The sequence below is a fragment of the Nocardia flavorosea genome (genome assembly GCF_015477805.1).
Lineage (GTDB): Bacteria > Actinomycetota > Actinomycetes > Mycobacteriales > Mycobacteriaceae > Nocardia > Nocardia flavorosea_A.
In genome coordinates, this window is record NZ_JADLQL010000007.1 from 341,424 (window position 1) to 399,094 (window position 57,671).

Genomic DNA, 57,671 nt, shown 5'->3' on the forward strand with positions numbered 1-57,671 from the left:
GTTTCCAATTCTTCGAACCACAGACCGGACTGGACGACCCGGCGCAGGCCGGTGATGTCGTGCTCGACCTGCTTGGTGATCTTGTTCTCCCCGCTCACAGCCCGAGCTCCCGTCCGATCAGCATGAGTTGTACTTCCGTGGTGCCCTCGCCGATCTCCAGGATCTTGCTGTCGCGGTAGTGGCGGGCCACCGGGTATTCGTTCATGAACCCGTAGCCGCCGAAGATCTGGGTGGCGTCCCGGGCGTTGTCCATGGCGGCCTCACTGGCCACCAGTTTGGCGATGGACGCCTGCTTCTTGAACGGTTTCCCGGCCAGCATGAGTGCCGCGGCGTCGTAGTAGGCGGTACGCGCGGTATGCGCGCGCGCCTCCATCCGGGCGATCTTGAATGCGATGGCCTGATTGCTGCCGATTGTCCGGCCGAACGCCTCGCGTTCGCCGGCGTAGCGCACACATTCGTCCACACACCCCTGGGCCGCACCGACCGAGAGCGCGGCGATGGCGATCCTGCCTTCGTCCAGAATGCGCAGGAAGTTGGCGTAGCCGCGGCCGCGTTCGCCGAGCAGGTTCTCCTTGGGCACCCGGACATCGGCGAAAGTGAGGGGATGGGTGTCCGAGGCGTTCCAGCCGACCTTGTTGTAGGCGGGTTCGGCCGTGAAACCGGGGGTATCGGCGGGCACCAGGATGGTGGAGATCTCCTTCTTGCCGCCGGTCTGCCCGGTCACCGCGGTCACGGTCACCAGGGCGGTGATATCGGTGCCGGAATTGGTGATGAACTGCTTGTTGCCGTTGATGACCCAGCTGTCACCGTCCTCAACGGCGGTGGTACGGGTACCCCCGGCGTCGCTGCCCGCGCCGGGTTCGGTGAGCCCGAACGCGCCCAGGTTCTCGCCACTGGCGAGCCGGGGCAGCCACTCTTGCTTCTGTTTGTCGTCACCGAACCGGTAGATCGGCATGGCCCCGAGCGAAACCCCGGCTTCCAGGGTGATCGCGACACTCTGATCGACCTTGCCGAGTTCCTCCAGTGCCAGGCACAGCGCGAAATAGTCGCCGCCCATCCCGCCGTATTCCTCGGGGAACGGCAACCCGAACAGCCCCATCTTCGCCATACCCGCGACGACCTCGTACGGGAAACTGTGCTCGGCATCGTGTTTCGCCGCCACAGGCGCGACCACCTGATTCGCGAAATCCCGTACGGTCAGCGCGAGGTCGCGGTAGGGGTCGGGCAGGGTGCCGGTGGACAGGAAATCGCTCACCTTCGCCTCATTTCGTTCTCGTCAGTGGTGCCGAACCGCCGGTGTCATTGCGGCGTTTGCTCTGCAGTGGTGGGGCCCATCGAATGACCGCTCCCCGTTGTTTCGGTGGTTGCGGGTTCGGTCGATCCCGTGGGCGCGGTGTCGGTGTCCTCGGTGGCGGACTCGGAACCGGCCGCATCGGGACCGGGCTCGGCTGTTTCCATGGTGAGCCGGGGATCTGCGCCGTCGCTCCCGGTCACCGAACCGGCGGATCCGGTAGCTTCCGGCCTGGCCGCCGATGCTGTGGACCCGGCATCCGAGCTGGGTAGCGACCCGGAAGAGCGGACAGCATCCGTACCGCGCTCCGGTGACGCCGCGGATCCGGTGGCACCAGGCGCCGAAACCGGCCCCGTGTCTTCGGGTGCACCGGTCTCGGCGTGAACCCGGGCGAGTACTTCGTCCAACTGCACCGAGGCGCCCGTCGACACCAGAACTTCCACCGTGCCGGCGAGCGGCGCGGTGAGCGAATGCTCCATTTTCATCGCCTCGACCACCAGGATCGGATCGCCCGCCGCCACTGTCGCGCCGGTTTCCGCGGCGACCGCGAGCACGGTTCCGGGCATCGGGCTGCGGATCTCGGCATCGTGCACCGCGGCAGCGTCGGCCCGGACCGATTCCTCGGCCAGTTCCCGCACCGCCGCGACTCCGCCCGGCCCGGCCACCCAGAGGGTGCCGCCCGACTCCGCGATCCGGTAACTGCGCCGCAGACCGTCGAAGGCGAGGGTGACCGTGTGGACGGAATCGCCGGAATCCTGCTCCGCCGATGTCCGGCCCAGTTCCGCTGTCACCGATACCGGTTCGGCGTCCTCGACGCGCAGGTCGGCGGAATCGGGGGAGCCGGTGAGGTGGACGTGCACCGTGCGATCACCACCGGCCAGCCGGACTCGGATCGGTGCGGCCGCGCCGACCCGCCATCCGGTCGGGAAGGACCACGGGTCGGCCGGGCCCTGCGGCCACTGCCGCAGCCACCGATACACGGCGGCTGCCGCGAAAACATCGTCGGGCACCGGGTCCGGCGTGAAATCACCGGCGCGCCGGTCCAGCAGTGCGGTATCCAGGCGACCCGCTGTTACATCGGGGTCGGCCAGCAGGAAACGCAGGAAATCGGTGTTGGTGCGCACGCCGAGCACCGCGGTCTCGGCGAGTGCCCGGTCCAGCGCGGCCAGCGCGGCGGCGCGGTCGGGACCGTGGGCGATGACCTTCGAAAGCATCGGGTCGTAATCGCTGCCCACGACTGTGCCCACCGCGAGCCCGGAATCCACCCGCACCCCTGGACCGGCCGGTTCACGCAGATCGAGGACGGTGCCACCTGTCGGCAGGAAACCGCGCCCCGGATCCTCCGCGTACACCCGTGCCTCGACCGCGTGACCGTGCAGCCGGATATCGTCCTGTGCCGGCCGGATCCGCTGTCCGGCCGCGATCCGGACCTGGCATTCCACCAGATCGAACCCGGTAACCAGTTCGGTGACCGGATGTTCCACCTGCAGGCGGGTGTTCATCTCCATGAAGAAGAACTCGTCCGGCCGGTCGGCGGAGACGATGAATTCCACCGTGCCCGCACCCACGTAGTCCACACTGCGCGCGGTCGCGCACGCGGCGGCACCGATCCGGGCGCGGGTCTCGGCGTCCAGCAGCGGTGAAGGCGCTTCCTCGATCACCTTCTGATGCCGGCGCTGCAAACTGCATTCCCGTTCACCCAGATGCAGCACGGTGCCGTGCGTATCGGCCAAGATCTGCACCTCGATATGCCGCGGGCGGGTGACGAACCGCTCGAGGAACAGGGTGTCGTCACCGAACGCCGAAGCGGCCTCCCGGCGGGCGCTGACCAGAGCGGCCGGCAGGTCGGCGGCGTCGTCGACCCGCCGCATCCCCTTCCCGCCGCCGCCCGCGGAGGGTTTGACCAGAACCGGATAGCCGATATCGGTGGCGGCCGCGATGAGTTCGGCATCGGTCAGGCCCGGTTCGGCAATGCCCGGGACCACCGGCACACCCGATGCGGACACCGTGGTCTTCGCGGTGATCTTGTCGCCCATGATCTCGATCGCCTTCGCCGGCGGACCCAGGAAGACGATTCCGGCAGCGTCCAGCGCGGCCGCGAAAGCGGCGTTCTCCGAAAGGAATCCATAACCGGGGTGGACGGCCTGGGCGCCGGTGCGACGGGCGGCGTCCACCACGCGGTCGATGTTCAGATAGCTGTCGCGGGCCGCGGCCGGTCCCAGCCGGACCGCGATATCCGCCGCCCGAACATGTGCCGCGTGCGCGTCGGCGTCGCTGTAGACAGCCACCGACCGCAGGCCCATGGCGCGCAGCGTGCGGATCACCCGGACGGCGATCTCACCGCGATTGGCCACCAAGACGGTGTCGAACGGCAGCGGATGGTTGTTGTCCAGCATGGTGATCACATCCGGAAAACGCCGTAGGAGACCGGTTCCAGCGGCGCCTGCGCGCACACCGAGAGGGCCAGTCCGAGCACGGTCCGGGTATCGGCCGGGTCGATGACCCCGTCGTCCCAGAGCCGGGCGGTCGAATAATAAGGGTTGCCCTGCGCCTCGTACTGACGCCGGATCGGTTCCTTGAACGCCTCCTGATCGGCTTCGCTCCAGGGCCGGCCGTTGCCGTCGAGTTGATCGCCGCGCACGGTGGCCAGCACCGACGCCGCCTGCTCACCGCCCATCACCGAGATCCGGGCGTTCGGCCACATCCACAGGAACCGCGGCGAATAGGCCCGGCCACACATCGAATAGTTCCCGGCGCCGTACGAGCCGCCGATCACCACGGTCAGTTTCGGCACCCGCGCGCACGCCACCGCCGTGACCATTTTGGCGCCGTGTTTGGCGATACCGGAGGCTTCGTAATCGCGACCGACCATGAACCCGGTGATGTTCTGCAGGAACAGCAGCGGGGTCTTGCGCTTATCGCACAGCTCGATGAAATGCGCGCCCTTCATGGCGGATTCACCGAACAGGACACCGTTGTTGGCGATTATCCCCACCGGATGCCCGTGGATATGCGCGAAACCGGTAACCAGAGTGGTGCCGTACTCGGCTTTGAACTCATGGAACCCGATCTCGCCGTCGGGGCCGGCGTCGACGAGACGATGGATGACCTCGCGCACGTCGTAAGGGGTGCGCAGATCCACCGGGACCACATCGTAGAGGTCGTCGGCGGGTACCGCGGGTCCGCGAGCCTCCCGGACCTCCCAGGCAGGTTCGGGGCGTGGCCCGAGCGTGCCGACGATGCGGCGCACGATCCGCAAGGCGTCCCGATCGTCCTCGGCCAGATGGTCGGTGACCCCGGAGGTGCGCGAATGCAGGGCACCGCCGCCGAGCTCCTCGGCCGTTACCACCTCACCGGTCGCGGCCTTCACCAGCGGCGGGCCGCCGAGGAAGATCGTGCCCTGATCCCGCACGATCACCGCCTCGTCGCTCATGGCCGGTACATAGGCCCCGCCCGCGGTGCACGACCCCAGCACCGCGGCGATCTGCGCGATACCCTGCGCGCTCATGGTGGCCTGGTTGTAGAAGATCCGGCCGAAATGCTCGCGGTCGGGGAACACCTCGTCCTGTTCGGGCAGGTAGGCGCCCCCGGAATCGACCAGGTACAGGCACGGCAGGTTGTTGTGCAGCGCCACTTCCTGCGCGCGCAGATGTTTCTTCACCGTGATCGGGTAGTAGGTACCGCCCTTGACCGTGGCGTCGTTGGCGACGATCACGCATTCGCGCCCCATCACCCGCCCGATACCGGTGATGATCCCCGCGCCCGGCGAGTCGTCGCCGTACATCCCGTTGGCCGCCAGCGGCGAGAGTTCCAGGAACGGGCTGCCCGGGTCGAGCAGTTGATCCACCCGGTCGCGCGGCAGCAGTTTGCCGCGGTCGATATGCCGCTGCCGGGCCTTCTCCGCACCGCCCCGGGCGGTATCGGCGAGGCGGCGGCGCAACTCGTCGACCAGGGCCTGGTTGGCGGCCCGGTTATCGGTTGCCGCCCGGGCGGCGGACGCGGGGCTCGCGGTGCGGGTCATCGCCTGATCCTGCCCATCTGAGTTAATCGCTGATAACTGGAATTCAGGTTAATCTTGACTAACCGAGTTGTCTATAGCGGATCGAAGGAGTGCGGGTGACCAGCCCCGATTCTGCCACCCCGACCAGCCGCGAGCTGCGCAAACAGCAACGCCGCGACCAACTGCTGGCCGCCGGCGCCCGGCTGATCGCCGAACGCGGCTACCTCGGCATGCGCCTCGACGATCTCGGCGCGGCGGTCGGGATCAGCGGTCCCGCGGTCTACCGGCACTTCCCCAACAAGGAAGCCCTGCTGGTCGAACTCCTGGTCGGCATCAGCCGCCGCCTCCTCGATGGTGGCACCGCGGTCGTCGCCGAAGCGGCCGGGCCGTCCGAGGCGCTGGCGGGCCTGGTGGACTTCCACCTCGACTTCGCCCTCGGCGAACCCGAACTCATCCGCATCCAGGACCGCGACCTCGACAATATGCCGCTCCCGGCCCGTCGCGAGGTCCGGCGCACCCAGCGCCGCTACGTGGAGATCTGGGTACTCGTGCTCTGCGAACTGACGCCGAGGCTCGACGAGACAACCGCCCGCGTCCAAGCCCACGCAGTGTTCGGTCTGCTCAATTCGACGCCGCACAGCGCCGTCCCGGCTCGCGGCCGCACCCGCTCGGTACTACGCTCGATGGCCCTCGCCGCGTTGACCGGTCCACCTGTCGGATTGAGCGACGCGAAGACGGTCCCCTGATTGCCGACTCCTTCGTCGTCCCCGAGTTACCCCATAGCCCTGGCTGCACCATTGATCATCAGCCTGACGCTTTGAGGTCCGCGCGGTGAATGGACGCTCTAGTGCCAGGACCTTCCGGCCCTACCCGTCCGGGCTCCGCACAATCTCGCCATGGCCGCCGCGGTCCAGCTGTGGCAGACGGGTAGTCCATGCCGCCCACCGCTGTCCCCGGTACGAGGCCGCGGCGGTGTACGCCTCGGGGGCGCGCCAGTGACTGTCGCACGGCGAGCGGTCTTCCTTCGTCAGCCGCGGTGCGAAAGCAACGAGGAAATCGAGCGTCTCGTGCAGGCTCACGGTCTCCGGGTGGGATCGTGAATTCGCCACGATAGGCATCGCCGTGCGTTCAGGACTACCTCCAGACGGAAAGAACCTCGTCCGGACCCCAAACCAAGTCTGCTCCGGCATCGCGTGCATCCGCGGCGATACCTGACCGGCTCACCACGACCAAACCGGATTCGCCCGGCTCGTACCCGGGCACCTCGCCGGCCGACTTCCGCAACGTCACGAGATCACGCCGATCGAAGGGCGTACCGAGCCATTTCACCGAGCCGACGAATTCGATCCGATTCGCCACCGGGCTGCGATCGGCACCTACCAGGTCTACCTCGGGATCGAAGCGCCGATTCCACCAGCCGCCGACGGTTTCGACGGACTGCCACGGCAAGCGGCCGCTGAGCGCGGCAAGTTCCAGCGATTCGCGGATGAGCGGTTCGACAGCCCGCCCACGCCAGGTGGTCCAACGCCGCTCGATCAGCCGGAACGCCCCCGCGGACCGTCCCCGACGAGCAAGATCCTGCGCGGCCCGCAGTACCGCAAGGTACAGCCGGAGATTGCTGTCGGCAACGCGGTACAAAGCGGGCTTACCGGGCCGGATCGACAGCGGCTCGTCGATAGCGAGTACTCGTTTGTCGACGGTGAGTCGCCGCAGGATCGGCGACAGGCTACCGGAGGCAATCGGCCCGGCGCTGCCACCAGCGGCTGCCGCGATATTGGCGTGGGTTCGGTCGCCGCCGCCGACCGATTCCAGCACGCGTCGTGTCTGGTCCGGCGCCGGGAACTCGGCCAGCAACGCCGACTCCGGCACGCTGAACAGCGGCGCCGCCGGATCTGCGCATTCCTCCTCGAGGAACTCGAGTGGGCTCCGGCCGTGCGGCCAACTCCGCAGAATCCCGGGCAGACCGCCGGTGATCAGGTGTGCATCGAGTGCGTCCGCCGCGCCGAGTCCGGTGGCGTCCGCGATCTCCGCCGGGTCGAGGGGACCGAGCACGAAGTTGTCCGCTCTGCCGTAGAAAGGCCGATCGTAGGCAGTGAGTCGTTCCATCATGTGCAGGTCACTGCCCAAGAGAAGTAACAGCACTGGACGCCGCGACAGGATCCTGTCCCAGGCGCTTTGCAGGACTCCGTCGAAACTCTGGTCCTGCTCGGCCAGCCAGGGCACCTCGTCGATCACCACTACCGAGGGGCTGTCCGGGAGAGCTCCCGCTATGGCCCGGAACCCGTCTGCCCACGAACCGATCTGGTCGGGCACCAGTTCGGGATCGGTGGCCAGCGAGGACTCGCGGAGTTCGCGTAACAACCCCGCGAGGGTTTCCGCAGGTGCGGCACCTTTGGTTGCGGTGAAGTAGAGGTACGGCACCTCGGACCGGTCGCAGAACTCCTGAACAAGCCTCGACTTGCCTACCTGCCTCCGCCCGCGGATCGCCACTGCGATCCCCGACCTGGATTCGGTGACGCGGCGCAGTCGACTGCCGAGCATCTCGAGTTCGCGGCGTCTTCCGACGAAACCAGTCACGTGCCCTCCCGGGTAGAGGAACTCTATGTAGATGCGATCTACATAGAAGGATGCTACCGGTGTTTCGGGGCGCGGCGGAGTCGCTCGACACCACACGGGCCAGGCCGTTCATGTGGCAGTTACCTGCCGTGTGATCACAGCACTGCTATGTGATGTCTCCGGCTCCAAAATCGGTTCGCCGCTGTCGTGCTCCTTAGGTCAGGATCACGACAGACGGCGATCGAAGATACCGACGAAAATCGGAACACCGTAGCTCAGAGCCGGACGGTGGTCGTCGTATCGCGCGCCGCGTCCGCCCGGTCGACATCGGCGAGGTCGAAGCCTTTGGTTTCCCGGGCGACCAGCACCGCGACCGCGGTGACGGCGGCGGCCGCGGCCAGGTAGACGGCGATCGGGACGGGGGAGTCGTAGACGTCCAGAAGTTTGACCGCGATCACGGGGGCCAGTGAGCCTGCGAAGATCGAAGTGACCTGGTAGCCCAGGGAGACCCCGGAATAGCGCATCCGGGTCGGGAACATTTCGGCCATGATCGCGGGCTGCGGGGCGTACATGAAAGCGTGCGCGATCAGGCCGAGCATGATGGCGGCGGTGATCACCCAGCCGTTTCCGGTGTCCATCATCGGGAAGGCGAAGAAACCCCAGGCGCCCGCGGCGATAGTGCCCGCCAGGTAGACCGGCCGCCGGCCCAACCGGTCGGCGAGGGCGCCGACGAGCGGGATGACCGCGAAGTGGACGGCATGGGCGGCCAGCAGCCACCACAGGATGTCGTCGGTTTCCATATCGTGGCGGACCTTCAGGTACGTGATGGTGAAGGTGACGACCAGGTAGTACATGATGTTCTCGCCGAAACGCAGGCCCATCGCGGTGAACACGCCGCGCGGATACCGCTTCAGAACCTCGATCGCGCTGAAGGACGAAGACCGTACCTGTTCGGCTTGCTTGCGGGCCGCGGTGAAGATCGGCGCGTCGGTCACCTTGGTACGGATGTAGTAGCCGATCAGTACCACCACGGCCGACAGCCAGAACGCGATCCGCCAGCCCCAGGACAAGAAATCGTCGTCGGACAGGGTGGCGGTGAGTATCAGCAGGACGATCGTGGCGAGCAGATTGCCGCCGGGCACCCCGGATTGCGGCCAGCTGGCCCAGAATCCGCGGCTGCGGTCGGGGCTGTGCTCGGCCACCAGCAATACCGCGCCGCCCCATTCACCGCCGACGGCGAAACCTTGCAGGAAGCGCAGCAGCACCAGCAGCAGGGGCGCGGCGTAGCCGATCTGGTCGTAGGTGGGCAGGCAGCCCATCAGGAAGGTCGCCGTGCCCACCAGGATGAGGCTGAACTGCAGGAGCCGCTTGCGGCCGTACTTGTCGCCGAAATGCCCGAAGACGATGCCGCCGAGCGGCCGGGCGGCGAAACCGACCGCATAAGTAAGGAAGGCTTTCAGGATCGCGTCGAGTTCGCTGTCGGACTCCGGGAAGAAGACCTTGCTGAACACCAGCGTCGCCGCCGTGCCGTAGAGGAAGAACTCGTACCACTCGACCACGGTTCCGGCCATGGACGCGGCGACCACTCGCCGCAACCCGCCCCGATCCGGTGGCGAGTTCCCGTCGGCCCGTTCTGTTCCGTCCACGACGCTCATCGCCCACTCCTCACGCGCTGTGGCCCCGGCCCGCAGGGCCATTCGGAGTATCACCCGTAGCCGGCCGCCGCACCGGCGATTCGGCGGGGTTGGTGGCTACGCGGCCCGGTCAGTGAGAACGGTCGCCGGCGACCACCGCCGGTCTGCGCTCCCGGGCTGTCGTCCATCGCGAACTGTTCCGGCGGCTGTCACGCCCGATGCTCCGCGGGACGGTGATGGTCCGCAGCGGTTCGGCGTTCTGCACACCCGGGGGGCCAGGTCGGTTGCGCCGTTACGTTGTGCCCGGCTACCGCTGCATGACGACCGGTGCGAACCCCTGGCCAGGTCTCGCCCACCGGCCCCGGGCCGGTATTCGTGCCCGGTTACCGGGTGACTTGCAGGATCAGCGTCGCGGCGACCGGAGCCAGGTACAGCAGCGGGAACACCGAGGTCTGGTACGAGCGTGCGCGCAGTGCTGTCGCGGTGGCGCCGAGGAAGTAGAGGATCAGGCCGACGGCGGCGGCGACGCCGAGCGCGGGGAGCGCGAAACCTGCCACCAATCCGAGTGCGCCGGCGGTTTTGGCCAGGGCAAGCCAGTTCCACCACGACCGCGGTACACCATATTTTTCGAGCGGCTCGACCACGAACTGCTGTTTCGAGAACAGTGAGTAGCCCGAGAACCCGACCCACAGGGCGGTCAGTGTTCCGACGACGTAGTAAGCGATATCCATCTCGCACCATTTTCTCAGTGGCCGGTGTTTTCCGGCGGGTACCAGTTCGACGACGCGGGCCGCCCGGGTGTGACATCGCCGTGGCGGCCGACGCGCCGTGAGACATGCCCGGGCCGCGAACGTCGCGCTTTAGGCTGGTGCGCATGGCCTCGCTTTCCGATCCCAAGGTGCGCGAATTCCTCGGCTACGGAACCCGTACCGCCAAGGTGGCGTTCACGGCGAGTGACGGGCGTCCGGTGGTCACTCCCGTCTGGTTCCTGCTCGACGGGGACGAAATCGTATTCAACACCGGTAAGGACACCGCGAAGGGCAAGGCATTGCAGCGTGATCCGCGGATCGCGCTGGTGGTGGATCTCGAGGAGCCGCCGTATGCGGCGGTGCAGATCCAGGGCACGGCCACCCTGTCCGAGGATCCGGCCGAACTGCTGCGCACGGCGACGGCGATCGGCGGCCGCTATATGGGTTCGGCTCGCGCCGACGAGTTCGGCCGCCGCAACGGTGTACCCGGTGAACTGCTCGTGCGGGTGCGGCCGGTCAAGGTCATCGCCTTCTTCGACGCCGTCGGCTGAGCCCGGGGGCGCCCGCCCGTACCGGCGGCATGCCGGCTGTGACCCGGTCCGGCTCCCCGAGGGGGCGGCAGTGAACCCCTGGCCCGCCGACGCCGACTCGAGGTGTGGTCGCGGTCGTGGTTTTCGGCTTCGGCAAGGCGGTTGTCGCTGCGGTGCCATCGCCCGGTGGGCGGCGGCCGTCGCTTCCGGCAAAGGACATCGGCCGGCGGGGCCTGCAGGCCGGCGCAGCGCGGGCGGCGCCGCCCCGCGGCCGGCTCGCGTGGCCGTGGACGGGCGCTGCGACGGGGGTCGGAACGCGGTGGCGCCTGGAACAGCCCGGCGGTGAGGCGTGGGAGGGGACTCGGTGGACGTGACCCTGGACCTATGCTCATCCCATGACCGTGCACTTCATCGGGGCCGGGCCCGGCGCCGCCGACCTGCTGACCGTGCGTGCGGTGGAACTGCTGCGGCGGTGCCCGGTCTGCCTGTATCCGGGGACCTATCTGGACCCCGAGGTGATCGCCCACTGTGCACCGGGCACAGAATTGATCGATACCCAGCGCCTGGACCTCGACGAGATCACCGCGCATCTGGTGCGGGCGACGGCGGCCGGCCGGGATGTGGCCCGGCTGTGTTCCGGTGACACCTCCCTCTATTCCGCCCTCACCGAGCAGACGCGCCGGCTCGACGCGGCGGGCGTGCCGTGGGATATCACCCCGGGAGTCCCCGCGTATGCCGCCGCGGCCGCGACGCTGGGCACGGAGTTGACAGTGCCAGAGATCGCGCAGTCGGTGGTGCTGACCCGGATGCAGGCGCGTTCGACGGCGATGCCGGATTCCGAGACGCTGGCCGGTTTCGCCCGGACCCGCGCCACGCTGGCCTTGCATCTGGCGATCACCCGCATCCGGGAGCTGGCGGCGGAGCTCGCCGAGTACTACGGGGCCGGCTGTCCGGCCGCGGTGGTCTACCGGGCCAGCCAACCGGACCAGATCGTGCTGCGCGGCACACTGGCCGATATCGCCGATCAGGTCGAGGCGGCGAGGCTGCGGCAGGCGGCCGTGATCTTGGTCGGCCGCGCTCTCGACCCGGGTACGACCTGTGCGCAATCACACCTTTACGACCCGGCGCGTGACCGGGCCCACCTCACCGGATAGGCCCGGATCAGTACTGGGCGAGGGGACGTGCCACGACCGGCCCGAACACCCGGCGTGCACCGCCCGGGGCCCCGGCCTGCGCCTGCGTAACGCGGTTGGTGTGGCGACGGTACAACGGTAGATTGGGTCGGTGGTCAGGAGTCGGCGCGCGGGTGCGGGTACACGGTGTCCCACGGCACCGGACGTGCCGGGTGGTACCGGGCGTCCGATGTAACGTCCTCGGCCCGATAAACGGATACTTCCGATGGACATTTCTGCCTGATCGAACAAGAAGTGGACCTGGAACAGCGGCCAGTGTGGTATATGCGCCGCGGCCAGGTGGTGACGGGAAGCGCACGCGTGCGTTCCGGAAGCGAGGTTAGGGTTGGACCGGCTGGACAACGGCGGGAACGGTACGAACAGTGGTTCGGCAACCGCCGACGGGGATCTGTTCCCCCTGTCGCCTGCACAGCTGGGTATCTGGTACGCGCAGCATGTCGACCCACAGGTGCCGGTCAATATCGCCCAGTACGTCGAACTGCACGGTGAGCTCGATGTCGACACCCTGACCCGCGCCAGTCTGGACGCCTCGCACGAGCTGGGCTCGGGCCTGCTGCGCATCGTCGAACGCGACGGGGAACCGTGGCAGTTCGTCGATCACAGCCTCGAAGACGAGGTCCGTTATGTGGACCTGCGTACCGCCGACGATCCGGTCGCCGCCGCCCAGGAATGGATGCGCGCCGAGTACGGCCGCCCGCTGGATCTGACCACCGATCGCCTCATCCGTGCCGCTGCCCTGCAATTGGGCGAAAACCACTGGTACTGGTATGTGCGGGCACACCACATCGTGATCGACGGCTACGGCGCCATGAACATGATGAACCGGATGGCCGAGCTGTACACGGCCTACCGGGCGGGTGCGGAGCCGGCGCCGTCCAAGGCCGCGCAGCTGCGCACGCTGTACGACCAGGAGATCGCCTACCGCGAGAGCAACCGCTTCCGCACGGACAAGCAGTACTGGGCCGAACGGGTCGCGGGTCTCGAGGAGGGCACCAGCCTGGCCGGGCGTTCGGCTGCCCCCGCCGCCCGCAACGGTGTGGTCCAGGGGCCGCTCGGCGATGCGCAGAATGCGGCGCTCGCGGAGGCGGTGCGCCGCTACGAATCCTCACCCGCCCAGGAACTGATCGCCGCTTTCGCCGCCTACCTCGCGCAGTGGAACGGGGTCGAGGATGTCATCCTCAGCCTGCCGGTGACCGCGCGTACCACCGCGCTCATGCGCCGCTCCGGCGGCGTCTCGTCGAATATCGTCCCGTTGCGGCTGCACGTCGGCGCCGCCACCACCATCGCCGATCTGCGCCGCCAGGTGCAGCTCGAGGTTTCCGGGGCGTTGCGGCATCAGCGTTACCGGCACGAGGACATCCGCCGCGATGCCGCCGGCGGCGGCGTGGTGACGACCGAGTTCTTCGGTCCGTGGGTCAATATCATGCTGTTCCAGGACGAACTGCGGCTCGGCGCCAGTGTGGGCAGCCTGCATGTGCTGTCCACGGGCAGTATCGAGGACCTGGGCGTCAACTTCTATCAGTCGATCGGCGGCACCCGCAGCCATATCGACTTCGAGACCAACCCCAACCTCTACACCGACGAAGAGGCCGCCCGGCACCACACCCGGTTCCTCGAATTCTTCGACCGTTTCCTGGCCGCCGAGGCCGGTGAACCGGTGTGGCAGCTCGCGGTCACCACCGCCGCCGAACGCACCGCGACCCTCGAGACCTGGAACGATGCGACACACGAGGTCCCGGACACCACACTGACCGCGTTGCTGGACGCACAGATCGCGCGTACGCCGGGCAATCTCGCGGTCGAATTCGAGGGGACAGGTCTGTCCTACGCCGAATTCGGCGCCCGGGTCAACCGGCTGGCCCGGTACCTGATCGCCGACGGGGTGGGCCCGGAAACGCTGGTGGCGCTGGGTATGCGCCGTTCACTCGATCTCGTCGTGGCGATGCACGCGGTCCTGCGCGCGGGCGGCGCCTACGTTCCGATCGACCCGGACCATCCGGCCGAGCGCACCGCCTACATCCTGGAGAGCGCAGCGCCGGTCAGCGTGCTGACGGTCACCGCGGACGAGGTGGAACTGCCCGGCTCGGTCCGGGCGGTCGCCGTCGACACCCTGGACACCGCCGGTTTCTCCGACGCGCCGATCACCGATGCCGATCGGCTCGCCCCGCTGCGCCCGGACAACACCGCCTACGTCATCTACACCTCTGGTTCGACCGGTCGTCCCAAGGGCGTCGCGGTGACCCACCGCGCCATCGTCAACCAGCAGCTGTGGATGCTGGATACCTACGGTTTCACCGCGGACGATATCTATCTGCAGAAGACCGCGACCACCTTCGACGTTTCGCTGTGGGGTTATTTCCTGCCATTGCTGGCGGGCGCCACCCTGATCGTCGCGACGCCGGACGGCCACCGCGACCCCGTGTATGTCGCCGAGACCATCGCCCGGTACGGCGTGACGGTCACCGATTTCGTCCCGTCCATGCTGGCGGTGTTCGCCGGTGTTGCCGACGCCGATCAGATCGCGTCGCTGCGTGCGGTATTCGTGATCGGCGAGGCGTTGCCGCCGGAAACCGTGGCGGCGGTGAAGGCGGTCTCCGGCGCCGGACTGCACAACCTGTACGGCCCCACCGAGGCCGCGGTCTCGGTGACCTATTGGGAGGCCACCACCGCCGATACCGGCTCGGTGCCGATCGGTGTGCCGGAGTGGAACGTCGGGGTCCAGGTGCTCGACGCCCGGTTGCGCCCGGTGGCCGTCGGTGCCCCGGGTGAGCTGTATCTGTCCGGCCGCCAGCTGGCGCGCGGTTACCTGGGCCGCCCGGATCTGAGCGCCGACCGTTTCGTCGCCGACCCGCTGGGTGCGCCCGGGGAGCGGATGTACCGCACCGGCGACCTGGTGCGCTGGCGCGCCGACGGGGTGCTGGACTATATCGGCCGCACCGACTTCCAGGTGAAGTTCCGCGGTCAGCGGATCGAACTCGGCGAGATCGAAACCGATCTGCTCGCCCATCCGGCGGTGAGCCAGGCCGTGGTCCTGGTGGTCGATACCGCCACCGGCCAGCAGTTGGCCGCCTATGTCGTGCCCGCGCCCGGCCGTACCGTGGAGCCGGGCGAACTCGGCCGGTTCCTCGGGGAGAAGCTGCCGTCCTATATGGTTCCGGCCGCGATCGTGGTGCTGGACGCGTTCCCGCTCAACACCAGCGGCAAACTGGATCGCAAGGCCCTGCCGGAGCCGGTGTTCAGCGTGGACGCGGCCGGTTTCCGCGCCCCGCGCACCCAGGCCGAACAGGTCGTGGCCGCGATCTTCGCCGATATCCTGGGCCAGGAACTGGTCGGTGTCGACGACAATTTCTTCGATCTCGGCGGCAACTCGCTGGTCGCGACCCAGGTCGTGGCGCGGATCAGCGCGGCGTTCGGGGTCCGCATCGGTGTTCGGGCGCTGTTCGAAACCCCCACGGTGGCCGGTCTGGCCACCCGTATCGCCACCGCCGCCGCGGGCGGCGAATCCGGCGAGACCCGGCCGCCGCTGGTGGCCCGGGCGCTGCCCGACCGGGTGCCGCTGTCGCTGGCCCAGCAGCGGATGTGGTTCATCAACCAGTTCGATCCGGCCTCGCCGGTATACAACCTGCCGTTCGTGATCCGGATGCACGGCCAGGTCGATCTGCATGCGCTGCGCACGGCGCTCACCGATGTGCTGGACCGGCAGCAGTCGCTGCGGACGATTTTCCCCGAGTCCAATGATGGCGGCTACCAGCGTGTTCTGCCCATCGACGAGGTGGATCTCGCGGTTGCCGTCGAACCGATCGACGCGGCCGATCTGCATCGGGTGCTGACCGAGTTCGCCGCCACCGGTTTCGATGTCAGCCGGGAATTGCCGATCCGGGTGCGGATCTTCGAGATCGTCGGGGGCCGGTCGAACGGCACCGCCGAGTACGCGGTCGCTTTCGTGGTGCACCACATTTCGGTGGACGGTTTCTCCTTCGGGCCGCTGGCCCGGGATATGGCGGCGGCGTATATCGCCCGCTCCGAAGGTGCGGCCCCGACCTGGGCGCCGCTGCCGGTGCAGTACGTGGATTACACCGTCTGGCAGCGCGAACTGCTCGGTGTCGAATCCGATCCGGCGTCGATGGCGGCCCAGCAGATCGGATATTGGCGCAATGCGCTGGCCGGGCTGCCCGACCAGCTCGAACTGCCGGCCGATCGGGTGCGCCCCCCGGAGCAGAGTTTCCGCGGTGACCGGGTCGAGTTCCGGATCGACGCCGAGTTGCATCGGCGGCTGGGCGAACTGGCCCGCGCGCAGGGCACCAGTTTGTTCATGGTGTTGCACGCGTCCCTGGCGGTACTGCTGTCCCGGTTGTCCGGTTCCGGCGATATCGCGATCGGTACGCCGGTGGCGGGTCGTGGCGAGCAGGCGCTCGACGACCTGATCGGTATGTTCGTCAACACGCTGGTGCTGCGCACCATGGTGGACGGTGGCGAGCCGTTCACCGGGATCCTGGCGCATACCCGGGAAACCGATCTCGCGGCGTTCGCGCATTCGGATGTGCCGTTCGAGCAACTGGTCGAGGTGCTGAATCCGACCCGTTCGCAGGCGCGGCATCCGCTGTTCCAGGTGATGTTGTCGTTCCAGGAGATGGCGCATGCCGCCGTCGAGCTGCCGGGCTTGCAGGTCACTGCGGACGAGGTCGAGGTCGATATCGCCAAGTTCGACCTGCAATGGACGGTGACCGAGAATCTGTCCGGCGACGGTGGCGCGCTCGGTATTTCGGTGATCACCTCCTATGCCGTCGATCTGTTCGACGCCGCGACGGTCGACGAGTTCAACCGGCGCTTCGTCCGGATTCTGGAAAGTGTTGTCGCCCGGCCGGATGCGGTGGTGGGCGATATCGATTTGTTCGAAGACGCCGAACGCACGCGGATCCTGCGGGAGTGGAACGCGACCGAGATGCCGACCGATCGGTCGGCGACGCTGATCTCGCCGTTCCTCGAGCAGGTGTCGCGTACCCCGGATGCGGTAGCCGTCGTGTTCGAGGAGACGTCGCTGACCTATGCGGAGTTCGCCGGTCGCGTACACCGGCTGGCCCGCTATCTGCTCTCCCGCGGGGTGGGGCCCGAAACGTATGTGGCGCTGGGGATGCGCCGGTCGATCGATCTGCTGGCCGGGATCTACGCGGTGAGCGCGGCTGGTGCTGCCTATGTGCCGCTGGACCCGGAACATCCGGCCGAGCGGATCGAATACATCCTGGAGACCGCCGCGCCGATCTGTGTCCTGACCACCGACGACGAGATGAGCGTCGGACAGGTGCCGCGGGTGCGGATCGATACCCTGGACCTCTCCGGATTCGCCGCGGACCCGATCACCGACGCCGAGCGCCGCGGGCCCGTGCTGCCGGACTCGGTGGCCTACGTGATCTTCACCTCGGGATCCACCGGCCGGCCCAAGGGCGTCGCGGTATCCCATCGGGCGATCGCCAACCAGCTGGCCTGGATGCGCGACGAGTACCAGGTGGGTCCCGCCGATATCTACCTGCAGAAGACGGCGACGACTTTCGACGTCTCGCTCTGGGGTTACTTCCTGCCGTTGGCGGCCGGTGCGCAGCTGCTGCTGGCCGCGCCCGACGGGCATCGCGACCCGCAGTATCTGTCCGAGCTGATCGACCGGTACCAGGTGACCCTCACCGACTTCGTGCCGTCCATGCTCAGCGTTTTCGCCGCGTACGCCGATCCGCTGGACCTGGAATCGCTGCGTGCGGTGTTCGTGATCGGTGAAGCGCTGCCGCCGGAGACCGTGGCCGCGTTCGCCGCGGTCAGCCGGGCGCGGCTGTACAACGTGTACGGCCCCACCGAGGCGGCGGTATCCATTACCCACCACGAGGTCACCGCCGCCGATACCGAAGTGGTGCCGATCGGTGTGCCGGAATGGAATTCGCGGGCCTACGTGCTGGACACCCGGTTGCGCCCGGTGCCGATCGGGGTGGTCGGTGAGCTCTACCTGGCCGGTGTCCAGCTGGCTCGCGGCTATCACGGGCGGGTCGATCTGACCTCGGACCGGTTCGTCGCCGACCCCTTCGATACCGACGGCGGCCGGATGTACCGCACCGGTGACCTGGTCCGGTGGCGGGCGGACGGCGCACTGGTGTATCTGGGACGCGCCGATTTCCAGGTGAAGTTCCGGGGTCAGCGGATCGAGCTCGGCGAAATCGAAACCGCGCTGCTGGAATTCGAGACCGTCGGTCAGGCGGTCGCGCTGGTGCGCGCGGACGGCCTCACCGGCGATCATCTCGTCGGCTATGTGGTGCCGATGCCCGCGGCCACCGTCGATACCGACGAGCTCCGGAATCATCTGTACGGCCGCTTGCCCGCGTACATGGTGCCGTCGGCGATCGTCGTGCTCGATGCGTTCCCGTTGAATTCGAGCGGCAAACTGGATCGGCGGGCACTGCCCGCACCGAAGTTGACCGCACGGGAGTTCCGGGCGCCGACCACCCCGGTGGAAGAGATCGTGGCCGAAACCTTCGCCGAGGTTCTCGGGCTGTCGCAGCAGCAGCCGGTCGGTCTCGACGACGATTTCTTCGAACTCGGCGGTAACTCGCTGATCGCGACCCAGGTCGCGGCGCGGCTGGGTGCCGCGCTCGACACCCGGGTGCCGGTGCGCACCCTGTTCGAAGCCTCCACCGTGATCGCGCTCGCGGCGCGGATCGAATCCCATGTCGGTGAAGGCGCGCGCCAGGCGCTGGTGGCGCGCAGCCGGGACGGCGATATCCCGCTGTCGCTGGCCCAGCAGCGGATGTGGTTCCTCAATCGCTACGACAGCGAATCGGCGGTCAACAACATTCCGGTCGCCATCCGGATGTCCGGTGAACTCGATGTGGCCGCCCTGCAGGTGGCGATCATCGACGTGATCGACCGGCACGAGTCGCTGCGTACCGTGTTCCCGGAAACCGGGCACACCCCGGTCCAGGTGATTCTGGACGCGGCGCAGGTAGTTCCGGATCTGACGCCGTTCCGGATCCGCGAGGACAAGCTCATCGATCACCTGATCGACCTGGCGACCATGGCGTTCGACGTCACCAGCGAAGTGCCGTTGCATGCCCGGCTCTTCGAGATCAGCGATACCGAATACGTGCTCGGTATGGTGGTGCACCATATCTCCGCCGACGGCTGGTCGATGGGGCCGCTGGCGCGCGATGTCATGGTCGCCTATGCGGCGCGCGTGACCTGGGAATCGCCGGCCTGGGCGAATCTTCCGGTGCAGTACGCCGATTACGCGCTGTGGCAGCGGGAGGTCCTGGGCGCGGAGGACGATCCGGAATCGCTGATCTCCGGTCAGATCCGGTACTGGCAGCAGGAGCTGGCCGGACTCCCCGACGAACTGGCTCTGCCCGCCGACCGACCCCGGCCCGCGGTGTCGTCTTTCGCGGGCGGCACCCACTCCTTCGTGGTCGATCCGGAAACCCGCCGCCGGCTCGTGGAGCTCGGCCGCCGGCACAATGCGTCACCGTTCATGGTGGTGCACAGCGTGCTGGCCGCTTTGCTGGCCCGGTTGACCGGTGAGTCCGATATCGCCATCGGTACGCCCGTCGCCGGTCGCGGTGACGCCGCTCTGGAGAACCTGGTCGGCATGTTCGTCAACACCCTGGTGTTGCGGACGCCGGTGCGGGGCGGGATGAGTTTCGCCGAACTGCTGGCCGTGGTGCGCAATGCGGATCTGCAGGCTTTCGCCCACGCCGATGTACCGTTCGAACGGCTGGTCGAGGTGCTGAACCCGGTCCGGTCGCAGGCGCGGCACCCGCTGTTCCAGGTGGCATTGTCGTTCGAGAACCTGCCGGACCGGCATTTCGAACTGCCGGGACTGTGGGTGGCCCCGGTCGATTTCGAAACCGGGCTCGAGAAGTTCGATCTCTCGCTCAATTTCCGGGGGATGGGCGACAGCGCGGATTCCGGGATGCTGGGCGAGCTGTCGTTCGCCCGCGACCTGTTCGATCCCGAGACAGCGGCCTCGTTCACCGATCGGTTCCTGCGGTTGCTGTCGGCGGTGACCGCCGATCCGGGTGTTCTGCTGGGTGAGCTGGAGTTGCTGGATTCCGGTGAGCGTCGGGAGATGTTGTCGCGTTCGGGTGGTCCGGCGGTGGCGGCGCGGACGTTGCCGGAGTTGCTGGCCGCGGCGGTGGCGGTGGATCCGTCGGCGCCGGCGGTGGTGTTCGATGGTGTTCGTTACTCGTATGGGGAGTTCGACGAGCGGTCGAACCGGTTGGCGCGGGCGTTGATCGGTCTCGGTGTGGGTACTGAGGATTTGGTGGCTGTGGCGGTGCCGCGGTCGGCGGATTCGGTACTCGCCGAGTGGGCGGTCACAAAATCGGGTGCGGCGTTCTTGCCGATCGATCCGACGTATCCGGAGGACCGGATCGCGCATATGCTGTCGGATTCGGGTGCGCTGGTGGGTATTACGGTGTCGAGTGTGCGGGCGGGCCTGCCGGATTCGGTGGATTGGCTGGTGCTCGACGAGTCCGAAATCTACGGGTATGCCGCCGCCGCGATCACCGATGCGGAGCGGGTGCGGCCGTTGACCCCCGCCAATACCGCGTATGTCATCTACACCTCCGGTTCGACGGGTCTGCCCAAGGGCGTTGTCGTCAGTCATGCCGGTTTGGCGAACTTCAGCGCCGAGCAGGTGCAGCGGTACGGGTTGAGCCCGGCATCGCGGGCGCTGGCGTTCGCATCACCGAGTTTCGACGCCTCGATTCTGGAGCTGCTGCTGGCTGTGGGTTCGGCCGGTGCGCTGGTCGTGGTGCCGACGGGTACCTATGGTGGTTCGGAACTCGGTGAGCTGATCGCCCGTGAGGGTGTGACGGTCGGGTTGATCACGCCGTCGGTGCTGGCTTCGCTGGATCCGGCGGACCTGGCGGGCATGGAAGTCATCATCGCCGGTGGCGAGGCCATCTCGGCCGACCTGGTCGCCCGGTGGTCGGCCACACCCGACGCAGAACTCTTGGCGGAGCAGGCCGCGGGTGCCGGCGATCGCAGCCCGGTGCGGGTGACGCGGCGGTTCCACAATGCCTACGGCCCGACCGAAGCAACCATCGCAACCAATATCAGCGGACAGTTGCGTCCGGGGGATCCGGTCACGATCGGTGGCCCGGTGCGCGGTATGCGCGCGCTCGTACTCGACGATCGCTTGCATCCGGTGCCCGAGGGCGTATCCGGTGAACTCTATGTCGGTGGTATCCAGCTCGCCCGCGGCTATCACGCGCGGGCGGGCCTGACCGCGCAGCGTTTCGTCGCCGATCCCCATGGCGAACCCGGTGCGCGCCTGTATCGCACGGGCGACGTGGTGCGCTGGCGACGGGACGGAGCGGGCGCTCCGGCCGTGGAGTATTTGGGCCGCAACGACTTCCAGGTGAAGGTCCGCGGTTTCCGCATCGAACTCGGTGAGATCGATGCCGCGCTGACGGCCCACGAAACGGTGGACTTCGCCATCACCATCGGACACGACAACGCCGCGGGCGCGGTGTCGCTGGTGTCGTATGTCGTTCCCGTATCCGGCCGTTCCGTCGATATCGCGGCGGTGCGTGAGTTCATCGGGCAGCGGTTGCCCTCGTATATGGTGCCGTCGTCGATCATGGTGCTCGACGAGATCCCGCTGACCCCCGCCGGCAAACTGGACCGCCGGGCCCTCCCCGAACCGGTTTTCGAGACCCGTGACTTCCGCGCGCCCTCGACCCTGATCGAAGAGATCGTGGCCGGGATCTACGCCGAGGTCCTCCAGGTGCGCCGCGTCGGTGCGGACGACGATTTCTTCGCTATCGGTGGTAACTCGCTGCTCGCCACCCAGGTGGCGGCCCGGCTCGGTGCCGCGCTCGACTCCCCCGTACCGGTCCGGGCACTGTTCGAGGCGCCCACCGTATCCGGTTTGGCGGTGCGGGTGGAACAGCAGGCCGGCGCCGGTGGCCGGGTGGCGTTGGTGCCGCAGCCGCGCCCGGACCGGATCACCTACTCCGGTGAGGTCTACGAGGCGGCGCCGCTGTCGCCGGCGCAGCAGCGGATGTGGTTCCTCAACCGCTTCGATTCCCAGTCCGCGGCCTACAACATCACCTTGCCGATCCGGCTGTCGGGTGCGCTCGATCTGGACGCGCTGCGGGCGGCGGTATCCGATCTCGCCGGGCGGCACGAGGTGCTGCGCACGGTGTACCCGGAGACGGCATCGGGCCCGGTACAGGTGGTGCTGCCCGTCAGCGAGGCGGTCCGGAACCTGCACGTGCGCGCGGTGGCCGGCACCGAGTTGATGGGCGCGGTATCGGAACTGGCGTCGGCCGGTTTCGATGTCACGGCCGAGGTGCCGCTGCGGGTGGTGCTGTTCCAGGTGGACGGACCGGCCGATACGGCCGGTATCGAGGTGGGCACCTCCGCCGGTGGCGCGAACAGAGCACGCGCGCACGGGGAATTCGTGCTGGCGATGGTGGTGCACCATATCGCCGCCGACGGTTCCTCGGTGAGCCCGCTGACCCGCGATCTGATGACCGCCTATGCGGCGCGGGCCGCGGGCACCGCACCGGGGTGGGCGCCGCTGCCGGTGCAATATGCCGATTACGCGCTGTGGCAGCGGTCACTGCTGGGCGCCGAATCGGATCCGGAGTCCTTGGCGGCCGAACAGGTCGGCTACTGGAAGTCGGCCCTGGCCGGCATTCCGGATCAGTTGGATCTGCCGGCGGACCGGCCGCGTCCGGCGGTGCAGTCGTATACGGGCGGCCGGGTCGAGGTGCGAATCGACGCCGAGACCCATGCCGGTCTGCAGCGGGTCGCCCAGCAGCAGGGCGCCACGCTGTTCATGGTGATGCACACGGCATTCGCGGTGCTCATGTCACGCCTGTCGGGCAGTGACGACATCACGATCGGCACCCCGGTGGCGGGTCGCGGCGAGCGGGCTCTCGACGACCTGATCGGTATGTTCGTCAACACTCTCGTGTTCCGCACCGAGGTGGATCGCGGGGAGGCGTTCACCGATCTGCTGGCGCGGCAGCGGCAGGTGGATATCGGTGCCTTCGCGCACGCCGATGTGCCGTTCGAGCGCCTTGTCGAGGTGCTCAACCCGGTTCGGTCGCAGGCCCGGCATCCGCTGTTCCAGGTGGGATTCGCGTTCCAGAACATGGACCGGTCCCGCCTCGAGCTGCCCGGACTGACGGTATCGGGTATCGATATCGACACCGCGGTCTCGCAGTACGACCTGCACGCGTTCGTCGAAGACGGCTACGACGCCGCGGGCGAACCCGCGGGCGTATCGGGCTATATGACCTACGCGACGGATCTGTTCGACCACGCCACCGCACAGGAGTTCGCCGACCGGTTCGCCCGATTGCTGCGCGCAGTCGTCGCGGATCCGTCGACCCCGGTAGGGGATCTGGAAATCCTCGAACCCGCCGAGCGGGCACGGGTGCTGACGGAGTGGAACGCGACCGCGCACGCGGTGCCGGAAACGCTGCTGCTCGACGGTTTCGCCCGGGCAGTCGCCGAGTTCCCGGACCGGCCGGCGGTGATCGCCGACGGTGTCGAGATCACTTACGCGGAGCTGGACGCGCGGGTCAACCGGCTGGCCCGGCGGCTGATCGCGCAGGGCGTGGGCCCGGAGTCGCTGGTCGGGGTGCTGGTATCGCGCTCGCTCGATTTCGTGGTCGGCACCTATGCCGTGATCGCCGCGGGCGGCGCCTATGTGCCGCTGGATCCGGCGCATCCGGCCGAGCGGATCCGGCACATCCTGGAGACCGCGGCACCGGTGTGTGTGCTGACCACCGCCGCCGACAGCGAAGCCGTCGGAGCCGAAGCGGTCGCGGACGCGCCGGTACTGATCCTGGACGCGCTCGACACCACCGGCTACGACGCGTCGACCGTCACCGACTCCGATCGGGTGGCGCCGCTGCGGACGGAGAACGCGGCGTATGTGATCTTCACGTCCGGATCGACGGGGCGGCCCAAGGGGGTTGCGGTATCCCATGCGTCGATCTGCAACCAGATCCGCTGGATCGTCGGTGAATACGCGATCTCGCGCGACGACGTGGTGTTGTTCAAAACGCCCGCGACCTTCGACGTCTCGCTGTGGGAGTTGTTCGCGCCGTTGACCGTCGGTGCACGCATGGTGGTCGCGGAACCGGACGGCCATCGTGACCCGCAATATCTGGCGTCGGTGATCGCCGATAAGGGTGTGACGGCGACATCGTTCGTGCCGTCGATGCTGTCGGTCTTTGCCGAGAGCGCGGCCGCCGATCCGGCGGCGTTGTCCTCGCTGCGGATGCTGTTCGTGGCGGGTGAAGCGTTCACCGGCGATATCGTGGCCGCGGTGCGGCGGGTGAGCGATGTGGCGCTGTACAACCTGTACGGCCCGACCGAGTTCGCCGTGCACGCCACCCATGCCGCGGTCGGCGAGACCGCCTCGGGTGCGGTCCCGATCGGTGGCCCGGTGTGGAACGCGCAGGCGTACGTGCTCGATTCGCGGATGCGTCCGGTTCCCGCCGGTGTGGCGGGTGAGTTGTATCTCGCGGGTGCGCAGGTCGCGCGCGGGTATGTGGGACGTCCCGATCTGAGTGCGGAACGATTCGTCGCGGACCCCTTCGGTACGGGCGGGCGTATGTACCGCACCGGCGACGTGGTGCGCCGGACCGCTGCCGGCGAGCTGGTGTACGTGGGCCGGTCCGATTTCCAGGTGAAGGTGCGTGGTCAGCGCATCGAGCTGGGCGAGATCGAGGCAGCGCTGACCGGGCACGCCGCGGTGGCGCGCGCGGTGGTGGTCGCGAAAACGGATCCGGCCATGGGCGATCGGCTCGTGGGCTATGTGGTGCCGGCCCGCGACACGGACCTCGACATCGACGACCTGCGTACCCACCTGGGCGACCGGCTGCCGGTGTACATGGTGCCGTCGGCGTTCGTGGTGCTGGACGAGTTCCCGCTCAATGCGTCCGGCAAGCTGGATCGGAAAGCCCTGCCGGAGCCGGTGTTCGAAACACGCGAGTTCCGGGAACCGTCGACTCCGATCGAGGAGATTGTGGCGGGCGTGTTCGCCGATGTGCTCGGTGTGAGCCGGGTCGGCGCGGACGACGATTTCTTCGCGCTGGGCGGTAACTCGCTGATCGCGACCCAGGTCACGGCGCGCGTGGGACAGGCACTGGATACCCAGGTGCCGGTCCGTGCGCTGTTCGAGGCGTCGACCGTGGCCGCGCTGGCCGCGCGGATTCAGGAGCAGGCCGGATCGGGGGCCCGCCGGGCGCTGGCGGCACGGCCGCGTCCCGAACAGGTGCCGCTGTCGCTGGCGCAGCGGCGGATGTGGTTCCTGAACCGGTTCGACGGCGATTCGGCCGCCTACAACCTGCCGTTCGCCATTCGCCTCACCGGCGCGCTCGATCTCGACGCCCTGCGCGCGGCGCTGGCCGATGTCGTCGGGCGGCACGAGGTGTTGCGCACGGTGTACCCGGAGACCGAAACCGGTCCGGTACAGGTGGTGCTGCCGGCCGGGCAGGCGGTTCCGGAGCTCGAACTGCGCACGGTGCCCGAGACGGATGTGGTTACGGCCGTATCGGAGCTGGCGGCGGCCGGTTTCGACGTCACGGCCGAGGTGCCGCTGCGGGTGGCGCTGTTCCGGATCGACGGTGCGGCAGACGAATACGTGCTGGTGATGGTGGTCCATCACATTGCCGGTGACGGCTCCTCGGCGGTACCGCTGACCCGCGATGTGATGATCGCGTACTCGGCGCGGACCGTCGGCGAGGCCCCGGGCTGGGCGCCGCTGCCCGTGCAGTACGCCGACTACGCGCTGTGGCAACGGGAACTGCTCGGCGACGAGAGCGATCCGGAATCGCTGTCGGCCCGGCAGATCGGCTACTGGACCTCAGCGCTGGCCGGTGTGCCCGACCAGTTGGAATTGCCGACGGACCGGCCTCGTCCGGCGGTGCAGTCGTATGCGGGTAGCCGGATCGAGGTACGGATCGATGCGGAGCTTCACGCCGGGTTGCAGCGGCTGGCGCAACAGCAGGGTGCCACCCTGTTCATGGCGGTCCACACGGCTTTCTCGGTGCTGCTGTCCCGGTTGTCCGGTAGCGATGACATCACCGTCGGCACGCCCATCGCGGGCCGTGGTGAGCAGGTCCTGGACGAGCTGATCGGTATGTTCGTGAACACGCTGGTGTTCCGGACCCAACTCGACGGCGGTGAATCGTTCACCGATCTGCTGGCGCGGCAGCGCCAGGTGGATATCGAGGCGTTTGCGAACGCCGACGTGCCGTTCGAGCGGCTCGTGGAGGTGCTGAACCCGGAACGGTCGACCGCACGGCATCCGCTGTTCCAGGTCGGATTCTCGTTCCAGAACCTGGCGCAGTCGAGCCTGGAGCTACCCGGGCTGACGGTTGCGGGTATGGAGGTCGATACCGGGATCTCCCAGTTCGACCTGCATCTGATCATCGGTGACGAATACGACACCGCGGGCGAGCCCGCCGGAATGAGCGGGATCCTCACCTACGCCACCGCACTGTTCGACCGTGCGACCGTGCAGGAGTTCGCGGACCGGTTCGTGCGGCTGCTGGGCGAGGTCGTGGCGGCGCCGGAGACCGCGGTCGGTGAGTTCGAGCTGCTGGCTCCCGCCGAGCATGCGGCGCTCGTCGAGCGGAATTCGACTGTCCGGGAGTTGGATTCGGCGCAGACGTTGGTGTCGCTGCTGGATGCTTCCGTGGCGGCCGATCCCGCTGCCGTGGCCCTGGTCGCTGCAGACGGTCCGCAGATCACCTATGCCGAGTTGGGTGTTCGGGTCAATCGTTTGGCTCGGTTCCTGATCGCGGAGGGCGTGGGCCCGGAGGTTCGGGTCGGGTTGGCGTTGCGCCGGTCGGTGGATTTGGTTGTCGCGATGTATGCGGTGACTGTTGCCGGTGGTGTGTATGTGCCGATTGATCCGGATCAGCCTGCTGAGCGCAGTGGGTACATTCTGGGGACTGCGGCTCCGGTGTGTGTGCTGACGAATATCGAGACCGGTTTCGCATTGTCGGATACCGGTGCCGGGGCTGGGGCTGCTGCTGGGATCGATGCGGTGGCCGGTTCGGGCGTCGCTGTCGGGGCTGAGGCTGGTGTCGAGGTCGGGGCCGATTCCGAGCCCAGGGCTGAGGCCGGTTCTGGTGTGAATGGCGTGCCGGTGGGTGTGCCGCCGGTGTTGGTGCTCGACGAACTTGCTCTCGAGTCGTTCGATTCGGTGCCGGTGTCGGATGTCGAGCGGGTGTCGCCGTTGCGGGCGTCGAATACGGCGTATGTGATTTTCACGTCGGGTTCGACGGGTCGTCCGAAGGGTGTGGCGGTTTCGCATGCGGCGATCGTGAACCAGTTGCGGTATGTCGCCAGTGAGTTCGCGCTGGATGCGTCGGATGCGGTTCTGTTGAAGACGGCGGCGACGTTCGATTTGTCGGTGTGGGAGTTCTGGACGGCTGCGGTGTCGGGTGGCCGGATGGTCATCGCTTCGCCGGAGGGCCATCGTGACCCCGCCTATTTGAACGAGTTGATGACTCGTGAAGCGGTCACGACGTTGACGGTGGTCCCGTCGATGCTGGACGCCCTGCTGAATTCCGGTGTGGGTGTGTCGGGGTCGTTGCGTCGGGTGTTGGCGATCGGTGAGGCGTTGCCGGCGGCGACCGCGCAGCGGGTGCTGGCCGATCACCCGGGTATCGGGTTGTTCAACTTGTATGGTCCGACCGAGGCCGCTGTCTCTGTCACTACTCATCGGGTGACCGGGGCGGATCGGGTGTCGGTGCCGATCGGTGTTCCGCAGTGGAATTCGCGGGTGTATGTGCTGGATTCGCGTTTGCGGCCGGTGCCTGATGGTGTGTCGGGTGAGTTGTATCTGGCCGGTGTCCAGTTGGCGCTCGGGTATTTCGGTCGTCCGGATTTGAGTGCTGATCGGTTTGTTGCGGATCCGTTTGCTGTGGGTGGGCGGATGTATCGCACGGGTGACCTTGTTGCTTGGAGCCGTGGTGGTGAGTTGGAGTATCGGGGTCGTACCGATTTCCAGGTGAAGGTTCGTGGTTTCCGGATCGAGTTGGGTGAGATCGAAGCCGCTCTGTTGGCGTTGCCCGAGGTTGCTCGGGCTGTGGTGGTGGCGAAGTCGGATCCGCGGACGGGTGACCGGTTGGTCGCTTATGTGGTTCCCGCCGTCGGCGCGACCGCTGATGTCGGTGTCGGTGGCGAGGCCGGTGCGACTGCCACTGCTGCTGGCACTGCCGCTGCTGCTGCCGGTGTCGCTGGGGCCGGCGGCGCTGCTGCCGGTGGGACTGCCACTGTCGGTGGTGATACCGGTGTCGATGGTGATGCGTTTGCTGTGGCCGGGGCGTCGGTAACCGGCGCTGCTGATGTCAGCGTTGCTGCCGGTGCTGCTGTCGCCGGTGGCTCGGGTCGTGGGACCGTTGTGGATATTGCGCGGGTTCAGGTGGAGCTGGGTCGGCGTTTGCCGTCGTATATGGTTCCGGCGGCGTTTGTGGAACTCGATGCTTTGCCGTTGACGGTGAACGGGAAGCTGGATCGTAAGGCTCTGCCGGAGCCGGTTTTCGAGGCGACGGAGTTCCGGGCGGCGTCGACGCCGATCGAAGAGATCGTCGCAGGTGTCTTCGCTGAGGTTCTGGGTGCCGACCGGGTCGGTGCGGATGACGATTTCTTCGCGCTGGGTGGTAACTCGCTGATCGCGACCCAGGTCGCGGCGCGGTTGAGCAAGGCGTTGGATGCGACGGTGCCGGTGCGGGCGGTGTTCGAGGCGTCCACTGTTGCCGGTTTGGCGGTCCGGGTGGAGCAGCATGCCGGCTCGGGTGGCCGGGCGGCGTTGGTGCCGCAGCCGCGGCCGGAACGGCTGCCGTTGTCGTTGGCGCAGCAGCGGATGTGGTTCCTGAACCGGTTCGATCAGCAGTCGGTCGCTTACAACATTCCGCTGGCGATCCGGTTGTCCGGTGTGCTGGATGTGGACGCTTTGCGGGCGGCGGTCGCCGATCTCGTCGGGCGGCACGAGGTGTTGCGGACGGTGTATCCGGAGACCGAATCCGGTCCGGTGCAGGTGATCCTGCCGGCGGGCCGGGAGGCACCGGAGCTCGAGGTCCGGATGGTTGCCGCCGCGGACGTCGTCGCGGCCGTGGCGGAGTTGGCGTCGTCCGGTTTCGATGTGACCACCGAGGTGCCGCTGCGAGTGGCACTGTTCCGGGTGGATGATCGGGCCGATGCCGAGCAGGTCGCTTCGGCAGATGCCGGCACGAGCGGTGAGTTCGTCCTGGCGATGGTGGTGCACCACATTTCCGGTGACGGATCCTCGGTGGGCCCGCTGACGCGTGACCTGATGACCGCGTACACCGCGCGGGCCGCGGGTGCGGCGCCGGCGTGGGCGCCGCTGCCGGTGCAGTACGCCGATTTCGCGCTGTGGCAGCGGAACCTGCTCGGCGACGAGAACGATCCGCAGTCGCTGGTCGCCGCGCAGCTCGCCTATTGGGAGTCGGCGCTGGCCGGAATCCCGGAGCAGCTGGATCTGCCGGCCGATCGGCCGCGTCCGGCGGTGCAGTCGTTGGCCGGTGGCCGGGTGGCCGTCGATATCGATGCCGAACTGCACGCGGGACTGCTGCGCGTCGCGCAGGAACAGGGCGCGACCTTGTTCATGGTGGTGCATTCGGCGCTGGCCGTATTGCTGGCGCGTTTGTCCGGTAGCGACGACATCACTGTCGGTACACCGGTGGCCGGCCGTGCCGAACAGGCACTCGATGATCTGATCGGTCAGTTCGTGAACACACTGGTGTTCCGGACCGAGGTCGATCGTGGGGAGGCGTTCACCGATCTGCTGGCGCGGCAGCGGCGGGTCGATATTCAGGCGTTCGCGAATGCGGATGTGCCGTTCGAGCGGCTCGTCGAGGTGCTGAACCCGGTGCGGTCGCAGGCGCGGCATCCGCTGTTCCAGGTGGGCTTCACCTTCCAGAATGTCGCGCAATCGAGCCTGGAACTGCCCGGCCTCACCGTGTCCGGGGTGGAGGTCGATACCGAGATCTCCCAGTTCGACCTGAACCTGATCGTCGGCGACAGCTACGACCCCACCGGCGCTCCGCAGGGGGTCGCGGGCCATCTGACCTACGCCACGGATCTGTTCGACCGGGCCACGGCGGAAGGTTTCGTGCAGCGGTTCGTCCGGTTGCTGGGTGAGATCATCGCCGATCCGTCGCTGCCGGTGGGTGATCTCGACATCCTGGCTCCCGTCGAACGCACCCGGGTGCTGGCGGACTGGAACGAAACCGAGCACGTGGTTTCGGATCGGTTGCTGCTGGATGGGTTCGAGCGGACGGCGTCGGCGTACCCGGATCGGGTGGCGGTGTCGTTCGAGGGGACGAGTCTGTCTTATGGCGAGTTCTCTGCTCGGGTGAACCGGTTGGCGCGGTATCTGATCGCGCAGGGTGTGGGTCCGGAGTCGCTGGTCGGCCTGGTGATGTCGCGGTCGCTGGATCTGGTGGTCGGTATGTATGCCGTCGTCACCGCGGGTGGTGCGTATGTGCCGTTGGATCCGGCGCATCCCGCGGAGCGGATCGGCTACATCCTGGATACCGCGGCACCGGTGTGTGTGCTGACCACTACCGCAGACGCGGAGGCCGTTCCCGAGGGGACAGGTGTGTCCACACTCGCGCTGGACGGCCTGGACGTGTCCGGGTACGCCGGCACCGAGGTGACCGATGCCGACCGGCCGGCTCCGATACGGCCCGGCAACACCGCGTATGTGATCTTCACGTCGGGTTCGACGGGTCGGCCGAAGGGTGTGGCTGTGCCGCATTCGGCGATCGCCAACCAGGTCGCGTGGATGCTGGCGCAGTACCCGATGGGCACGGACGATGTGTATCTGCAGAAGACCGCGACCACGTTCGACGTCTCGCTGTGGGGTTACTTCCTACCGCTGACCGCGGGCGCCCACCTGGTGGTGGCCACCCCCGATGGTCACCGGGATCCGGCGTATCTCGCGCGGGTGATCGCCGAACAGCAGGTCACGGTCACCGACTTCGTGCCGTCGATGTTGACGGTGTTCGCTGCGCAGGCGACGCCGGGTTCGATCCCGAGCCTCGAGCACCTGTTCGTGATCGGTGAGGCGCTGCCGCCGGAAACCGTGACTGCGACGCAGGCGGTATCCGGTGCGGCGATCCACAACTTGTACGGCCCGACCGAAGCGGCGGTGTCGATCACGTACTGGCAGGCCACCGGTGTCGAGGCGGGCAGTGTGCCGATCGGTGTGCCGCAGTGGAATTCGCGCGTTTACGTGCTGGATTCGCGGTTGAACGCGGTGCCCGAGGGGGTGACGGGTGAGCTTTATCTGGCCGGTGATCAGTTGGCGCGTGGGTATGTGACGCGTCCGGATCTGTCGGCGGATCGTTTCGTGGCGAGCCCGTTCGATGCCGGCCGGCGGATGTATCGCACGGGTGACTTGGTGCGGTGGACGCGGGTGGACGGCCGACCGGTGCTGGAGTATCTGGGCCGTACCGACTTCCAGGTGAAGTTTCGTGGTCAGCGGATCGAGTTGGGTGAAATCGAATCGGCGTTCCTGGCCCAACCGCAGGTCAGCCAGGCCGTCGTCACAGTCGCGGGCTCGGATCTGGGTGAACAGCTGGTCGCCTATGTAGTGCCGGCGCCCGGAGCCGAAATCGTGGCCGGTGCACTGCTCGATTCCGTCCGGGATTCGCTTCCCTCGTATATGGTTCCGGCCACGGTGGTGGAGCTGCACGCATTCCCGTTGAACACCTCGGGGAAACTGGACCGGAAAGCGCTGCCCGAGCCGGCATTCGAATCCCGTGGGTTCCGGGCGCCGTCGACTCCCATCGAGGAGATCGTCGCGGGCGTGTTCGCCGATGTGCTCGGCGTGGAACGAGTGGGCGCCGACGACGACTTCTTCGCACTGGGCGGTAACTCCCTGGTTGCGACGCAGGTCGTGGCGCGTATCGGGCGAGCTCTGAACACCGATGTGCCGGTGCGGGTGTTGTTCGAGGCGGCTACCGTCACCGCGCTCGCCGCGCGGATCGAGGAGCCGTCCACACCCGGTGGGCGGATGGCGCTGGTGCCGCAGCCGCGTGCGGAACGGGTCCTGGTTTCGGGTGCGGTCGTGGCTGCCGCGCCGTTGTCGCCGGCGCAGCAGCGGATGTGGTTCCTCAACCGTTTCGATCAGCAGTCGGTTGCATACAACCTCCCGTTGGCGATCCGGCTGACCGGCGATCTGGACGTGGACGCGTTGCGGGCGGCGGTTTCCGATGTGGTGGCGCGGCACGAGGTGTTGCGGACGGTGTATCCGGAAACCGAATCGGGTCCGGTGCAGGTGGTGTTGCCGGCCGGGCAGACTTCACCCCGGATGGAACTGCGCACGGTCGCGGCCGCAGAGGTGGCTTCCGCGATTTCGGAGCTGGCGGCGGCCGTATTCGACGTGACGGCCGAGGTGCCCCTGCGGGCGGCGCTGTTCCACGTCGAAGGGGATACCGCCGACGCTGCCGGGCGAGTTGGCGGCGAATTCGTGCTGGCGATGGTGGTGCACCACATCACCGGTGACGGTTCGTCGTTCGGGCCGCTGGTACGCGACGTGATGACCGCGTATGCGGCGCGCGCCGCCGGCGAAACGCCGGGCTGGGCGCCGTTGCCGGTGCAGTACGCCGATTACAGCATCTGGCAGCGCGCGCTGCTGGGTGATGACGCAGATCCGGAGTCGGTGGCGGCCGGGCAGCTCGACTACTGGACGTCGGCGCTGGCGGACCTGCCGGAGCGGCTGGACCTACCCATGGACCGGCCACGTCCGGCGGTGCAGTCATATGTCGGTGGCCGGGTTCGGATCGAGTTGGACGCCGAACTGCACGCGGCCTTGAGTGCCTTGGCGCGCGCCGAAAGCGCGACGCTGTTCATGGTTGTGCACACCGCGTTCGCGGTGCTGCTGGCCCGGTTGTCGGGTACCGACGACATCGCGATCGGTACGCCGGTGGCGGGTCGTGGTGAACGGGCACTGGATGATCTGATCGGCATGTTCGTGAATACGCTGGTGTTCCGGACCGAGGTCGAACGTGCCGAATCGTTCACGGAGCTGTTGAACCGGCAGCGGCAGACCGATATCCAGGCGTTCGCGCATGCGGATGTGCCGTTCGAACGCCTCGTGGAGGTGCTGAACCCGGCTCGCTCGCAGGCATGGCACCCGCTGTTCCAGGTCGGGCTGGCTTTCCAGAATCTGGCGCAGTCGAGTCTGGAATTGCCGGGGTTGACCGTTGCCGGTCTCGATATCGATACCGGGATCTCCCAGTACGACCTGAACTTGGTCGTTGCGGACGAGTACGACGACAGTGGCGCACCGGCGGGTATCCGGGGCATGCTGACCTACGCTGCGGATCTGTTCGACCATGCGTCGGCGGAAGAGTTCGTGGATCGGTTCGTGCGTTTGCTGGCCGAGATCGCGGTCGATCCGGCGGTAGCGGTGGGCGACCTGAAGATCCTCGGCTCGGCCGAGCGGGCGCGGATGCTCACCGAATGGAACGCAACAGATTTGCCGGTGGACCCGATGCTGCTGCTGGACGGGTACGCCCGGGCGGTTGCGGCATACCCGGACCGGGTGGCGGTTTCGTTCGAGGATCAGCGCCTGACCTACCGTGAATTCGATGCACGGGTGAACCGTCTTGCCCGGCTGCTGATCTCGCACGGGGTGGGCCCGGAGTCGCCGGTGGCTCTCGTGCTGCAGCGGTCGGTGGACCTGGTGGTCGCCATGTACGCGATCGTCACCGCCGGCGGGGCCTACGTGCCGGTGGATCCCGAGCATCCGGCCGAGCGCATCGGCTACATCCTGGATGCCGCGGCACCGATCTGTGTGCTGACCACCGCCGCGGACGCCGTAGCCGTTCCCGAGGGGACAGGTGTGCCGGTACTGGCCCTGGACACACTCGATACCAGTGGTTTCGACGCGGCGCCGGTGACCGATGCGGAGCGGGTTGCCGCGCTGCGACCGGAGAATACGGCGTATGTGATCTTCACCTCGGGTTCGACGGGCCGGCCGAAGGGGGTGGCGGTATCGCACGCCGCGATCGCCAACACCCTGCTGTGGACGGTCGAACAGTACGGTCTGGGCGCCGAGGACAGCCTGCTGCAGAAGACCGCGGTGACCTTCGACGCGTCGGTCTGGGAGTTCTTCCTGCCGTTGCAGCTCGGTGCGCGGCTGGTGGTGGCCGAACCGGACGGTCATCTCGACCCGGAGTACATGGTGCGGACCATCATCGCGGAGCAGGTGACCGTGGTGCAGTTCGTTCCCTCCGTGCTGGCATTGGTGGCCGGCGATGAGCGTTTGGCCGGGTACACCGGTTTACGGCATGTGTTCACCGGTGGTGAAGCACTACCGGCCGCCTTGGCTCGCCGGGTGCGGGAGCTGACCGGCGCCCGGGTGCACAATGTGTACGGGCCCACCGAGACAGCCGTGGATGCGACCTTCCACGAAGCGACCGCCGCCGATGTCGAATCGGTGCCGATCGGTGCGCCGGTCTTCAACACCCGGGCATACGTTCTGGACTCGCGGTTGCATCCGGTGCCCGTGGGGGTTATCGGTGAGCTGTACCTGTCCGGTGCTCAGGTGGCGCGTGGTTATGCGGGGCGCCCGGAGCTGACGGCCGAACGATTCGTCGCCGATCCGTTCGGGTCGGGTGGTCGGATATACCGGACCGGGGACCTGGTCTCCCGGCGGCCGGATGGGGAACTCGAATACCGCGGCCGGGCGGACTTCCAGGTGAAGCTGCGGGGCCAGCGAATCGAGCTCGGCGAGATCGAAGCGGCGCTGCAGGCGTTGCCACGCGTCGGCCGGGCCGTCGTATCGGTGGTGCGTTCCGAGCTGGGCGAGCAGCTGGTTGCCTATGTGGTGGCCGCGGCCGGCGCGCAGCTCGACTCCGGTGCGCTGCTCGACGAGGTTCGCGCGGTTCTGCCGGGTTATATGGTGCCGGCCGCGGTGGTGGTGCTGGACGAGCTGCCGTTGAACGCGTCCGGAAAGCTGGACCGCAAGGCACTGCCGGAGCCCGAATTCGCCGCCCAGGTTTTCCGGGCCCCGTCGACCCCGATCGAGGAGATCGTGGCCGGTGTGTTCGCCGAGGCGCTCGAGGTCGAGCGTGTCGGTGCCGATGACGATTTCTTCGCACTCGGCGGTAACTCGTTGATCGCGACGCAGGTAGCGGCGCGGCTGGGTAAGGCGCTGGATACCGCTGTGCCGGTGCGGGCGCTGTTCGAGGCGTCCACGGTGGCCGGTCTGGCAGTCCGGGTGGAACAGCATGCCGGTGTCGGCGGGCGGGCCCCGCTGCTGCCGCAGCAACGCCCGGCGGTGACGTTGCCGACGGGTGAGGTCGTGGAGCGGGTACCGCTGTCGCTGGCGCAGCAGCGGATGTGGTTCCTGAACCGCTTCGACAATCGCTCGGCGGTCAATAATATTCCGCTGGCGGTAAAGCTCACGGGTGCATTGGATCTCGCCGCACTGCGGGCGGCCGTCGGCGATATGGTGCAACGGCACGAGGTACTGCGCACGGTCTACCCGGATATCAACGGTGTCGGCATCCAGCAGGTGCTGCCGGTCGGCGAAGTAGATTTCGATCTCACCCCCGAACGCATCTCCGCGTCGGATCTCGATACCCGGATCTTGCAGCTGGCCGGTGTGCTGTTCGATGTGACGATCGAGCCGCCGTTCCGGGTGACGCTGTTGCGCTTGGACGAGAACACCCACGTCGTGGTGTTCGTCGCGCACCACATCAGTAGTGACGGGTTCTCGGTCCGCCCGCTGCTGCGTGATCTGGTGGTCGCCTACACCGATCGCTGCGGCGGCACGGCACCCGACTGGGAACCGCTGGCTGTCCAATATGCCGACTACGCGCTGTGGCAGCGTACGGTGCTCGGTTCGGAAGACGATCCCGAATCCATTGTCGCCCAGCAGATCGCCTACTGGAACGAACGGCTGCGGGATCTGCCGGACCGGCTGGAACTGCCGACCGACCGCCCGCACCCCGAGATCGCCTCCAACATCGGTGCGGTGCACGATTTCGCGATCGACGCGGCCCTGCGCGCGGCGCTGGAGGAGCTGGCCCGTGCCCACGGCACCACCCTGTTCATGGTGATGCATGCCGCGCTGGCAACCTGGGCGAGCCGCCTCTCCGGAAGCGCCGATATCGCCGTCGGAAGTCCGATCGCCGGACGTGGTGAGCAGGCGCTGGACGATCTGATCGGTATGTTCGTCAACACCCTCGTGTTGCGCACCGAAGTAGCACCGGACGCAACGTTCGCCGAGTTTCTGGCCGACGTCCAGCGGACCGACCTGGAAGCGTTCGGGAATGCCGAAGTGCCGTTCGAGCGGCTGGTCGACATCCTCAATCCGCGCCGCTCGCAGGCGCATCATCCGCTGTTCCAGCTGGCGTTGACGTTCGAGGCCGCGTCGGCGGCCGAGACGCAGGCCGTTTCGCTGCCGGGACTCGACCTCGAGGTCGTGGATTTCGATCCCGGTCTGGCCAAATTCGATCTGCAACTGAGCGTCGGCACGGCGGGGGCCGGCGACGGTGGCCTGCTCCTGCAGTGGTCGTATGCCACCGATCTGTTCGATGCGGAAACCGTGGCCGGATTCGCCGATCGGCTGGTACGGATTCTGCGTGCGATCGTCGCGGATCCGCAGGTCGCGCTCGCCGATATCGATCTGCTCGCCGAATCCGAACGTGCGGACGTGGTGCGGCACTGGTCGGGTACCCGTCCGGATGCTGCCCCGGGTGTGTTCAGTGTCGATGGGCAGCCGGTCGATCTGCCCGGTACGGCTACTCTGGCACGCCTTTTCGAGGCCGCTGCCGACGAATATCCCCAGCGTACGGCGGTGAAGTTCGGCGCTGACTGCCTCACCTACGCCGATCTGGATCGTCGGGCCAATGTGCTGGCCCGGCGTCTGATCGCCGAGGGGGCCGGACCGGAGAACCTCGTTGCGGTGCTGCTACCGCGTTCGCTGGACCTGGTCGTCGCCCTGCTCGCGGTGATCAAATCGGGTGCCGGTTATGTTCCGGTGGACCCGGATTCCCCGGCAGAACGGCTCGCCTACATCCTGAGTGACGCAAGTCCGGCGACAGTGGTGCTGGATTCCTCGATGCGGGTCGAACTTCCATCCGGTATTTCACGGATGGAGGTAGACGGTTACGCCGTGGAGGCCGGGGATATCGAGGACGCCGACGACGGACCGATTACCGATGCCGAGCGCCTTGCGCCGTTGCGGCCCGAGAACACGGCCTACGTCATCTATACCTCTGGTTCGACCGGCCGTCCGAAGGGCGTCGCGGTGCCACACCGGAATGTGGTACGCCTGTTCGCCAACACCGAGCAGGAATTCGGATTCGGTCCCGACGATGTATGGACGCTGTTCCACTCCTACGCCTTCGACTTCTCGGTCTGGGAGCTGTGGGGGCCGTTGCTGTTCGGCGGCACGTTGGTGGTCGTCGACTACTACGTGTCGCGTTCACCGCAGCAGTTCCTGGAACTATTGCGCACCGAGCGGGTCACCGTGCTGAATCAGACCCCGTCGGCGTTCTATCAGCTGGCCGAGGCCGATCGCTCCGCTGCCGACGATCGTCCGCTGGCCCTGCGTTACGTGGTGTTCGGCGGCGAAGCGCTGGAGCTGCGCCGGCTCGCGGACTGGGTCGAGCGGCACGGCGACGGTACGGCCGGGCGTACGCGGGCGATCGGCGGCCGGGAGACCGCATCGCCGTTGCTGGTGAACATGTACGGCATCACCGAGACCACGGTCCACGTGTCCTACCGTGCGCTCGACGCGGCCACCATCGCCGGCGCGGCCGGTAGCGTGGTGGGTCGCGCGCTGGGTGGTCTGAAGGTCTATGTACTGGACGAACGCTTGCGGCCGGCGCCGGTGGGGGTCTCCGGCGAACTGTATGTCTCCGGTGTGCAGCTGGCCCGTGGATACCTGGGCCGTCCGGACCTGACCGCGGCGCGTTTCGTGGCCGACCCGCTGGGCGAAGCCGGTACCCGGCTGTATCGTTCCGGTGACCTGGCCCGGTGGAACCGTTTCGGCGAACTCGAATACCTGGGTCGCGCCGACGACCAGGTGAAGGTGCGCGGGTTTCGGATCGAGCTCGGTGAGATCGAGGCCGCGGTGCTCGCGCAGCCGGGGATCTCGCAGGCCGCGGTGATCGTCCGCGAGGACAAACCGGGTGATCACCGGATCGTCGGATATGTGGTGGCCGAGTCCGGGCTCGAACCCGATCTCGAAGCCCTCCGCGAGGGCGTGGCAGCGCGGCTGCCGGGCTATATGGTTCCGTCCTCTTTCGTGGTGCTGGACCGGATTCCGTTGACCATCAACGGAAAACTGGACCGCCGGGCACTGCCTGCGCCGGTGTTCGAGGCGGCGGGTTCGCGAGCGGTGTCGACGCCGATCGAGGAGATCGTGGCGGGCGTGTTCGCCGAGCTGCTCGGTACCGAGGGGATCGGTGCGGATGACGATTTCTTCGCTCTCGGCGGTAACTCGCTGATCGCAACCCAGATCGTCGCCCGAATCGGCACCGCGCTCGATATCCAGGTGCCGGTGCGGATGCTGTTCGAGGACTCCACGGTGGCCGCCCTGGCCGCACGGGTGGAGCAGCAGGCCGGCGCCTGGGGTCGTCCGGCGCTGTCACCCCATCCCCGGCCCGAGCGGCCGCCGCTGTCGCAGGCACAGCAACGGATGTGGTTCCTCAACCGCTTCCAGCCGGAGTCGTCGGTCGACAATATTCCGATCGTCTTCCGGTTGCGCGGCACGCTGCACGTGTCGGCGATGATCGAGGCGGTCGGTGATGTGATCGCGCGGCACGAATCCCTGCGCACCGTGTACCCGTCGCACGACGGGGTCGGCTATCAGCTGGTTTTGCCGCCGGCCGGCGCGGTCCCGAATGTGGAGATTCGCGAAATCGCCGGTGGTGCTTCCGATCTCGGCGCAGAACTACTGTCTTCGATTGCCGAATTCGTGTGCGGGCCCTTCGATCTGACGGTCGACCCACCGGTGCGTATGCGGATCTACCGGCTGGGAGCCGACGATCACGTGCTGGTCGGGGTTGTGCACCATATCGCCGCCGACGGTTTCTCCCTGCATCCGCTGAGCCGTGATCTGCTGTCGGCCTACGAGGCGCGCACCGGCGGCGCGGCGCCGGACTGGGCACCGATGGCGGTGCAGTACATCGACTACGCGATCTGGCAGCGTGAACTGCTCGGTTCCGAGGAAGATCCGACGTCGCTGGCTTCCCAGCAACTGGACTTCTGGAAAGCGGAGCTGGACGGGCTTCCGGACGAACTCCGGCTGTCTGCCCGCACCCGCCCCGCAGTCGCCAGCGAACAGGCGGCAACCCACCGGTTCGTGGTGCCCGGCGATCTGATCGACGAGCTGAACGCACTCGCAAAAGCGCAGGGCACGACTCTCTTCATGGTCGTGCACAGCAGTTTCGCGACCCTGCTCGCCCGGCTCAGCGGAACCACCGATATCGCCGTCGGCACCCCGATCGCCGGACGGGGCGAACGGCAGCTCGACGATATGGTCGGCATGTTCGTCAACACACTGGTGATGCGTACCCGGGTCGATACCGCCGCCCCCTTCACCGATCTGCTCGCGCATGTACGCGATCGTGATCTGCAGGCGTTCGCGCACGCCGATGTGCCGTTCGAGCGGCTGGTCGAGGTACTGAATCCGGTGCGGTCGCAGTCGCGGCAGCCGCTGTTCCAGGTGATGCTGACATTCCAGAACCTCGGATACTCCGAGCTGGAACTGCCCGGCCTGACGGTGAGCGGGCTGAGCGTGGAAACCCCGACCACACAATACGATTTGTCGCTCACCTTGAGTGAGGCGGCGCCGGGCGGATCCGGTATGGCGGCCGAGATCGTTTACGCCACGGACCTCTTCGACGAGTCGTATGTCTCCCGGTTCAGTGACCGCTTCCTGCGGGTGCTGCGGGCTGTCACCGCCGCCCCCACGACCCCGGTCGGCGATATCGAACTCATGGAGCCGGCGGAACGGGCGATGGTGCTCCAGCGCTGGAACGCCACCGAATTCCCGGTGGAGACAGCGCTCAACTCGCCCCCCGGTAACCACAGTGTGACGCTGACTTCGTTGTTCGAGGCGCAGGTCGCTCGGACCCCCGAGGCGGTGGCGCTCACATTCGACGGTGCGAACCTGACCTATCAGGAGTTCGCGAGCCGGGTGCATCGATTGGCACGGTGGCTGCGCGATGCCGGAGTGGGTACGGAAACCTTCGTGGCGCTGGGGATGCGCCGATCGTTCGACCTGATCACCGGAATCTACGCGGTGCTTTCGGCCGGCGGTGTCTATGTGCCGTTGGATCCGGACCAGCCCGTCGAGCGTATCGAGCACATCCTCGGTACAGCACGTCCGATTTGTGTGCTGACCTCCGGGGAAGATCTGGATCCGGGGATCGAGCGGCAGGTACGCATCGACCGGCTGGACCTCTCGGCTGTCGCCGACACTCCGGTGACCGATGTGGACCGGCTGCGGCCGCTGCGCCCGGACAACACCGCGTACGCGATCTTCACCTCGGGCTCCACCGGCCGGCCGAAGGGTGTGGCGGTATCACACCGGTCTGTCGTGAATCACCTGGTGACCACCCATGCCTGGCACGGTCTGGGCGCCGACGATGTGCTCTTGCTGCGCACGCTGGCGACCTTCGACGCATCGGTCATGGAGATCTTCCTCGCCCTGCAGGCCGGTGCCCGCCTGGTCATCGCCCGCTCGGACGGGCATCGCGACGCCGCGTACCTCACCCGGCTGATGGCTGCGGAGGGTGTCACGATGGCGCAGTTCGTGCCGTCGTTGCTGTCGGTGTTCCTGTCCGAATCCGAACCGGAGCTCTGGGCCGGGCTGCGCAGTATCGTCGTCGGCGGCGAATTGCTCTCCGCGGATCTTGCCCGGCGGGTCCGTGAGATCACCGGTGCTCGCCTGCACAACCATTACGGTCCGACCGAGACCACAGTCGACGCCACCCGATACGAGGTGACCGGAACCGAATCCGGTGCCGTGCCGATCGGTGTGCCCGGCTTCAATGTCCAGGTCTATGTGCTCGACGAGCGGGTGCGGCCGGTACCCGCGGGGGTTCCGGGCGAGCTCTATATCGGCGGCGTGCAGGTAGCACAGGGCTATCTGGGGCTGCCCGATCTGACCACCACGCGTTTCGTCGCGAATCCGTTCCGTTCCGGCGAGCGGATGTATCGCACCGGCGATGTGGTCCGATGGTCTCCCGAAGGCGAATTGGAGTACCTGGGGCGCAGCGACTTCCAGGTGAAGTTGCACGGTCTGCGGATCGAGCCCGGTGAGATCGAGTACGCGCTCACCGAACTGGATTCCGTCGCCCAGGCCGTGGTCGTGATGCGGACCGATGCGCGGACTGGTGACCGATTGGTGGCGTATCTGGTCCTGCGTCCCGGTGCGACGGTCGTGACCGAGGAGATTCGGGACCACCTGCGCGGCAGGCTGCCGTCCTACATGGTGCCCGCGGCGTTCATCGTGCTGGAGTCGTTCCCGTTGAACGCCTCGGGCAAGCTCGATCAGAAAGCATTGCCGGAGCCGACGTTCGAGGCCCGGGTCTTCCGTGCGCCGTCGACCCCCATCGAAGGGATCGTGGCGAATACGTTCGCCGAGGTGCTCGGCGTGGAGCGGGTCGGCGCGGATGACGATTTCTTCGAGCTGGGCGGTAACTCGCTGGTCGCGACTCAGGTCGCGGCGCGGATCGGTGCCGCGCTGAACGTGACCGTGCCGGTACGCGCACTGTTCGAGGCGCCGACGGTATCGGCGCTGGCGGTCCGGGTCGAACAGGCCGGAGAAGGAGCGCGTCCGGCGCTCGTCGCCGGTTCGCGGCCGGAACCGCTGCCGCTGTCGTATGCGCAGCAGCGGATGTGGTTCCTGAACCAGTACGACACCTCGTCGGTGGCATACAACCTGCCGATGGCGATCCGGCTCACCGGTGACCTCGACGTGACGGGGTTGCGCGCGGCGATCGCCGATGTGGTGTGGCGGCACGAAACGCTGCGCACCCGGTACCCGCAAATCGACGGCGCCCCGGCGCAGGTGATCGTGCCCGCCCGGCACGCGGTGCCGGACTTGGTGCCGATCGTGGTCGGCGCGGACGAAATCGCGGCTGCCGTCACCGAGTTCGTGGCCACCGGGTTCGACGTGGCGGCGGAGATCCCGCTGCGGATGCGGCTTTTCGCCGCGGCACCGGATGAGCATGTGCTGGTCGTGGTCGTGCACCATATCGCCGCGGACGGTTTCTCGATGGCGCCGCTCGCGCGTGATGTGGTGACGGCCTATGCGGCGCGGGCCCGAGGCGATGTGCCGGGCTGGGAACCGTTGCCGGTGCAGTACGCCGACTACGCCCTGTGGCAGCGGCAGGTACTGGGCGCGGAGGACGATTCGGATTCGCCGATGGCGCGTCAGATCGCGTTCTGGCAGCAGACCCTCGCCGACCTACCCGACGAACTCACACTGCCGGCCGACCGGCCGCGTCCCGCGGTGGCGTCGATGCGGGGCGCCACGGTGCACGGGGAACTGGATGCGGAGCTGGTGCGGAGCCTGAACGGTCTGGCCCGTAGCCGCGGTGCGTCGATGTTCATGGTGTTGCATGCCGGTTTGGCGGCGTTGCTGGCGCGGTTGTCCGGTAGTGACGATATTGCGATCGGTACGCCGATCGCGGGTCGTGGTGAGCAGGCGCTCGACGATCTGGTCGGTATGTTCGTCAACACCCTGGTGCTGCGGACCCGGGTGCATTCCGGCGAAACGTTCGCCGACTTGCTGGCACGATCGATCCGGACCGACCTGGACGCCTACGGTCACGCGGATGTGCCGTTCGAGCGGCTGGTGGATCTGCTGGCGCCGGAGCGGTCGCAGGCCCGCAACCCGCTGTTCCAGGTAGCGCTGTCGCTGCAGAACAACGAGCAGCCGGTGCTGGAGCTGGACGGGTTGACCGTCGCCGGGGTGGAACTCGCCGATGAGGTCGCCCGGTTCGATCTGCAATTCACCTTGGGCGAGAAGGCCTCGGGTGGAATGGACCTGGCGGTGAACTACGCCGCCGACCTGTTCGACGAATCCACCGTGCGGACCATGATCACCCGCTTCCAGCGGTTGCTGTCCACCGTCGTCACCGACGTGGACACCGTACTGGGCACGATCGAGATCTTGGACGAGACCGAACGGGTAGCGGCCCTGACGCGCACCGGTGGCCCGGCCGTACCGGCCCGGACGTTGCCGGACCTGTTGGCCGCGGCGGTCGCCGTGGACCCGGCGGCCCCGGCCCTGGTTTTCGCGGACGAGCGGTGGACCTACGGGCAGGCCGACGAGTACTCGAACCGGGTGGCGCGGATGCTGATCGCCGCCGGACCGGGTACCGAGGATCTGGTGGCGATCGCGATACCGCGCTCGGCGAAATCGGTCCTGGCCGAATGGGCGGTGACCAAATCGGGCGCGGCCTTCGTACCGATCGACCCGACCTATCCGGCCGAACGTATCTCCCATATGCTCACCGACTCCGGCGCCCGGATCGGCGTGACGGTGTCGGCGGCGCGGGCAGAGCTGCCGGATTCGGTGGACTGGCTGGTGCTCGACGAACTCGACATGGCCGGGTATTCCGCCGAGGCGATCACCGACGCGGACCGGGTGCGGCCGTTGACACCGGCGAATATCGCCTATGTCATCTACACCTCGGGCTCCACCGGTATGCCCAAGGGCGTCTTGGTCCCGCATGCCGGCCTGGCGAACTTCAGCGCCGAGCAGGTGACGCGCTACCGGATGGACTCCGATACCCGTACCCTGCATTTCTCCTCACCGAGCTTCGACGCCTCCATCATGGAGCTGCTGCTGGCCATCGGTTCGGGCGGCGCCCTGGTCGTGGTGCCGCCGGGTACCTACGGCGGCGAGGAGCTCTACCGTTTGATCCGCAACGAACAGGTGACCCATCTGTTCATCACCCCGGCGGCGCTGGCCACCCTCGACCCGGCCGGGCTGGACAGCCTGCGGGTCCTGGCCGTCGGCGGCGAAGCGTATTCGCCGGAGTTGCTGGCGAAATGGGCCATCCCGCTGGGCGGGGCCGACGGACCGCTGCGCGCGTTCCACAACGTCTACGGCCCCACCGAGACGACCATCGTCGTCAATATCGGCGCGCCGCTGCGGACCGGTGACGCGCTCACCATCGGCGGCCCGAACCGCGGTATCGCCTCCCTGGTGCTCGACGACCGGTTGCAGCCGGTACCCGACGGTGTCGCGGGCGAACTGTACGTGTCCGGTATCCAGGTAACCCGCGGCTATCACGCCCGCGCCGGTCTCACCGCCGACCGGTTCGTGGCCAACCCCTACGCGCCGGGGCAGCGGATGTACCGCACCGGCGACGTGGTGCGGTGGGCGTCGCGCGAGCTCGACTCCGGCGAGATCGAATACCGGCTCGAATATGTGGGCCGCTCGGACTTCCAGGTGAAGGTCCGCGGCTTCCGTATCGAATTGGGCGAAATCGATAACGCCCTCACCTCTTACGCCACCGTGGATTTCGCGGTGACGATCGGCCACGAGAGCGCCCCGGGCGCGGTCTCGCTGGTGTCGTATGTCGTTCCCGCCCCGGGCTATTCGATCGACGTCGCCGCGCTCACCGCCCATATCGAGGAGCGGTTGCCCGGCTATATGGTGCCGTCGGCCATCATGGTGCTCGATACGATCCCGCTGACCCCGGTCGGCAAACTGGATCGCAAGGCGCTGCCGGAGCCCACCTTCGCCGCGCGCGAGTTCCGGGCGCCGTCGACACCGGCGGAAGAGACCGTGGCCGGCGTCTTCGCCGATGTGCTGGGCCGCGACCGCATCGGCGTGGACGACGATTTCTTCGAGCTGGGCGGTAACTCCCTGCTGGCAACCCAGGTCGCGGCGCGCCTCGGTGCGGCGCTGAACACGCAGGTGCCGGTCCGGGCGCTGTTCGAGGCGTCCGATGTCGGCACGCTGGCCGCGCGGCTCGCCGAGCAGGCCGGTTCCGGTGGCCGCCCGGCTCTGGTGCCGCAGCCGCGGCCGACCCGGGTGCTGCCGTCGGGTGAGGTGGTGGAACGGATTCCGCTGTCGCTGGCGCAGCAGCGGATGTGGTTCCTGAACTGGTTCGATTCGGGTTCCCGGGCCTACAACATCCCGATGGTGATCCGGTTGGCCGGAGAGCTGGACGTTCCGGCATTGCGGCAGGCGGTCGGTGATCTGATCGCGCGGCACGAGGTGCTGCGCACGGTGTATCCGGAAACCGAATCCGGTCCGGTGCAGCTGATCCTGCCGGTATCGGGTGCGGTGCCGGAGCTGGATATGCGCACGGTTGCCGCGGATGCTGTCGAAGCCACGGTGTTCGAGCTGATGACGGTGTCGTTCGAGGTCACCGAACAGGTGCCGTTGCGGATGACCCTGCTGCAGGTCGACGGGGCCGCAAACGAATACATTCTGGCCGCGGTGGTGCACCATATCGCCGGTGACGGTGTGTCGATGCAGCCGTTGACCCGGGATCTGATGATCGCGTACGCGGCGCGGACGGCAGGTACAGCACCGGAATGGGAGCCGTTGCCCGTCCAGTACGCCGATTACGCGATCTGGCAGCGCGCGCTGCTGGGCGAGGAGACCGATCCGGGCTCACTGGCGACCCAGCAGATCGACTACTGGCGTTCCGCGCTGGCCGATATTCCGGACCAGCTGGATCTGCCCGCGGATCGTCCGCGCCCGGAGCAGCAATCGTTCGCCGGCGACAAGGTGGCGGTCGGTATCGACGCCGAGACCCACACCGCATTGCTGCGGTTGGCGCAGCAGCAAGGGACAACTCTGTTCATGGTGGTGCATTCCGCCTGGGCGGTGTTGTTGTCGAAGCTGTCCGGCACCGACGACATCACGGTCGGTACCCCGGTGGCGGGCCGCGGTGAAGAGGCGCTCGACGATCTGATCGGTATGTTCGTCAACACGCTGGTGCTGCGGACCGAGGTGGACCGGGGCGAGGCGTTCACGGATCTGCTGGCGCGGCAGCGGCAGGCGGACCTGCAGGCCTTCGCGCATGCGGATGTGCCCTTCGAACGTCTGGTGGAGGCGCTGAATCCGGAACGGTCGACCGCCCGGCATCCGCTGTTCCAGGTCGGGTTCACGTTCCAGAACATGGCGCAGACGGTCCTGGAGCTGCCGGGGCTGACTGTGTCGGGTGTGGACGCCGATATCAAGACCTCGCAGTTCGATCTGAACCTCACTCTGGGAGAGGTCTACGACGCCGCGGGCACGGCCGACGGTATGAGCGGTTATCTGACCTTCGCCACCGATCTGTTCGACGCGGGCACGGTCGCGGGCTTCGGTGATCGGTTCGTGCGGATGTTGCGCGCGATCGCCGACGATCCGGCCGTGGTGGTCGGTGATATCGATGTGCTCGACGAGGCCGAACGGTCGAATGTGCTGCGGCACTGGGCGAGCACCCGCGAGGATGCCGCCGCGGGTGTGTTCACTGTCGACGGGGTCGCGATCGACGATCCGGAAACGGTCACTCTCGCGGGTCTGTTCGACGCGGTGGTCGGTCAGCACGGCCGGCGGACCGCGGTGAAGTTCGGTAGTGAGCTGCTGACCTACGCCGAGCTGGACCGGCGGGCGAACGTATTGGCGCGGCGGTTGATCGCCGCGGGTGCGGGACCGGAGACCCTGGTCGCGGTACTGCTGCCGCGGTCGCTCGATCTCGTCGTCGCACTGCTGGCGGTGATCAAGTCCGGTGCCGGGTATGTGCCGGTGGACCCGGATTCGCCGGCCGACCGGATCGCCTACGTCCTCGCCGATTCCCGGCCGGAGGCCGTGATCTGCGATGCCGGGCTACCGGTGGAGCTGCCCGCGGATCTGCCGCGGGTACCGCTGGACGGCGTCGACGGCGACATGAGTGATGCGCCGATCACCGATAGCGAGCGTCTCGCGCCGCTGCGGCCGGACAATATCGCCTACGTCATCTACACCTCCGGTTCCACCGGCCGCCCGAAGGGCGTCGCGGTCGCGCATCGGAATGTGGTGCGGCTGTTCGCCAATACCGATCCCGAGTTCGGTTTCGGGCCGGACGATGTGTGGACCCTGTTCCACTCGTACGCCTTCGACTTCTCGGTGTGGGAGTTGTGGGGTCCGCTGCTGTTCGGTGGCACGCTGGTGGTGGTCGATTACTTCACCACCCGGTCGCCGGAGCAGTTCCTCGAACTGCTGCGCACCGAGCAGGTCACCGTCCTGAACCAGACCCCTTCGGCGTTCTATCAGCTCGCCGAGGCCGAGCGGGTCGCCGATCCGGCGGACGCCGCGCTCGCGCTGCGGTACGTGATCTTCGGCGGCGAGGCACTGGAGTTGCGCCGGCTCACCGACTGGATCGCCCGTCACGGCGACGGTACTCCCGGGCAGCGACCGGTGATCGGCGGCCGGGAGACCGCGTCGCCGCTGCTGGTGAATATGTACGGCATCACCGAGACCACGGTGCACGTGTCCTACCGGGCACTGAACGAGGCCGTTGTCGCCGAGGCCGCCGGTAGTGTCATCGGCCGCGCGCTGGCCGGGCTGAAGACCTATGTGCTCGACGACCGGTTGCGGCCGGTTCCGGTCGGTGTGCCGGGCGAGCTGTATGTATCGGGCGGTCAGCTCTCGCGCGGCTACCTGGGCCGCCCGGACCTGGCCGCGGCGCGTTTCGTCGCCGATCCGTTCGGCGAGCCGGGTGCCCGCCTGTATCGCTCCGGTGACGTCGCGCGCTGGAATCGGTCCGGTGAGCTCGAGTATCTGGGCCGTGCCGACGATCAGGTGAAGATCCGTGGTTTCCGGATCGAACTCGGTGAGATCGAGGCCGCGGTACTCGCCCAGTCCGGTGTCGCGCAGGCCGCCGTGATCGTCCGGGAAGATCGCCCCGGCGATCAGCGGATCGTCGCCTATGTGGTGCCCGAACCCGCGACCGCACTCGACCAGGACACCGTGCGTGACGGTACGGCTGAGCGGTTGCCCGCGTACATGGTGCCGGCCGCGGTCGTGCTGCTGGACCGTATCCCGTTGACCATCAACGGAAAGCTGGACCGCAAGGCCCTGCCGGAACCGGTCTTCGCCGGTGCGGCGGCCTTCCGTGGGCCGCGCAATCCGGTGGAACAGATCGTCGCCGAGGTGTTCGCCGAGGTCTTGGGCGTGGAACGGGTCGGCGTGGACGATTCGTTCTTCGCCCTCGGCGGCGACAGTATCGTCTCCATTCAGCTGGTGTCCCGGGCCAAGGCGCGCGGTGTGCTGTTCACGCCGCGGCAGGTCTTCGAAGAGCGCACCGTGGCCGGGCTGGCCGCCGTGGCCGAGGTCGGCGACGCCGCCGACGGTGTGCTGGCCCTGCCCGAGCTGCCGGGTGGTGGGGTCGGGCGGATGCCGCTCACCTCGATCGTGCGGTTCATGGTGGAACGGCCCGGCGCCTACGGCCGCTACCACCAGCTGTCGACGTTGAGCCTGCCGGTCGGCGTCACCCGGGCGACAATCTCCGCGGTGATGCGGCCGGTCCTCGACCGGCACGATATGTTGCGTGCCCGGCTGATCGCCGAGGACGGCGAATGGATCGTGGAAACGGCCGAACCGGGATCGGTCGATGTGGACGCGCTGATCGATCACACCGTGTTCGATGCCGCCGCCGACGAGCGGCAGCTGCGCGATATCGCCGCCGGCGCGGTCGATGCCGCGCTGGACCGGCTCGATCCCGCCGCCGGTGTGGTGGTGCGTTTCGTCTGGCTGGAACCCGATACCACCGATCGGGCCGGGTATCTGGTCGTCGTCGCGCACCACATGGTGGTCGACGGTGTGTCGTGGCGTATTCTCACGCCCGATTTCCTGCTGTCCGCCGGTGCGCACAGCGCCGGCCAGGCGCCGGAACTGTCGGCGTCGAGCACCTCGATGCGTACCTGGGCGCATGCGCTGGACGAACACGCGCACAGCGCCGGACGGGTCGCCGAACTGGACTACTGGCGCGATATCGCCGGTACCGACGAACCATTGCTGACCACCCGTGCCATGGACCCGCTGGTCGATACGGCGGGCGTGGTCGATATCCATTCGGTGGAAGTCTCGCCCGAGGTCACCCGGGCGGTGCTCACCACCGTGCCGGAGCGGTTCCACGGTGGGGCCAACGACGGCCTGCTCACCGCGCTCGTGCTCGCCACCAGCGCGTGGCGTGCCCGGCGGGTGGCCGCGGCGGCGACCGCGGACCCGCTGCTCATCCGGCTCGAGGGGCACGGCCGTGAGGAGCAGGTCGTGCCCGGCGCGGATCTGTCGCGTACGGTCGGCTGGTTCACCACGATCTACCCGGTGCGGTTCGCGCTCACCGGTATCGACCTTGCGGACGCATTCGCCGGCGGGCCGGCCCTGGGTGCGGTGCTCAAGTCGGTCAAGGAAGAGCTGCTCGCGGTGCCGGACAAGGGCATCGGCTACGGCCTGCTGCGGTATATGAACCAGCAGACCGCGGGCGAGTTGCCGGCCGCGCTGCCCGGGCAGGTGAGTTTCAACTACCTGGGCCGGTTCGGTTCGGGCGAAGTCAACGCGGATATGCGTGATTTCGGCTGGTTGCCGGCGGACGACCTGGCCGTGGACGCGGCACTCGACGCGGATACCCCGGCCATGGCGCCGCTGGATATCAACGCCGTCGTGGTGGGCGACAAACTGACCGCGCGGATCGGGTACCCGACCACGCTGCTGTCCGCCGACGAGGTGGCCGAATTCGGTGCGCTGTGGGCGCAGGCGCTGGAAGCCGTGGCCCGCCACGTGGACTCCCCGCAGGCCGGTGGGCACACCCCGTCCGACTTCGGTCTGGTCGCGCTGTCGCAGGCCGATGTCGACGGTATCGAACAGCGTTTCCCGATGCCCGTCGCCGATGTGTGGCCGCTGGCCTCGATGCAGGCCGGTATGTGGTTCCACGCGCAGCTGGCCGCGGAATCGGTGGATGTGTACACCGCGCAGGTCGTCCTCACGCTGACCGGCCGGGTGGACGCGGCCCGGTTGCGGGCGGCGGCGCAGGCGCTGGTGGACCGTTACGAGAACCTGCGCACGGCGTTCCTCACCGACCACGCCGGTAATTCGGTCCAGGTGGTGCTGAACGAGGTACCGGTCGACTGGCTCGAATACGACCGCACCGAAACCGGTGACGTCGACGATCTGGTCGAAGCGGACCGGTTGCAGCGTTTCGACCTCACCGAACCGCGCCTGGTGCGCTTCCGGCTGATCAGGACCGGTGCCGAAACCTGGCAGTTCGTGGTGACCAACCACCACATCCTGCTCGACGGCTGGTCCATGCCGCTGCTGCTGCAGGACCTGCTGATGCTGTACGCGGTGCGCGCCGACGCCTCCCTGCTCCCGGCGGTCCGCTCCTACCGGCACTTCCTGGACTGGGTGAGCCGGCAGGACCAGCAGGCGTCGCTGCAGACCTGGGCGGACGCGCTGTCCGGTATCGAGGAACCGACACTGCTGACCCGCTCCCAGGCGGGTCAGGAAATCACCGCGCTGTCGGGTGAATACGTGTTCGAGCTGGATACCGCGGAAACCGCCCGGCTGACCGCGCTGGCCGTCGAACTCGGGGTGACCGCGAACACGGTGCTGCAAGTGGCGTGGGCGCTCCTGCTGGGCCGGTTGACCGGTCGCGACGATGTCGTATTCGGCGCCACGGTCTCCGGTCGTCCGCCGCAGCTGGCCGGAGTCGAGTCGATGGTCGGCTTGTTCATCAACACGATCCCGGTGCGCGTGCGCTTCGACCAGGCCGAATCCGTGCGGGCACTGCTGTCGCGGATCCAGGGCGAGCAGGCGGATCTGCTCGATCACCACCATGTGGGCCTGGGCGATATCCAGGCCGCGGCCGGGATGGCATCGCTGTTCGACACCCTGCTGGTGTTCGAGTCGTATCCGGTGGACGCCGAGGGGATCCAGGCCCAGGCCACCGATATCGACGGGATGGCGGTAACCGGTCTCGACGCGGTCGACGCCACGCACTTCCCGCTCACCCTTTCCGCCTCGCTGGGCGCGACGCTGCGGGTGCGGGCCAGCTATCTGCGCGAACTGCTCGGCGAGTCCGATGTCCGGCGGATCGCGGACCGGCTGGTCGGCCTGCTGTCCGGTATCGTCGCCGATCCGTCCGGCGCCGTCGGTGATATCGATCTACTCGACGCGGCAGAACGCGAACTGGTCCTGCGCCGCTGGAATGCGACCGATCACGTGGTCGATACCTGGTTGCTGCTGGACGGGTTCGCCGCGGCGTCGGCGGCCTATCCGGACCGGGTCGCGGTGGCCTTCGAGGGCACCGAACTGACCTATGCGGAATTCGCCGGCCGGGTGAACCGGCTCGCGCGGCTGCTCGTTTCCGAGGGCGTGGGCCCGGAATCGCTGGTCGGCCTGGCGTTGCGGCGTTCGGTCGATCTGGTGGTGGCCATGTACGCGGTGGTCACCGCCGGCGGTGCGTATGTGCCGCTGGATCCGGAGCATCCGGCGGAGCGGACCGCCTACGTGCTCGATACCGCGCGGCCGGTATGCGTGCTGAGCACGACAGCGGATGCCGGTGCTGTTCCCCAGGGGACAGGTGTGCCCGTACTCGTTGTGGACACGCTGGACCTGTCGGGTCATGCGGACGATCCGGTGACGGATGCGGATCGGGTGGCGCCGTTGCGGTCGTCGAATACGGCGTATGTGATTTTCACGTCGGGTTCGACGGGGCGTCCGAAGGGTGTGGCGGTCTCGCATGCGGCGATCGCCAACCGTCTGGTGTGGATGCAGTCGGAGTACGGTCTCGAGCCGGCGGATGTGGTGTTGCAGAAGACGCCGTCGACGTTCGATGTGTCGGTGTGGGAGTTCTTCTGGCCGTTGCAGGTCGGCGCTCGGTTGGTGGTGGCCAAGCCGGACGGTCACCGGGATCCGGTTTATCTGGCGGAACTGATCGATGCCGAGGGTGTGACGGTGACGCACTTCGTGCCGTCGATGCTGACGGTGTTCGTCGCTGCGCTGTCCGCGGACGGCACACAGTGCCGTTCACTGCGATCGGTGTTCTCCTCCGGTGAGGCGCTGGCGCCGAAACCGGCGCAACAACTGCGCGAACTCACCGGAACTGCGGTGCACAACCTGTACGGCCCGACCGAGGCCGCGGTCGACGTGACCTATCACGAGGTCACGGATGCGGATACGGCCACGGTGCCGATCGGCGCCCCGGTGTTCAACACCCGGGTGTACGTCCTGGACGGCCGGTTGCGGCCGGTCCCGGTGGGTGTCGCAGGTGAGCTCTACCTCGCCGGTACGCAGTTGGCCCGTGGATATGTGGCCCGGCCGGATCTGAGCGCGGACCGCTTCGTGGCGAGCCCGTTCGGGGCCGGTGCGCGTATGTATCGCACCGGTGACCTGGTGCGATGGACCGCGAACGGTGAGCTGGAATACCTGGGCCGCACCGACTTCCAGGTGAAGCTGCGCGGTCTGCGGATCGAACTCGGCGAAATCGAAACCGCGTTGCTGGCCCGGCCGCAGGTGAGCCAGGCCGTGGTGACAGTGGCGGCTTCGCAACTGGGCGAGCAACTGGTCGCCTATGTGGTGCCCGCGCCGGGCGCCGCGATCGAATCCGCGGAGTTGCTCGACGCCGTACGCGCGGTACTACCGGCCTATATGGTGCCGGCGACCGTGGTGCAGTTGGCCGAATTCCCGCTGAACCCGTCGGGCAAGCTGGATCGCAAGGCGTTGCCGCAGCCGCAGTTCGAGGCGCGTAGGTTCCGGGCACCCGCCACCCCGATCGAGGAGATCGTGGCCGGTATCTACGCCGATGTACTCGGTGTGGAGCGAATCGGTGCCGATGACGACTTCTTCGCCCTGGGCGGTAACTCGCTGATCGCGACCCAGGTCGCGGCCCGCCTCGGGCGGGCGCTGGATATCGACGTCCCGGTGCGGTCGCTGTTCGACGCGCCCACGGTGGCCGCCCTGGCCGCCCGCGCGGAACAGCAGTCCGGGGTCGGTGGGCGTCTGGCCCTGGTACCGCAGCCGCGGCCGACACAGACCCTGTCGTCGGGCGAGATCGTGGAGCGGGTGCCGCTGTCGCTGGCGCAGCAGCGGATGTGGTTCCTGAACCGCTTCGACCCGAATTCGTTCGTCGACAATATTCCGGTCGCGGTCCGGCTCTCCGGTGATCTCGATCCGGCCGCCCTGCAGACCGCCGTTGCCGATGTGCTGGCTCGGCACGAATCGCTGCGGACCTGCTACCCGGAGGTCGACGGGACGCCGTACCAGCAGGTGCTGCCGGTGGCCGAGGTGCTGCCGGAGCTGACGCCGGTCGAGGTCACCGCGGCCGAGCTGCCCGCTCGGCTCGCCGAGGTGGTGACGGCCGGATTCGACGTCACCGCGAGCGCGCCGTTCCGGGCCCGGCTGCTGCGGCTGAGCGCGTCGGAGCATGTGCTCGGCTTCGTCGTCCACCACATCGCCGGTGACGGCTTCTCGATGGCGCCGCTGCTGCGCGATGTGGTGACCGCCTACGTCGCGCGGGCCGCGGGCGATACGCCCGCATGGGCGCCGCTCGAGGTGCAGTACGCCGATTTCGCGCTCTGGCAGCGGCAGGTGCTGGGTGCCGAGGACGATCCCGAATCGGTGATCGCCCAGCAGATCGCGTACTGGTCGCGGGAGCTGGCCGGACTACCCGATCAGCTCGAGCTGCCGGCCGACCGGCCGCGTCCCGCGATCGCCTCGGGCCGGGGTGCGACCCATACATTCGAGATCGACGCCGACACCCATGCCGCACTGGCCGAACTGGCGCGGTCGGAGGGCGCGACCTTGTTCATGGCCGTGCACGCGGCATTCGCGGTGCTGCTGTCGCGGTTGTCCGGGGAAACCGATATCGCCATCGGTACCCCGATCGCGGGCCGCGGTGAACGTGCCCTCGACGATCTGGTCGGCATGTTCGTCAACACCCTGGTGCTGCGGACACCCGTCGATACCGGGGCCGGATTCACCGAACTGCTGGGCTCCGTGCGCGGTAGCGATATCGCCGCGTTCGGGCAGGCCGATCTGCCGTTCGAGCGCCTGGTCGAGATCATCGACCCGGTGCGTTCGCAGGCCCGGCATCCGCTGTTCCAGGTGATGCTGTCACTGCAGAACACGCCGCCGGTGCAGGCGGAACTGCCCGGGCTGACGCTCGGTGCGGTCCAGATGCCGCTGGAAACCGCGAAATTCGATCTGCAGCTGGATCTGAGCGAGCGGTCGGGAACCGGCGGTCTGGTCGCGACCTTCATCTACGCGACCGATCTGTTCGATGCCGAGACGGTGGCCCAGTTCGGCCGCCGGTTCGTCCGCCTGCTCAAAGCCGTGGTCAAAACGCCCGAGCGCGCGCTGGGCGACCTCCCGCTGCTGGATGCGCTGGAGGCCTCGCAGGTGCTGCGCGACGGGTACGGCGTGGACCGCGCCGTCGACCCCGCGGCGACCCTGGCCGGCCTGTTCGCCGACCAGGCGGCGCGCACTCCGGACCTGCCCGCCGTGGCGTTCGAGGGGACAGGTCTGTCCTACGCCGAGTTCGCCGGCCGGGTGAACAGCCTGGCGCGGCATCTGATCTCGCTCGGCGTCGGCCCGGATGTCCCGGTGGCGCTGGGGATGCGGCGTTCGCTGGATCTGCTGGTGGCGATGTACGCGGTGGTCACCGCCGGTGGTGCCTATGTGCCGCTGGATCCCGAGCAGCCGGCCGAGCGCACGCAGTACATCCTGGACACGGCCGATCCGGTCTGCGTGCTGACCGCTGCGGCCGACGGATTCACCGTCGCGGATCGCCCGGTGGTGGTCGTCGACGGGATCGACCTCACGGGTTACCCGCAGACGCCGGTCACCGATGCGGACCGGATCGCGCCGCTACGGCCCGGGAACACCGCCTACGTGATCTTCACGTCCGGTTCGACCGGCCGCCCGAAGGGTGTGGCGGTATCCCATACGGCGATCGTCAACCGCCTGGTGTGGATGCAGGACCAGTACGGGCTGTCCGCCGCGGATGTGGTGTTGCAGAAGACGCCGTCGACCTTCGATGTGTCGGTGTGGGAGTTCTTCTGGCCGTTGCAGATCGGCGCCCGGCTCGTGGTGGCCAAACCGGACGGCCATCGCGATCCCGGCTATCTGGCCGAGACGATCGACACCGAAGGCGTGACGGTGGCGCATTTCGTGCCGTCCATGCTCACCGTCTTCGTCGGTGCGCTCGCCGAAACGGAAGATGGGCGGTGCCGTTCGCTGCGGCTGGTGTTCTCCTCCGGTGAGGCATTGCCGCCGAAACCGGCGCACCGGCTGCGGGAGCTGACCGGTACCGCGGTGCACAACCTGTACGGCCCGACCGAGGCCGCGGTCGACGTGACCTACCACGAGGTGACCGACGCGGATACCGCGACGGTGCCGATCGGCGCTCCGGTGTTCAATACGCGCGTCTACGTGCTCGACGCCCGGTTGCGGCCGGTACCGGCCGGTGTCGCCGGTGAGCTGTACCTGTCCGGTACGCAGCTGGCGCGCGGCTATGTGGCGCGGCCGGATCTGTCCGCGGACCGGTTCGTCGCCGACCCGTTCGAAACCGGTGCGCGGATGTACCGCACCGGCGACCTGGTGCGCTGGACCGCGAACGGTGAGCTGGAGTACCTGGGCCGCACCGACTTCCAGGTGAAGCTGCGTGGTCTGCGCATCGAACTCGGCGAGATCGAGACCGCGCTGACCGAGATCGGCGAGGTCGGCCAGGCCGTGGTGCTGCTGCGCGGTGCCGCGCACACCGGTGATCAGCTGGTCGGCTATGTGGTGCCGTCCGCCGGCGCCGCGATCGATACCGACGCGCTGCGCACCGGCCTGACCGGTCGCCTGCCGTCCTATATGGTGCCGTCGGCGTTCGTCGTACTCGACGCCTTCCCGCTGAATGCCAGCGGCAAACTGGACCGTAAAGCGTTGCCGGAACCGGTATTCGAAGCCCGGGCCTTCCGGGCGCCGGCCACGCCGATCGAGGAGATCGTGGCGAACGTCTTCGCCGAGGTGCTCGGTGTGGACCGGGTCGGCGCGGACGACGACTTCTTCGAGCTGGGCGGTAACTCCCTGGTCGGTATGCAGGTCGCGGCCCGGATCGGCGCCGCACTCGGAACCCAGCTGCCGGTACGCGCCCTGTTCGAGGCGCCGACCGTGGCCGCGCTGGCGGTCCGCGCGGAACGGTCCGGTACCGCGGCGCGTCCGGCCCTGGTGGCTGGGCCGCGTCCGGAACAGGTGCCGCTGTCCTACGCGCAGCAGCGCATGTGGTTCCTGAACCAGTACGACACCTCGTCGGCGGCCTACAACCTGCCGATGGCCATCCGGCTCGCCGGCGCCCTCGATACCGCGGCCTTGCGCGCGGCGATGGGCGATGTGGTGACTCGCCACGAGTCGCTGCGCACCCGGTATCCGGAGCACGGCGGTCGCCCGGTGCAGGAGATCCTGCCCGCCGACCGGCTGGAACTGGACCTCGACCCGGTGCCGGTCGCGGCCGGCGAGGTGCCGGCGAAGGTCGCCGAACTCGCCTCGGCCGGATTCGATGTGGCCGCGGCCGTACCGGTGCGGGCCCGGCTGTTCGCGGTCGCTCCGGATGAATTCGTCTTGGTGGTGGTGCTGCACCATATCGCCGGGGACGGGTTCTCGATGGCGCCGCTGGCTCGGGACGTGATGACCGCCTACGCGGCCCGCGTCCAGGGCGAGCTCCCCACCTGGGCGCCGCTGCAGGTGCAGTACGCCGACTACACGCTGTGGCAGCGCGAGGTACTGGGCGCGGAGGACGATCCGGATGCGCCGATGGCGCGCCAGATCGCGTACTGGCAGGAAGCGCTCGCGGATCTGCCGGACGAACTGGTGCTGCCCACCGATCGGCCGCGCCCCGCGGTGGCGTCGATGCGCGGCGCCACCGTGCACGGCGAACTGGACGCGGAGCTGGTGCGGAGCCTGAACGGTCTGGCTCGCAGCCGGGGCGCATCGATGTTCATGGTGCTGCACGCCGGTTTGGCGGCGCTGCTGGCGCGGTTGTCCGGTAGCGACGATATTGCGATCGGTACGCCGATCGCGGGTCGTGGTGAGCAGGCGCTCGATGATCTGGTCGGTATGTTCGTCAACACCCTGGTGCTGCGGACCGCGGTCGGGTCGGGTGAATCGTTCGCGGACCTGCTGGATCGGGCCCGGCGGGCGGATCTGGACGCGTTCGGGCATGCCGATGTGCCGTTCGAGCGGCTGGTGGATCTGCTGGCGCCGGAGCGCTCGCAGGCCCGCAACCCGTTGTTCCAGGTGGCGCTGACGCTGGAGAACAACGAGCGTGCGGTGCTGGACCTGGCGGGGCTCGAGGTATCCGGTGTGGAACTCGCCGCCGATGTGGCCCGGTTCGATCTGCAGTTCACCCTCGGCGAGAACGCGTCGGGCGGGATGGCGCTGGCGCTGAGCTACGCGACGGAGCTGTTCGACGAGGCGACCGCGCAGACGTTCCTCACCCGCTTCCGGCAGTTGCTGACCACGGTGGCCGCCGACGCGGATGCAGTGCTGGGCGATATCGCCCTGCTCGCTCCGGGCGAGAGCCGGGAGATCCTGTCGCGGTCGGGTGGTCCGGCGGTGGCGGCGCGGACGTTGCCGGAGTTGCTGGCCGCGGCGGTGGCGGTGGATCCGTCGGCGCCGGCGGTGGTGTTCGATGGTGTTCGTTACTCGTATGGGGAGTTCGACGAGCGGTCG

General features: G+C 67.9%; 10 protein-coding genes and 1 pseudogene (2 of these 11 cut by a window edge). 4 read left to right on the forward strand and 7 right to left on the reverse strand.

Annotated elements, in window-relative coordinates:
* The 4 genes and pseudogenes from IU448_RS27660 to IU448_RS27675 form a co-directional block, all read right to left on the reverse strand.
* A protein-coding gene (locus IU448_RS27660; RefSeq protein ID WP_324188736.1) for a MaoC family dehydratase crosses the window boundary here: on the reverse strand, positions 1-98 show its start. It extends 433 nt beyond the left edge of the window; the window shows 98 of its 531 coding nt (coding positions 1-98); it begins with the start codon at positions 96-98; the stop codon falls past the left edge of the window.
* Entirely contained in the window at positions 95-1,255 is a 1,161-nt protein-coding gene (locus IU448_RS27665) for an acyl-CoA dehydrogenase family protein (RefSeq protein WP_195058621.1), read from the reverse strand. The genes IU448_RS27660 and IU448_RS27665 overlap by 4 nt, the downstream gene beginning before the upstream one ends.
* Before the next feature lie 368 nt (positions 1,256-1,623).
* Positions 1,624-3,687: pseudogene (locus IU448_RS27670) on the reverse strand (biotin carboxylase N-terminal domain-containing protein); the annotation flags it as partial.
* Between the two features lie 5 nt (positions 3,688-3,692).
* The gene (locus tag IU448_RS27675) at positions 3,693-5,312 is read right to left on the reverse strand and encodes a carboxyl transferase domain-containing protein (protein ID WP_195058622.1); all 1,620 of its coding nucleotides are present in this window, start codon (positions 5,310-5,312) and stop codon (positions 3,693-3,695) included.
* Between the two features lie 95 nt (positions 5,313-5,407).
* Here IU448_RS27675 and IU448_RS27680 point away from each other — a divergent pair, with 95 nt between their 5' ends.
* On the forward strand, positions 5,408-6,037 hold the full coding sequence (locus tag IU448_RS27680; protein ID WP_195058623.1) for a TetR/AcrR family transcriptional regulator: 630 nt from the start codon (positions 5,408-5,410) through the stop codon (positions 6,035-6,037).
* A 388-nt stretch (positions 6,038-6,425) separates the two neighbouring features.
* Here IU448_RS27680 and IU448_RS27685 read toward each other — a convergent pair whose 3' ends face one another.
* The 3 genes from IU448_RS27685 to IU448_RS27695 all read right to left on the reverse strand — a co-directional run bounded on the left by IU448_RS27685 (position 6,426) and on the right by IU448_RS27695 (position 10,212).
* Positions 6,426-7,868 (reverse strand): AAA family ATPase, encoded by a 1,443-nt coding sequence (locus IU448_RS27685; RefSeq protein ID WP_280456494.1) that lies wholly within the window; start codon positions 7,866-7,868, stop codon positions 6,426-6,428.
* A 254-nt stretch (positions 7,869-8,122) separates the two neighbouring features.
* Positions 8,123-9,502 (reverse strand): MFS transporter, encoded by a 1,380-nt coding sequence (locus IU448_RS27690; protein ID WP_195058624.1) that lies wholly within the window; start codon positions 9,500-9,502, stop codon positions 8,123-8,125.
* A 362-nt stretch (positions 9,503-9,864) separates the two neighbouring features.
* On the reverse strand, positions 9,865-10,212 hold the full coding sequence (locus IU448_RS27695) for a DoxX family protein (RefSeq protein ID WP_195058625.1): 348 nt from the start codon (positions 10,210-10,212) through the stop codon (positions 9,865-9,867).
* Positions 10,213-10,355: 143 nt separating this feature from the next.
* Between IU448_RS27695 and IU448_RS27700 the strand changes: the two genes are divergently transcribed.
* From IU448_RS27700 to IU448_RS27710, 3 genes are all read left to right on the forward strand, one after another.
* Entirely contained in the window at positions 10,356-10,781 is a 426-nt protein-coding gene (locus tag IU448_RS27700) for a PPOX class F420-dependent oxidoreductase (RefSeq protein WP_195058626.1), read from the forward strand.
* A gap of 374 nt (positions 10,782-11,155) precedes the next feature.
* Positions 11,156-11,914 carry a precorrin-4 C(11)-methyltransferase gene (gene cobM / locus IU448_RS27705; protein WP_195058627.1) on the forward strand — a complete coding sequence of 253 codons (759 nt, stop codon included), beginning with the start codon at positions 11,156-11,158 and terminating at the stop codon, positions 11,912-11,914.
* A gap of 364 nt (positions 11,915-12,278) precedes the next feature.
* On the forward strand, positions 12,279-57,671 hold part of the coding region annotated (locus IU448_RS27710) for a non-ribosomal peptide synthase/polyketide synthase (RefSeq protein ID WP_195058628.1) (this coding region is incomplete at its 3' end). 254 nt of the annotated region lie beyond the right edge of the window; 45,393 of 45,647 annotated nt are visible.

Excerpts from the sequence above, each read along its gene's own strand:
- IU448_RS27700 (WP_195058626.1), top strand. The coding sequence starts at position 10,356 with ATGGCCTCGCTTTCCGATCCCAAGGTGCGCGAATTCCTCGGCTACGGA.
- IU448_RS27675 (WP_195058622.1), bottom strand. The coding sequence starts at position 5,312 with ATGACCCGCACCGCGAGCCCCGCGTCCGCCGCCCGGGCGGCAACCGAT.
- IU448_RS27690 (WP_195058624.1), bottom strand. The coding sequence starts at position 9,502 with ATGAGCGTCGTGGACGGAACAGAACGGGCCGACGGGAACTCGCCACCG.
- IU448_RS27695 (WP_195058625.1), bottom strand. The coding sequence starts at position 10,212 with ATGGATATCGCTTACTACGTCGTCGGAACACTGACCGCCCTGTGGGTC.
- cobM (WP_195058627.1), top strand. The coding sequence starts at position 11,156 with ATGACCGTGCACTTCATCGGGGCCGGGCCCGGCGCCGCCGACCTGCTG.